Consider the following 55911-nt stretch of genomic DNA (forward strand, 5'->3'; position numbering starts at 1 on the left):
CTTCAGGCCTCGCAGGATCTTTACAGAATCCTCGACCGATGGCTCATTCACATCGATTTTCTGGAACCGTCTTGACAGCGCACGGTCTTTCTCGAAGTGCTGACGAAATTCCTTATATGTCGTCGACCCCATCGTTCTCAACTTGCCGCCCTGAAGTGCGGGCTTGAGCAGGTTGGACGCGTCCATTGCGCCGCCTGATGTGGCGCCCGCGCCAATGACCGTGTGGATTTCATCAATGAACAGCACGGCGTCCGGGTGATCTTCAAGCTCGGTCACAACGGCCTTGAGGCGCTCTTCGAAATCACCGCGATAGCGGGTCCCGGCCAGCAAAGCGCCCATATCCAGCGAGTAAATCGTGGTATTGGACAGAACCTCGGGCGTCTCTCCTGCAACAATCTTGCGGGCCAGGCCTTCTGCAATGGCCGTTTTGCCGACGCCGGGGTCTCCCACCAAAAGGGGATTGTTCTTGCGGCGGCGACACAGCACCTGAATGCAGCGTTCCACCTCATGATCACGTCCGATAAGAGGATCGATATCTCCAGCCTGCGACTTGGCATTGAGATCTACGCAATACTTTCCAAGAGCGCTTTCTTTTTGCTCGCCTTGGGGTTCTGGCGTAATGGTTTCCTCTTCCTCGGCGCCTTGCACCGGGCGGGCTTCACCATATGCAGGATCCTTCGCAACACCGTGTGCGATGTAGTTCACGGCATCATAGCGCGTCATGTCCTGTTCTTGCAGGAAGTAGGCTGCATTGCTTTCGCGTTCGGCAAAGATTGCGACCAGCACATTTGCGCCTGTGACTTCTGTGCGACCAGAGCTTTGCACATGGATTGCGGCGCGTTGAATGACACGCTGGAAAGCCGCCGTGGGAACCGCTTCGGACCCTTCGATATCAGTGACAAGGTTGCTGAGATCATCATCGACGAATTCAACCAATGTCTGGCGGAGCTCTTCGGTATCAACAGAGCATGCTTTCATCACACGGCTCGCATCGGGCTCATCGATCAGCGCAAGCAGCAGGTGTTCGAGCGTGGCAAACTCGTGGGAGCGGCTGTTGGCGAGCGCCAAAGCCGAGTGGATCGCCTGCTCAAGTGTATTCGAGAATGAAGGCACGTCGCGGTGCTCCTTCTAGTTTGGGTCTTCAGGCAGTGTCACCTGATCAACCGTGGCCTCTTAAAGTTAAAGTTTGGTCGACAGCGGGCCGGCTTCAAGTTTTTTCTGACAATTCCCGATCACAAATCGTGTCGTGGCGGTGAATTTGGTCACATTAAAACCTGTCTTTGCGGGCGCGGATCTCGGCGAAGACATCAACGGGATCCTGGCCGCTCATGCCGATTTGTGCCTGTACGTCCGGTATATGGGCGCGCAAAAACGGGTTGGTCGCCAGCTCGAGGCTGAGGGTTGAGGGAACAGTCGCTCGCCCGTGAGCGCGCGCGGCTGCGATGGCGTCTGTACGAGAGATAAGCTCCGCGTTGTCCGGTTCAATAGTGCGCGCGAAGGCGGCGTTGCTTGTGGCGTATTCGTGGCCGGAACAGACAAGCGTGTCAGGGGGCAGCTGCGCGAGTTTGCTCAGGCTTGCATGCATTTGCGCGGCGGTGCCTTCGAAGAGGCGACCACAGCCCAACGCCATAAGCGAGTCTGCGCTGAACAAGAGGCCGGATTGGGCGAAATAGAAGGCAACATGGCCGATGGTATGCCCCGAGACATCCATGACCATCATCTCTTCGCCACACAGGGCATGCGTATCGCCGTCCTGAACAGAATGGCTCAGCTCGGGCAGCCGATGTGCGTCAGCCGCGGCCCCCCAAACCTTGGCGGGCGCTTTTGCCAGAATGTCTGCAACGGCCCCGGTATGATCATCGTGGTGATGGGTCAGAAGGATGTGATCCAGCGTCCAGTTGCGCCTTTGCAGCTCAGCCAGAATTGGGGCCGCTTCGGGCGCGTCGATCAATGCGGTTTCGCCACTTTCAGCATCGTGGATCAGATACGCATAATTATCTGACAGACAGGGGATCGTGACGAGGTCCAAAGCCATGGTGTTCTGTGCGCTCCTTGATCTAAGATGTTCGAAGTCTGACCCAGGAAGGCGCAAGCTGCAATGCATCTTGATGTACAAGACCTGCACGCATTTTATTACCGGAGCACTCTTGGGCGTGCCGTTCAAAAGGTGCTGCGGGACAAGCTGCGGCAGGTCTGGCCCGATACGAAAGGACGAACGGTCGCGGGCTTTGGCTTCGCAGCCCCTCTGTTGCGACCGTTTTTGAGCGATGCCCGCCGGGTGATGGCGCTGATGCCCGCGCAACAAGGGGTGATCCATTGGCCGGCCGGTCAGCCGAATGTCTCTGTATTGACGGAAGAAGTGCGCTGGCCTGTCGAGACGGGCCATATTGACCGGCTCGTTGTGCTGCACGGGCTCGATTCATCGGAACACCCGACGCCTCTCTTCGATGAGATCTACCGCGTTTTGGGGCCGGGGGGACGTGTGGTGTTTATCGTGCCGAACCGGTCCGGGCTTTGGGCGCGGAGCGAGACGACACCTTTTGGGTTTGGCCGACCCTATTCGTCCAGCCAACTCGACAGCCAGCTCAAATGGCACGACTTCGTCCCCGGGGATCACGCCTCCTTGCTCTATCAACCACCGTCGACGCGAAAGATCTGGCGCAAGACATCGGGTTTTTGGGAGCAGACAGGACAAAAAATCCCCGGCGTTATGGCGGGTGGCGTGCTGATGGTCGAGGCGACGAAGAAGTACCCTCCGCGCCCACGGGGTGCAGGCGAGCGTGCGCGGCCCAGTTTCGGCATCCTGACGCCATCGCCTGAAGTCAAACCCGTTTAAGATGCATGGGCCTCTGGGTCTGCACCTCATGCGGCACTGCAGCAATCGCAGTTTCGGCGGTTTTGGCGATAAGAATCGTGAGAAATTCATGAATTAGGCGACGTTTTCTTATGCTCGTATTTGCGCAATAGGTCGCATCCCGATTAACCATCTGAAATTACGACTTATTCCATGATGGTTAAATCGCGCCATTCGTGTTGCGAGGTTGCAAAGCCTCTGCTACATCCCCCCTGATTTTGGCGCCTTGCACACACGCGAGGCCAAAACTACGCCTCCGTCGGTGAAGATTGACCGATGACAACGGGGCCAGACAGCGGAAGGGTGGACGTGTCAGAACCAGCTTCGATCTCCTCCGGCATCGCGGAACGCTATGCCACCGCGGTGTTCGAGATTGCGCTCGAGAACAAGGAGCTTCCAAAGCTGGAAGCCAATCTCGACGATCTTGCAGCCGCACTCGATGAAAGCGCCGACCTGCGTGACCTGATTTCGTCGCCCGTGTATGCGCGCGATGCACAGGAAACCGCGATCACATCGGTTGCCTCGAAAATGAAACTGCTGCCGGTGATGGGCAACGTGCTGGGCTTGATGGCGCAGAAACGTCGTCTGTTTGTTCTGCCGCAACTCGTTGCACAGCTGCGCGCGGCAATCGCCGATCACAAGGGCGAAGTCACGGCAGAGGTATCGGCCGCTCAAGCGCTGACGAAAGCTCAGTCCGATGCGCTCGCCAAGCAGCTCAAGGCGTCCGTTGGCAAAGATGTCAAAGTAAATGTCACCGTCGATGAAAGCCTCATCGGCGGTTTTGTCGTTAAAGTGGGCTCGAAGATGATCGATACGTCGATCCGCTCCAAGCTCAACTCCCTGCAAAATGCTATGAAAGAGGTCGGATAAATGGGTATCCAAGCAGCAGAGATTTCTGCGATCCTGAAAGAGCAGATCAAGAACTTCGGCTCTGAAGCTGAAGTTGCTGAGGTTGGCCGTGTGCTCTCCGTGGGCGACGGTATTGCCCGCGTTTACGGTCTCGATAACATTCAGGCCGGTGAGATGGTCGAGTTCCCTGGCGGCATCCGCGGCATGGCGCTCAACCTTGAGACCGACAACGTCGGTGTTGTGATCTTCGGCTCCGACCGCGACATTAAAGAAGGCGACACCGTTAAGCGCACAAACGCGATTGTGGACGTTCCCACGGGCGACGCGCTGCTCGGCCGTGTTGTGGACGGTCTGGGCAACCCGCTCGACGGCAAAGGTCCTATCGAGACATCCACGCGTTCTGTTGCGGACGTGAAAGCGCCGGGCATCATCCCGCGTAAATCCGTGCACGAGCCGATGGCCACAGGCCTCAAGTCCGTCGACGCGATGATCCCGATTGGCCGTGGCCAGCGTGAGCTTATCATTGGCGACCGTCAAACAGGTAAGACAGCTGTTGCTCTCGACGCGATCCTGAACCAGAAATCCTACAACGAAGCCGCAGGCGATGATGAGAGCAAAAAGCTCTACTGCATCTATGTCGCCGTGGGCCAAAAGCGCTCCACTGTGGCGCAGCTGGTGAAACGCCTCGAAGAATCCGGTGCGATTGAGTACTCGATCGTGGTCGCGGCCACTGCCTCCGACCCCGCGCCGATGCAGTTCTTGGCGCCTTATGCCGCGACTGCCATGGCCGAGCATTTCCGTGACAATGGCCGCCACGCGCTGATCATCTACGATGACCTTTCCAAGCAAGCGGTTGCCTATCGTCAGATGTCCCTGCTGCTCCGTCGCCCGCCGGGTCGTGAAGCCTATCCGGGCGACGTTTTCTACCTCCACTCGCGGCTCCTCGAGCGTTCCGCGAAGCTCAACGAAGACAATGGCGCGGGCTCGCTGACGGCTCTGCCGATCATTGAAACTCAGGGCGGTGACGTCTCGGCCTTTATTCCGACCAACGTGATCTCGATCACCGACGGCCAGATCTTCCTTGAGACCGAGCTTTTCTACCAGGGCATTCGTCCCGCGGTGAACACTGGTCTGTCGGTCTCGCGTGTGGGCTCCTCGGCCCAAACCGACGCGATGGCCTCTGTGGCGGGTCCGGTGAAGCTGTCCCTCGCGCAGTATCGCGAAATGGCAGCCTTCGCCCAGTTCGGCTCCGACCTCGACGCCGCAACCCAGCAGTTGCTGGCCCGTGGCGCGCGCCTGACCGAGCTGATGAAGCAGCCGCAATACTCGCCGCTGACGAACGCAGAGATCGTGTGCATCATTTTCGCAGGTACCAACGGCTACCTCGACAGTGTTGAAGTCGCCGATATTGGACGCTGGGAATCGAGCTTCCTCGCCTTCCTGCGTGGACAGAAAGCGGACTTCCTGCAGTGGATTGCCGACGAAGATCCCAAGTTCAAAAAGGGTGAGCCTGTCGACAAGATGAAAGCGGTTCTCGACGAATTTGCCGCGACGTTCTCGTAAGGAGGGGCTGACCCATGCCTTCCCTGAAGGACCTTAAAAACAGGATCGAGTCGGTCAAATCGACCCGCAAGATCACCAAGGCCATGCAGATGGTGGCCGCCGCGAAGTTGCGGCGGGCCCAAGAAGCTGCCGAACAGGCGCGGCCCTACACAGAGCGGTTCAATACCGTAATGGCAGGGCTTGCCGCATCGGTTGGTGGGTCTGATAGCGCACCCAAGCTGCTTTCGGGCACCGGGTCGGATCAGGTGCATCTGCTTGTCGTAATGACTGCCGAGCGTGGTCTTTGCGGTGGCTTCAACGCCAACATCGCCAAGCTGGCACGAAATCATGCTGCGGAGCTTCAAGCCAAGGGCAAGACCGTCAAGGTCCTGACCGTGGGCAAGAAAGGTCGTGACGCGATCAAGCGCGACCTTGGCGATCTTTTCGTCGGTCACGTGGACCTCACAGAAGTCAAGCGGATCGGTTACGGCGACGCACAAGGCATTGCCAAAGACGTGCTGGCCCGTTTCGATGGCGGTGAATTTGATGTGGCGACGATCTTTTACTCGAAGTTCCAAAACGTCGTGACGCAAATCCCCACGGCTCAGCAAATCATCCCGGCCGCTTTCGAGGCAGAGGGTGACGCTGACGGCGCCACAACGCTCTACGATTATGAGCCCAGCGAAGAGGCGATCCTTGCAGATCTCTTGCCGCGCGGTGTGGCGACGGCCATATTCTCGGCGTTGCTTGAGAATGGCGCATCGGAGCAGGGCGCGCGGATGTCCGCCATGGACAACGCGACACGCAACGCTGGCGAAATGATCGACCGGCTGACCATCGAGTTCAACCGCTCGCGTCAGGCCGTGATCACCAACGAACTGATCGAAATCATCTCGGGCGCGGAAGCGCTCTAAGAACTGGAGATAACATCAATGGCTAACGCAAAAGGCAAAGTGACCCAGGTCATCGGCGCCGTTGTCGACGTTCAGTTCGACGACCATCTGCCTGCAATTTTGAACGCGCTGAACACAGAGAACGACGGCAAGACCCTTGTCCTCGAAGTGGCCCAGCACCTCGGTGAAAACACCGTCCGCACCATTGCGATGGACGCGACGGAAGGTCTCGTACGTGGTCAGGAAGTGTCCGACACGGGCGCGCCGATTTCGATCCCCGTGGGGAACGCCACCCTGGGTCGAATCCTCAACGTTGTGGGCGAGCCCGTAGACGAAGGCGGTCCTGTTGAGGCCACCGAGCGCCGCGCTATTCACCAGGATGCGCCGGAGTTTGCCGAGCAATCCACAGAATCCGAGATCCTCGTGACAGGCATCAAGGTTGTTGACCTTCTGGCGCCATACGCGAAGGGCGGTAAGATTGGCCTCTTCGGCGGTGCCGGTGTGGGCAAGACCGTTCTCATCATGGAATTGATCAACAATATCGCGAAGGTGCACTCGGGCTATTCCGTGTTCGCCGGTGTGGGCGAGCGGACCCGTGAGGGCAATGACCTTTACCACGAGATGATCGAATCCAACGTGATCAAGCCTGACAACCTCGAAGACAGCCAAGTGGCCCTGGTCTACGGCCAGATGAACGAACCTCCCGGTGCGCGTGCTCGTGTGGCTCTGACAGGTCTGACACTTGCGGAGCAATTCCGTGACCAGTCCGGGACAGACGTTCTGTTCTTCGTGGACAACATCTTCCGCTTTACACAAGCCGGTTCCGAGGTCTCCGCTCTCTTGGGTCGTATCCCCTCCGCTGTGGGCTACCAGCCGACACTGGCCACCGACATGGGTGCGATGCAGGAACGCATTACCTCCACCAAGCAGGGCTCGATTACATCGATCCAAGCGGTCTATGTGCCTGCGGACGACCTTACCGACCCCGCGCCTGCGACAACCTTTGCGCACTTGGACGCCACGACCGTTCTGTCGCGTGCGATCTCCGAGCTTGGCATCTACCCGGCCGTGGACCCGCTCGACAGCTCCTCGCGTCTGATGGACCCGCAGGTCGTTGGGGAAGAGCACTATAAAGTGGCCTCCGACGTTCAGCAGATCCTGCAGAAATACAAGTCTCTGCAAGACATCATCGCCATTCTCGGCATGGACGAACTGTCGGAAGAAGACAAACTCACTGTGGCCCGCGCCCGGAAGATCCAACGCTTCCTGTCGCAGCCTTTCGACGTGGCGAAAGTCTTCACCGGCTCTGATGGTGTTCAGGTTCCGCTGGAAGACACAATCGCGTCCTTCAAGGCCGTTGTCGCCGGCGAGTATGACCACCTGCCCGAAGGTGCCTTCTACATGGTAGGCGGCATCGACGAGGTGATCGCCAAAGCCGAGAAGATGGCTGCGGAAGCTGCTTAAGTCTAAACTCCCGCGCCACACTTCGGGTGTGTCGCGGGCCTCAAGTTCGAGGAGAGAGACATGCAATTTGATCTGGTAAGCCCTGAGCGCAGCCTTGCGTCGCTCGAGGTGACCGCTGTGCAGATCCCGGGCGCCGATGGCGACATGACAGCCATGGCCGATCATGCTCCGACGATCACGACGCTGCGCCCCGGTATCCTGAAAGCCGAGAGCAGCAACGGGACAACGGAATACCTCGTGACTGGCGGTTTTGCCGAGATCGGTGCGGCGGGTGTCACGGTTTTGGCGGAGCGCGCTCTGCCCAAGGCGGACGTGACGCAGGACGATGTCGATGCAATGCTCGCCGATGCCAAGGCGGCGGTGGATGGCGCAGCGGCGGAAGCGGCAGATGATGCCGCGAAACTGCTGGCCGACATGACAGCGCTCGCCAGCGAGATCGGTCTCAAAGCCAGCGCTTGATCTCTCGGCAGAAAAGCTCATTTTGAAAGGACGCGTTTCGTTTTGGAGCGCGTCTTTTTCTTTGTCTGACAGGTCTTGGAGCTTTGCAGGATGAAGCGGTTGACGACAGGCGCCATTGGTGTGGATCAGGGCAACGAAGCGCTCTTCTCGCATCATGACGTTGATGGCGACATGTGGACCGGCGAAGGTCCTCGGGAAGTGCGAAAGCGGATTACCTTTTCCGCGCCGTTCAAACAAGCGCCCTCGGTTCATCTGTCTTTGGCGCTGTTCGATCTTGATCAACAGACCAATCCCCGCGCGGATCTCAAGGCAGAACGCATCGATCAGGACGGGTTTGACGCGGTGTTTTGCACATGGTCAGACACGCGGGTGGCGCGGGTACGGATTTCGTGGCTGGCCATAGGCGCGCTTGCCTCGGATGACGACTGGGATATTGAGTGAAACGGCAGTCTTGCCCGGTCATACCCGTGTTTGCGGCGGCTCTTAGATATTTTTGACGAGAGGCCGGGAAGTGCTGGTCAAGGCGCGCGCCGCGCCCTAGAACAACCTTTGATCCGCAAGGGAGGGACCCCATGGCCGACGATCTGTTCAACTCATTCATGACTGGCCCTGATGAAAGTGGTCGGTTCGGTAAGTTTGGAGGCCGCTTTGTCTCCGAGACTTTGATGCCGCTGATCCTCTCGCTGGAAGAGGAATATGAGAAGGCCAAGACGGATCAGAGCTTCTGGGACGAGATGAACCATCTGTGGACCCATTACGTGGGTCGCCCGTCCCCTTTGTATTTCGCAGAGCGACTGACTGAGCGCCTGGGCGGCGCGAAAGTCTACATGAAGCGCGATGAGCTCAATCACACTGGCGCGCACAAGATCAACAATGTGCTGGGCCAGATCATCCTCGCGCGGCGCATGGGCAAAAGCCGGATCATCGCGGAGACGGGCGCGGGCCAGCATGGCGTGGCCACGGCGACGGTCTGTGCGAAGTTTGGCCTGAAATGCGTGGTTTATATGGGCGCCCACGATGTAGAGCGCCAGGCGCCCAATGTCTTCCGCATGCGCTTGCTTGGTGCCGAAGTCATCCCGGTGACTTCGGGTCGCGGGACGCTGAAAGATGCGATGAACGATGCGCTGCGCGATTGGGTGACCAATGTGCGCGATACGTTTTATTGCATTGGCACTGTCGCGGGCCCGCATCCCTATCCGGCCATGGTGCGTGATTTTCAGGCCATCATCGGCAAGGAGGCCAAGGCGCAGATGATGGAGGCCGAAGGCCGTTTGCCCGACACGATCATCGCGGCGATTGGAGGAGGGTCCAATGCGATGGGTCTGTTCTTCCCGTTCCTCGATGACAAGGAGGTGGGCATCATAGGCGTCGAAGCGGGCGGCAAGGGCGTCAATCAGAAGATGGAGCATTGTGCATCCCTGACGGGCGGGCGCCCGGGCGTGTTGCACGGCAACCGGACCTATCTGTTGCAAGATGATGACGGCCAGATCCTTGAAGGCTTCTCGATCTCGGCGGGGCTCGATTACCCGGGCATCGGCCCGGAGCATGCCTGGCTGCATGAGATCGGCCGTGCGGAATATGTCGCCATTACGGACAAGGAAGCGCTGGAAGCCTTCCAGCTTTGTTGTGAAACCGAAGGCATCATCCCTGCGCTTGAGCCCTCACACGCCCTGGCGCATGTGGCCAAGATCGCGCCAGAGCTGCCCAAGGATCATATCATCTGCATGAACATGTGTGGCCGCGGCGACAAGGACATCTTTACTGTCGCGCGTCATCTGGGCTTTGACATGTCTGGTCCGGAAGGCCGCTCGGTCGAATAGTCGGGGTTTACCCGGCTGCGTTTTCGCGCGATTTAGGCGCGTCTCTCTTCGTCAGACGGAGGCCATTATGGCACGCCACCTCATCACTTCTGCGATCCCGTATATCAACGGGATCAAGCATCTCGGCAATCTTGTTGGCTCGCAATTGCCGGCGGATCTCTATGCGCGCTATCTCAGGGCGCGGGGGCATGAGGTGTTGTTTCTGTGCGCGACAGACGAGCATGGAACGCCGGCGGAGCTTGCAGCGGCCAAGGCGGGCAAGCCCGTGGCGGAGTATTGCGCGGAGATGCATGCGGTTCAGGCAGAAATCGCCAAAGGGTTCCGGCTGTCTTTCGATCACTTCGGGCGGTCGTCTTCTGAGCAAAACCGCGTTTTGACGCAGCATTTTGCAGGCGTGCTGGCCGACAATGACCTGATCCGGGAAGTGGTGGAGACGCAGATTTATTCCAAGGCTGACGGGCGCTTTCTGCCGGACAGATATATTGAGGGCACATGCCCCAATTGCGGCTTTGAGAGCGCGCGTGGCGATCAATGTGACAATTGCACAAAGCAGCTGGACCCGACCGATCTGATCGAGCCCTATTCGACGATTTCCGGCTCCAAAGACCTCGAGGAGCGGCAAACCAAGCATCTCTATCTGCGCCAATCGGAAATGAGGGAGCAGTTGGAGGCCTGGATCGACAGCAAGTCTGATTGGCCCATTCTGACGACGTCGATTGCCAAGAAATGGCTGACCGATGGCGACGGTTTGCAAGATCGCGGCATCACGCGGGATCTCGATTGGGGTGTGCCGGTCAAGCGCGGCCGCGAAGACTGGCCCGGCATGGAAGGCAAGGTGTTCTACGTCTGGTTTGACGCGCCCATTGAATACATCGCCAGTGCCCAGGAATGGGTTGATGCGGGCGAGGGGCGCGATTGGGAGCGTTGGTGGCGCACGGATAAAGGCGCGGAGGATGTCGTCTACACCCAGTTCATGGGCAAGGATAACGTCCCGTTCCATACGCTGAGCTTCCCGGCGACGATCCTTGGCTCCAAAGAGCCCTGGAAGCTCGTGGATTACATCAAATCCTTCAACTACCTGAACTATGAAGGTGGCCAGTTCTCGACCTCGCGGGGGCGCGGTGTCTTTCAGGATCAGGCGCTTGAGATCTTGCCCGCGGATTACTGGCGCTGGTGGTTGCTCTCCAATGTGCCGGAAACCTCTGATTCCGAGTTTACCTGGGAGAATTTTCAGGCGGGCGTGAACAAGGATCTCGCCGATGTCTTGGGCAATTTCGTCTCCCGTGTGACGAAGTTCTGCCGTTCCAAGTTTGGTGAAGAGGTGCCTGACGGGACTTATGGTCCCCAGGAAGCCGCGCTCATCGAAGATCTGACCACGCGCCTGCACGCCTATGAGGCGCATTTGGAGGCGATGGAAGTGCGCAAGTCTGCGCAAGAGTTGCGCGCCATCTGGGTGGCGGGCAATGAATACCTCCAAGAGGCTGCGCCCTGGTCGACCTTCAAGGAAGACCCGGCGCGCGCCGCGGGCCAGATCCGTCTCGCGTTGAACCTGATCCGGTTTTACGCTGTGATTTCACAGCCCTTTATTCCCGATGCCGCAGCCCAGCTCATGGCAGCGATGCACACGGATGATGACAGCTGGCCCGAGGACGTCGCGGCGGCTCTTGAAGCTTTGCCTTCGGGTCATGCTTTCACGGTGCCAGACGTGTCTTTCCGCAAGATTGGCGATGATGAGCGCGCAGAATGGCAAGAGCGTTTCGCGGGCACCCGTGCGTAAGCACGACCAAAGATTGCCGCTCTCAACCTGAGCCATTTGCGGCGGCGGCCCCATTTTTTGTGACTGCGCAACAGCCGCATAAAGTGCTCGCGTTCCGAGTTGATTCCGATCGGGGCGGGTGGTGTTGAATAATAGACATCCATGGGTTTTCATCCTTGTTAGGTTTCACCTAGACTGCCTATGAATTGGCTGGAAAAAACCTGATGAAATTGGCAATAAGGGTTTCATGAATGAAACCCATGCCTCTCTGGATGACCTTCTGCTCTTTGCATTGGTTGCGCAGATGGGGTCCCTCAGCGCGGCCAGTCGTCAGTGTGATATGCCGTTGCCCACAGTGTCGCGGCGCATGGCAGGGCTCGAGCGTGATCTGGGTCGCAAGCTCTTTGTTCGAGGCGCGCGCGGCTATGCTCTGACTGCGGATGGGCGTTCTCTGGCGGAAGAACTGGAGGGGTTGGCCCATATCCGCGCGCGCGTGCGGGCCTGGTCGGAGCGCGTGTCGGGGCCCGTGGCAGTCCGCATAACAGCCGGAACATGGAGCGCGCGGCACATAGCGTTGAATTTGCCGCCCATTTCACAGGACGCGTTGTGGGCCCCTGTGTTCGTGCCTTCAGACGCGAAGCTTGATCTGGCGCGTCGCGAGGCCGATGTCGGCATTCGTAATGCCGCGCCAGATCACAACTGGCTTGCGGGCCGTAAGTTGGCTCCCGTAGAATTTGCGATTTACGGTCGGCCTGAGGCGACCGGATTTATCGCCAGCACCAACAACACGCCCTCTCAAAACTGGCTGCAGGCGCATTTTCCTGAAGATATCCGCCTCCGCGCCGGCGATCCGCGGCTTGCTTTGGATCTGGCGCTGGCGGGGCATGGCCGTGTTCTCTTGCCCATGTTTGCGGGGCGCAGCACTGAGCTGAACCAAGTCTCGGAGCCAATCGATGCGTTGCGCCATGAGGCTTGGTTGGTCGTTCATGACCAAGCGCGGCACGAGCCACCTATTCGGGCCGCGCTTGATATGGTGGGGGCGCTGTTTGAGGCGGCGCCCGGCGCGTGAGCGTGCTTAGACGGAGTCGATCCCCATCATTTCGATGGCAAAGGTCAGATCTTTGCCCGCGAGAGGATGGTTGGCATCCAGAACGACTTCAGTGTCATTGGCGTCCACAACCATCACAGGGATGGCTTGCCCGTCGGGGCCTTGCATTTGCAATTGTGTGCCCGGCTCGGTCGGAATGTGGTCCGGGATTTCGCTGCGCGGAACAGCTTGGCGCGCGCCTGGGTTCAGGGGGCCGTAAGCATCTGCGCATTCGATCTGAACAGTCTTCTTGTCTCCGACAACCATGCCCGGGATGGCCGTGTCGAGCCCGGGGATGATCTGGCCGGAGCCTACCACGAATTCGAGCGGTTCGCGCCCGTCCGAGCTGTCGAACGTTGTCCCGTCATCAAGAGTGCCGGTATAGTGAATGCGCACAGTATCGCCCGCTTTGGCCTGCGTCATGGGAAACCTCTTGTCCTTTTTTGAGAGAAGGGAGGCCGGCCCGGATCAGGCTGGGTGCTCCATCGCAATAGGGTGGGTCTACCTTGTCCCAAGCGGAGACGCAAACGACCTCACCCGCTTGGCGTCATCAATCCCAAGGCGGCACCGGAGGGGTCTGTTACGATGGCAATGCGTCCAACCTCCGGGACATCAAACGGCGCGCGCAGGATCTGTCCGCCCTGGGCCTTGGTCGCCTCAACGGCGCTCTCTACGTCCGTGACGGCGAAAATCGTGAGCCAATGGGCCGGAACATTCTCCATGCCCGGGGTGTCCGACATGTCGTAGAGACCGCAGACCATTTGCTCGCCCATCATGGCGACATGATAGGTGCCATCAGGCATGGGCATTTCGCTCCAGGACCAACCGCAGACCTCCGTGTAGTAGGCCCTTGTCGCAGTGACATCGCGCGTGGCCAATTCCGTCCAGTGCACTTCGCCGTGTTGCCATTCCATTTTGTGTCCCTCCTGTTTTGAGGCGCGAGCATACACCAGAATCGCTCTTTCGTCTCATGCATGAGCATGACACTCTGAGGCCAAAGGGGAGGGCTGCATGATCACCACCTGTATTTTTGATGCCTATGGCACCCTGTTTGATGTCTCCGCAGCCGCACGTGAGGCAGCGGCGCAGGAAGGCCAGGAGTATTGGGCGCCCAAGTGGTCTGCATTGGCCGAGGCCTGGCGGCTCAAGCAGTTGCAATACACATGGTTGCGGGCGGTGACGGGGGATCATTGCTCGTTTTGGGACGTGACGAAGGATGGTCTGGATTGGGCCATGGCATCTCAGGGGCTGGATGATCCCGAGCTGCGTGAGCGGTTATTGGCGCTCTATTGGGAGCTTTCGGCGTACCGCGAGGTGCCCGCCATGCTTGCCCAGCTCAAGGCTCTGGGGAAGAACACCGGCATTTTATCCAACGGCTCGCCTGACATGCTCGAGGGCGCGGTTGATTCCGCGGTGATCGGCGAATGGCTCGATGCGGTCCTTTCCGTGGAAAGCGTGGGCGTTTTCAAGCCTGCGCGCGTGGTTTATGACCTTGTGGGGCAACGCTTCGATTGCGGCCCGGAAAACGTGTTGTTTGTTTCCTCCAATGGCTGGGACGCGGCAGCTGCGGCGGCCTATGGGTTCACGACCGCATGGGTCAACCGAGGCGGAGATCCCATGGACAACCTGCCGGGCAAACCGCAGCATGTGTTGTCCGATCTGTCCTCCATTCCCGAGTTGGTGCGCTGATGCCGAGATTTACCACAAGTGACGGTCTGTCTTTGTACTACACGGACGACGGTGACGGTGTGCCGCTTCTGTGTCTGTCGGGATTGACCCGCGATGGGCGCGATTTTGACTATGTGGCGCCTCATCTTGAGGGGTGCCGTATCATCCGGTTGGATTACCGCGGGCGTGGCAAGTCGGATCATGCGCCTTATCAGACCTACACGATCCCGCGCGAAGGGCAGGATGCTCTTGAGTTGCTGGCGCATCTGGGGCTCTCGCAGGTGGCACTCCTGGGCACGTCTCGCGGTGGGCTCATTGCCATGGGGTTGGCTGCGACGGTGCCGGATGTTTTGCTGGGCGTGGCACTCAATGACATCGGGCCCGAGCTTGATCCCGCGGGCCTCACCGCGATCATGGGGTTTCTCGGAAAGCCACCCATTTACAAGGATCTGGAAGAGGCGGCTGCAGCCCGTCCGGACGTTATGGCTGGTTTTGCCAATGTCCCGCCGGAACGGTGGCGCGCCGAGGTCGAAAAGTTCTTCGATGTCACGAGCGAGGGCCTGCAACTGACCTATGATCCCGCCTTGCGCAAGGCGGTTGAGGAGGCGGGCGCACAGCCCATGCCTGATCTGTGGCCCTTCTTCGATGCGCTGGCGGGCAAGCCTCTGGCGATAATCCGGGGGGCAAATTCGGACCTGCTGTCCCAAGCGACGCTCGATGAGATGTGCCGCAGGCGCCCCGATGCCATCAGCGCAATTGTCGCGGACCGGGGCCATGTTCCCTTTCTTGACGAACCGGAGGCGCTCAGCGCGCTGAGGCTTTGGCTGGAGGCCATGCGATGAACATAGATCGGATCCGGGCCGCCCATGGGCGGATCAAATCGACCATCCGCGAGACACCGCTATTGAGCGCGCCGTTTCTCGATGATCTCGTGGGCAAGCGCGTGCTGGTCAAAGCCGAATGCCTGCAAATCACGGGCAGTTTCAAATTTCGGGGCGCCACCTCCGCCATCTCGGCACTGAGTGAGGCAGACCGCCAGCACGGGATCGTTGCGTTTTCTTCCGGCAATCACGCGCAGGGCGTGGCTCTCGCGGCGCAAAAGTACGATGCGCCTGCGACGATCATCATGCCGGCAGATGCGCCGCGCGTGAAAATCGAAAATACGCAGGCCTATGGTGCGGAGGTCATCCTCTATGATCGTGCATCCGAGGATCGCGACGAAATCGGCGCGCGTTTGGTTGCGGAGAAAGGCCTCACGCTGATCAAGCCTTTTGACAACGAAGAGGTCATTGCAGGGCAGGGCACCTGCGGGTTGGAAATCGCGGCGCAAACGCAAGGCATCGAAGAGGCGGCCGTGCTTGTGTGTTGCGGTGGTGGCGGGTTTCTCTCCGGTATCGCGACCGCGCTGGCGGATGAAAAGCCGGGTTTCACCTGTCATCCTGTCGAGCCCGAGGGATTTGATGATGTCGCGCGTTCGCTCATCTCCGGGCGGATCGAGCGCAATGCGCAGACATCTGGCAATATCTGTGATGCCATCATCTCGCCAAGCCCCGGACAGATCACCTTCCCGATCATGCAGCGCTTGTGCGGACCGGGGTTGACCGTGTCGGAAGAGGAGGCCCTGCGCGCCATGGCCATGGCGTTTGAGCATCTGCGCGTCGTGGCCGAACCGGGCGGCGCTGTCGCACTTGCGGCGGCTCTGTTTCGAACATCCCATCTGCCCCAAGACACGATCATCGCGACAATCTCAGGCGGGAATGTGGATGCCGCGATGTTCCAGCGCGCATTGGAGATGCTATGACGGACTTCACGATCGCTTCCTTCAACGTCAAGAACCTGATCGGAGCTGATCAGGAGTACTACCGGTTTCAAAGCTACACGCCTGAGGAATACGCCTGGAAGAAGGATTGGCTGTCCGACCAGCTTCTGACGATGGATGCAGATATCGTGGGCTTTCAGGAGGTTTTTGAAGAAGGCGCCTTGAGCGATGTCGTTGACGAGACCACTCAGCGGGCGCGCGAGCTCAACAACGTCGTGATCCCCGATAAGACCAAGCGCTACCGAAAACGCGCGATTTTTCGCAGATTGGCCTCGGATGGATATGCCGGGGCCGAGATTGCCTTTGCGCCCAATGCAGCTGATGGCGGCACGCCTGGAAAAAGGCGCCCAGGCGTAGCCATCCTGTCGCGTCATCCCATTCTGGAGACGGAGATCATCCAGGATTTGCCCGAGCCGCTGGTGATTGATTTTCCTGCCTTGCGTGGCATGGGCGGCGATGGTGGACGCTATACGCTGGAGCGCGTCTCGCGCCCCATTCTGAAAGCGCGGATCCAGGTGGGCTCCGAGGTGATCACGGTCTTTAATTGCCACCTGAAATCCAAGCTCGGGGAGTTTATTACGCCAGAAAGTGATGACTTCCCGCCGGAAGCAGACCTGACACACTATGACCCGGTGGCGCGCGCGCTTGGGGGCTTGCGTGCGGCGCTGCGGCGGATGGCGGAGGCCTATGTGCTGCGCCGTGCCATTGTGGCCGAGATCAAGGCGGGCCGGTGTGTCATTGCCATGGGTGATTTCAATGACGGCGAGAACGCGGTCTCCTCGGAGATTGTCTCCGGCGAACACCCTTTCAAGAATTATGCCTGGATGCTTCGCCATGATGCCACGCATGGGGGCGATCGCTACAGCCGCGAGGAGGACAAACAGATCCGCGGTGATGTCGAGGCGGTCAAGCTATACTCCGCCGAGAAGCTCTTCGTGCGCAAATCCCTGCGGGACATGGTGTTTACCGCGGCCTTTGGCGGCAATTTCGAGAGCATCGACCAGATCTATCTCTCTAGGCACTTTCACCCCGAAAACCCGAACCGGATCGGAGAGATGACCTATTTCTCCGTTCTCAATGACCACCTGACTGACGGGTCACATCCCGAGGCGCCCTACAACAAGCTTGCCTCTGACCACGGCCAGATCGTAGCCCATATGAGCCTTGCCCATGATGATCGCTGAACTCAACAACACACGTCTGCACTACAAGCTGGAGGGCCCCGAAGATGGCGCGCCGGTGGTCTTTGCCAATTCGCTCGGCACTGATCTGCGCCTGTGGGATGCGATGCTGCCCCATCTGCCCGCTGGCCTGCGCATCCTGCGGTATGACAAGCGGGGCCATGGCCTCTCCGATGCGCCCGATGCGCCCTATACGATGGGCCAGCTTGTGGGGGATGCAGAGGCGCTGATCGACCATGTGGGCATGAAAGATGTGCTCTTTGTCGGCCTCTCCATCGGGGGCCTGATTGCGCAGGGTCTTGCGGTCAAGCGGCTCGATCTGGTGCGCGCGATGGTGTTGTCCAATACCGGTGCCAAGATCGGGACGCGCCAAATGTGGGCCGATCGCATTGCCGCCGTTGCCTCAAGCGGGACATCGGCGCTTGCTGCAGGCACTATGGAACGGTGGTTTTCCAAAGAGTTTCGTACGACGCCTGAGCTGACGGCATGGCAAAACATGTTCGAACGCTGTCCGCCTCAGGGTTGGACGGGGTGCGCCGCAGCCATCGCCGGTACGGATTTCATCACGCCAACATCAGGACTGCGCCTGCCGTGCCTCGGGATTGCGGGGAGCGAGGATGGTTCAACGCCGCCAGATCTCGTACGTGAAACGGTTGATTTGATCCCAGGATCGCGCACCGAGCTGATGCGCGGGGCCGGGCATTTGCCCTGCGTTGAGCAGCCCGAGGAATATGCCGCTCTGCTTACCACCTTCCTGCGCGAGACGGGCCATATCTAGCCTCCTGTGACACGGTAACTGTGGCCGTGCGTTATCCACCATGATGACGCGACGCCACATGCCGATTTCTGACTGTTCTTTTGTGGCCAAACCCGCGTAGCGTGATGCAAACGAACAAGGAGAGGCCCATGCGAGAGGTCCGTGCTGCGGTGTGTCGGGAGTTCGGCGCGCCTTTGTCTATCGAAACGCTGCATTTGCGCGCGCCCGAAGCAGGTGAGATCGAGGTCACATTGGAGGCCTGCGCAATCTGCCACTCGGATATCTCCTATATTGATGGCGGTTGGGGTGGCCAGCTTCCGGCCGTCTATGGCCATGAGGCAGCGGGGCGTGTGACGGGCATTGGCCCCGGCGTGACAGGGCTGGCTTTGGGCGACTTTGTCGTGGTCACGCTCATTCGCGCCTGTGGCAGTTGTGCGTCCTGCGGCTCTGGTGCGCCTGTACGTTGTGAAACACCCGGTACTGCCGCAACCTTGCAAGACGCAAGCGGCGCGGCGGTTCTGCCCGCCATGAACTGTGGCGCGTTTGCAGAGGCCGTGGTGGTCGATCAGTCGCAAGTCGTGAAAGTCTCGAACATCTCGGCGCAGGCTGCGGCACTTCTTGCTTGTGGTGTAATCACTGGTGTGGGTTCTGTGGTGAACGCAGCAGAGCTGCGCGCTGGGCAAGATGTCGTGGTCATCGGTGCAGGCGGCGTTGGCTTGAATGCCATCCAGGGCGCGCGCATCGCAGGGGCTCGCCGCATCATCGCTGTCGACACGACAGAAGACAAACTCGCCATCGCCAAGAGCTTCGGTGCAACAGACGGTGTGCTGGCGACGGGCAAAAAACCCTGGGTGGCCGCGATGCGATCCATGGGGCGTGGCGCAGACGCAGTGATTGTGACGGTCGGCGCTATTCCGGCCTTTGAGAGCGCACCACGTTATCTCGCGCCCGGAGGTCGGGTGATCATGGTGGGGATGCCCCATTCCGGCCAGACGACTGAATATGAGCCCGTCATCCTCGCGGCCTTGGGTCAAGGGATGCAAGGCTCGAAAATGGGGGATGTCGTCATCAAGCGCGATATCCCCTGGATGGCCGACCTCTATGCGCAAGGGCGGCTGCAACTCGATGAATTGATCTCGAAAAGCTGGTCGCTGAGCGAGATCAACGAGGCCATCGCCGATACCAAAACAGGTGCAGCCAAGCGCAATGTCATTACCTTCGGATCACCCTCATGAAGCTTGCGGATCTTGACGTCATCGTGACAGCGCCACCTGCGCCGGGCTGGGGCGGGCGCTACTGGATCCTGGTCAAAGTCACCACAGCCTGCGGCATCACGGGCTGGGGCGAATGTTATGCCGCCTCCGTCGGACCAGAGGCGATGCGCGCCGTTATCGCCGATCTCTTTAACCGCCATTTCGAAGGCGAAAGTCCCGAGAATATCGAACGGCTTTTCCGCAAATCCTATTCGTCCGGGTTTACGCAACGCCCGGATCTCACGGTGATGGGCGCTTTTTCAGGTCTGGAGATCGCCTGTTGGGATATTTTGGGCAAAGCCCGTGAGCGTCCTGTCTGGGCTCTGCTGGGCGGGCTGATGAACGAGCGGTTGCGCGCCTACACCTATCTGTATCCTTTGCCGCATCATGAGATGGACGCGTTCTGGATTGATCCCGATCTCGCGGCAGAAGCTGCAGTGGATTGCGTCGCACGGGGCTATACAGCAGTGAAATTTGATCCTGCCGGACCCTACACGATGCGGGGCGGCCATATGCCAGGTATGCGCGACATCGACCTCTCCGTGCAGTTTTGCAAAGCGATCCGTGCCGCCGTCGGGCCGCGGGCAGATCTCCTTTTTGGCACCCATGGCCAGTTCACCAGCGCCGGTGCGATCCGACTTGGCCGCGCGATTGAGGCCAGCCAACCGCTCTGGTTCGAAGAGCCCGTCCCGCCCGACAATGTCGAGGAAATGGCCAAGGTCGCGCGCGCTGTGGGTATTCCTATTGCCACGGGCGAGCGTTTGACCACACGCGCTGAGTTTGCGCCCATCCTGAGATCAGGTGCGGCCAGTATTTTGCAGCCTGCGCTCGGCCGGGCCGGTGGCATCTGGGAAAGCCGCAAGATCGCCGCCATGGCAGAGGCCTACAACGCGCAGATGGCGCCTCATCTTTACGCCGGGCCGATCGAATGGGCGGCCAATATCCAATTGGCTGCCTGCATCCCCAACCTTCTGATGATCGAGACAATCGAGACGCCGTTTCATCATGATCTGATCCGCGGGACCCTTTCGGTTGAGGGCGGGTTTGTGACCCCGCCGCAAAGCCCCGGGCTTGGTATTGACGTCGATGAAGCCTTGGCGCGCGCGCATCCCTATACGGGCACGGGTTTGCATCTGGAGATGCAAGTCGCGCCGTGCGATTATGAAAACGGCAATTGGTTTGCCGGGGGTGCGCCGCCCGAAGTGACGGATTAGTCGTCGGGCCCCGAGGGCGTGTCCTGGCTTTTGGGTTTGTCGCGTTCGCGTGACAGGAGCCGTCCAATCGTGAAGGATGTCCGCGGCGCATAGATATAGGCCGTTCGCTCGGTGGCCGTTGGGCGCGCCAGCATCCTGACAAGCCCAAAGAACACAAGGACGGCATGGCCCAATGCCACCATGGCAAAAAGTGCGCCGGGGCCAAAAACCTCGATAAGCATGGAAGCTGTTGCCGGTGCAGCAATGGCCCCAAGGGCAAAGAAGAACATCAAGGCGGCCGAAAGCTCCACGCGTTCATCAGGCGAGGCGAAATCATGCGCATGTGCTGACGCCACCGAGAAAATGGGAAAAGTCGTCAATCCAAAGATGAAGGCAGCCAGCATGACGGCCTGCGTGCCGCCCCCTTGCAAGAGCATGGTCAACCCACAGCTCAGGATCGCCGCGCCGGAGAGCCAAATCAGGACCCAGCGGCGGTCGTACCGATCCGCCAGCCAACCAGCGGGCCATTGCGCCAATGCGCCGCCTAAGACAAATGCCGCCAGAAAGTTGGCAATCTGGTCCGCAGCCAAGCCCACTTCAGAGCCATAGATCGGGCCGACCATGCGGAATGAGGCGGAGGACAGCGCGGCAACAACGACCCCAGCTGCAGCCAGAGGTGAGCGTCGTACCGCGAGCATGGGCCTCAGACGTGGCGCCGTGGCAACCGTCGGCGGGCTCTGTTTGGTCAGAGCCAAGGGCAGAATGGCCGCGCAACAGATGATCGCGAGCAAATTGTAGGATACATATGCCGCGGGTGTCAAAACGCCGATCATGAGCTGCGCTGCCAGTGAGGCGCCCATATCCGCAAATCGATAAAGCCCCATGGCCCGCCCACGGTTCGCGTTTGTGAGCTTGGCCTGTAGCCAGGCTTCGACCACCGTGTAACACCCCGCCACACACAGGCCTGTCGCCACACGCATGATGGCCCAGGCCGTGGAATCGATGATCAGCATGTGGGCCAATAGCCCAATCGCGCCCATGGATGTGAAAACCGCAAAGGCCCTGCTGTGGCCGACCGACCCCATCAATCGCGGCGCCCACCAGCAGCCAATGAAAAACCCAATGAAATGCGCGGACCCAAGCCAGCCGATCTCTTCCGTCGAAAAGCCCAAAGCCAACCCCGAAAGCGCATCCAGTGGCGCAACCGCCCCGGAGGACAATTGCAACAAGATCACCGAAAGAATGAGAGCGGCAAAGGAGATCATCATGCGCATGCGCCAAACCTGACGGCCCGCGCCCTTGGATACTGCGCCGAAACGACAGATCAGGTGTCGTTTTCTTCTTTTGTCCTCAAATACCTCTGGGGGTCACAAACATCGTTTGTGACGGGGCAGCGCCCCATGCTGCCCGTGCCTCAGGCGCGGGCAGATCCTGCACAGGGGGCCTTGGCCCCCTGTTCCGCATAAGACGGGAGAGGTGCGCGCAAGGGAGGGCCGCAGACGGGGCCTTTGGGGCCCAGGCCCACCGCGAAGCGCGCTTCTGGGGCCGTGCGCGCCCGCAGACGGGTAAGACGCCATCCCGCACAGCGCGCGTCATGGGCTGGCGCCAGATGCCAGCGGCTTTCCACGCCCGGCGCCCCGCCTGTCGCGCCCGGTGTCAGGATCAGCGCCAAAGGCGAAAGGCCAAAGAGGCCGCTGCCCTGCTCGGCGGCCAAATGCAGCCGGCGCACCTGTGTGAGGCTCGGCAATTCAGCGACATCCGCAATCACCAGCGGAACACAGCCCGCCCGCAGGCTTTCCTCCATGCTCCAGAGCATGTCTTCCATCTTCTCGACACTGACAAAGAGGATCTTGTGCGGAGCACAGCTCTCTGCCAGCCCATCGGCATTGGCCGCCTCTCCCTGCCAGCCCAGATGCAACCAGAGCACAGGACCGGGGCGTGTTTGATCCACCGCGCCTGCTACCCAGGCGGCAAACCGCCAGCGCGCGGGCCCGCAGACCTCATGCAATCGGCCGTCCTCCAGCCCGATCTGTCCACCCAGAAGGGGCAGGCTGGGGCGCTTTTGATGGGGCGCACGGTTGAGCAGGGCGGCAGCGGTTTGCATGGTAATGCATATATATGTTCTATATTTGTTCTCAAGCCTTATGCTGTCGTTCTGCCCCCTTGTCATTCCGCATGCCCCAAGACACTCTCGCGAACAAACACAGGGAGGTCGCCATGGCGGAGCATGGATATGAAACAGGCAGGCTTGATCTGCCATTCGTGGGGATCGCGACATTTGGCAAGCGGCCCTATCACGCAGATTGGACAACGCTACAGGCCGATGTAGCCATTCTCGGCGCGCCCTTTGATTTCGGCACGCAATGGCGCTCCGGCGCGCGTTTCGGTCCGCGCGCAGTCCGTGAGGCCTCAACGCTGTTTTCCTTCGGCCATGCCGGGGCCTATGACCATGAAGACGACGCCACATATCTGCCCGGTGACGTGCAGATCGTTGACATGGGCGATGCAGACATCGTGCATACCGATACGGAAACGAGCCACGCCAATATCGAGACGGGCGTGCGCGCCGCGCTCGCGGTTGGCGCGCTCCCGGTGACGATTGGGGGCGATCATTCCATCAATATTCCCTGTATCCGCGCCTTCGAGGGGCAGGGGGATATTCATATCCTTCAAATCGACGCACATCTCGATTTCGTCGATGAGCGCCATGGCGTCCGTCATGGCCATGGCAATCCCATGCGGCGGGCCGCCGAACAGGACTACGTGACCGGTCTCACACAGGTGGGCATCCGCAACGTCTCCTCGACCGCCAAAGAGGGTTACGCAGATGCGCGTGCCATGGGGTCTGACATCCTGTCGGTCCGGCAGGCGAGAACTTTGGGCCCCGAGGCTGTGATCGGGCGCATCCCTGACGGCGCGCGGGTCTATGTCACCATTGATATCGATGCTTTCTGCCCGTCTATCGCGCCGGGAACTGGCACGCCCTCGCATGGTGGGTTTCTCTACTATGACGTGCTGGAGATGCTCCAGGCGCTGGCTCGTCGGCATGAGGTTGTGGGGATTGATCTGGTCGAGGTCGCGCCTGACTACGATTCCACAGGGTCCACCGCCATCCTCGCCGCCCAGATCTTGCTGAATTTTCTCGGCTTTATCTTTCACGCCCGCAAAGGACAGAGTTAATGAGAATGAACCCCCTTGGCCGCACTGGCATGATGGTCTCCGAGCTGTGCCTCGGCACGATGACCTACGGCACCCAAACCGGTGAAGCAGATGCCCATGCCCAGATCGATATGGCGCTCGATGCGGGCATCAACTTTCTGGATACAGCCGAGATGTATCCGGTGAACCCGGTACGCGCCGAGACCGTGGGCAATTCCGAGCGCATCATCGGGACATGGGTCGCCAAATCCGGGCGTCGCAATGACATGTTGATTGCCACAAAACACTCCGGCGAAGGGCTGGCCGCCGTGCGTGACGGTGCGCCGATTTCGTCCAAGACAATCCGCAGCACAATCGAAGGCTCTCTTGAGCGGCTGCAAACAGACGTGATTGATCTCTATCAGTTTCACTGGCCCAACCGTGGATCCTACATGTTCCGCCAGAATTGGCGTTTTGATCCCTCGCAATCGGGGTGGAACCGGGCGCAAGTCGTCCAGGATATGGAAGATTGCCTCGGTGCACTGCAAGAGGAGGTCAACCGGGGCACAATTCGCGCCTTTGGCCTGTCCAATGAGAGTGCTTGGGGCACAGCGCTTTGGCTGGAGATCGCTGAGCGCACAGGCGGCCCGCGTGTGGCCTCGATCCAGAATGAATATTCGTTGCTCTGTCGTTTGGCGGATACCGATCTGGCCGAAGTGATGATCTATGAGAACGTTGGGCTGTTGCCATTCTCGCCGCTTGCCTGTGGCTTGCTCACCGGGAAGTATCAGGGTGGGGCGGTGCCCGAAGGGTCGCGCAAGTCCATTGGTCCGGAGCTTGGCAGCCGCGTGAGCGCGCGGGTCTTTCCGGCGGTGGATGCCTATCTGGAGGTCGCGCGGGACTTTGGTCTGGATCCGGTCCATATGGCGCTGGCGTGGTCTGCGCGTCGCCCATTTGTCGCCAGTTCGATTTTCGGCGCGACGCATCTGGGCCAACTGGAGCACCTGCTTGGCGCAGTTGAGTTGACGCTCAGCGAGGAGCTGCTCACGCGCCTTGACGAGACGCATAAAGCGCATCCTATGCCCTATTGATCCCGATTTGCAGGGATGGAGCCCCCGGCGACGGGTATATTCCATCACGGACATTTTTTTATTGATTGACCAGTCAATTAAAAAAAAGCATCTTGCGCCGAGAGGAGACGCGAGATGCCAAAACTTGGGATGGAGCCGCTGCGGCGGGCTGCATTGGTCGAAGCCACGATTGCCGAAATTGGCCATGAGGGCTCGCTCGATGTGACCGTCGGGAAGATCGCCAAACGCGCGGGCGTTTCATCGGGGCTCGCGCATCATTACTTTGGCGGCAAGGATGATTTGTTCCTCGCGGCCATGGCTCATATCCTCGCAGGTTTCCGAGATGAAGTGCGCGCTGAGCTGCGTGGGGCGCACTCGCCGCGCGCGCGGTTGGAGGCGCTGATCCGGGCCTCTTTCGCGCCGTCATGTTTTGAGCCCCAAACCATCGCGGCATGGCTCAACTTCTATGTCATGGCGCAAACCTCTCCACGCGCAGAACACTTGTTGCAGATCTATCAGGCACGGTTGCGCTCGAATTTGCGCCATGCGCTGCGCGGTCTGACACATCGCCCCGAGGCTAGTGCCGAAACGCTTGCGGCGCTCATTGATGGCCATTACCTGAGGCAGGCTTTGCGCGCCGGTGCGCTGGGGGCTGGCGAAGCCACGCGCCTCACACTCCAAGCCCTTGATGACATGTTGGAGTCCGACAGATGACCAAGCCCAATATTCTGATTTTCATGGTCGACCAGCTCAACGGGACGTTCTTTCCAGATGGCCCCGCAGATTGGCTGCACGCGCCCAATCTCAAAAAGCTTGCGGCGCGTTCCGTGCGGTTTCAAAATACGTATACCGCATCACCTCTCTGCGCACCGGGCCGCGCCAGTTTCATGTCCGGTCTTTTGCCGTCGCGCACGAAAGTCTACGACAACGCCGCCGAATTCGCCTCAGACATTCCAACCTACGCGCATCATCTACGCCGCGCAGGCTACCACACTTGTCTGTCTGGCAAGATGCATTTCGTGGGCCCAGATCAGATGCACGGCTTTGAAGAACGCCTGACGACGGATATCTACCCGGCCGATTTCGGCTGGACCCCCGATTACCGCAAGCCGGGTGAGCGCATTGACTGGTGGTATCACAATATGGGCTCTGTCACCGGAGCTGGTGTCGCCGAGATTTCCAACCAGATGGAATATGACGATGAGGTGGCGTATCACGCGGGCGCCAAACTCTACGATCTGGCGCGCGGAAAAGAGACGCGGCCCTGGTGCATGACGGTCAGTTTCACCCATCCCCATGATCCTTACGTGGCGCGTAAGAAATACTGGGATCTCTACGAGGATTGCGCGCATCTCTCCCCAAGTGTGCCTGCGTTGGATTACGAGGCGCACGACCCCCACGCGCAGCGCATTTTCGATGCCAATGACTGGCGCAGCTTTGACATCACTGACGAGGATATCAGCCGCGCCCGCCGTGCCTATTTTGCGAACATCTCCTATCTCGATGAAAAAATCGGCGACTTGTTGGAGATCTTGGAGACCACCCGTCAGGAAGCCATCATCGTCTTTGTCTCTGATCACGGCGACATGCTCGGTGAGCGTGGCCTGTGGTTCAAAATGAGCTTTTACGAAGGCTCCGCGCGGGTACCTTTGATGATCAGCGCGCCGGGGCTCGCGCCGCGCCTCGAAACCACGCCCGTGAGCACCATCGACGTCTGCCCGACCCTTTGTGATCTCGCTGGCGTCTCCATGGAGGAGGTGGCGCCATGGACCACAGGCGAAAGCCTTGTGCCGTTGGCCCAAGGCGCGGAACGTACCAGCCCGGTTGCCATGGAATATGCGGCAGAAGCCTCCTACGCCCCGCTCGTGTCACTGCGCTATGGGAAGTGGAAATACACCCGCTGCGCCCTCGATCCGGATCAGCTCTTTGATCTCGACGCCGATCCACATGAGTTGACCAACCTCGCAGCGGATCCGGCGCACCAGGGCACCTTGCAAACCCTGCGCGCGAAATCGGAGGCCCGCTGGGATCTTGAGGCCTTTGACGCGCAGGTCCGCGAAAGCCAGGCCCGCCGCTGGATCGTCTATGAGGCGTTGCGCAACGGCGCGTATTTCCCATGGGATTACCAGCCGCTGCAAAAGGCCTCGGATCGCTACATGCGCAATCACATGGACCTCAACGACGTGGAAGAAAACGCCCGGTTTCCACGCGGCGAATAACCTCTTCTTCTGGCCCAAAATACGCATTTCCCAAGGGAGCCCACACAGCCATGCCCTATGATCTCCAACCCGTTGCGAGCCACTTCGTCAATGGGCGCTATGTTGAAGATATCTCCGGTGCGTCAATGCCCGTGATCTACCCTGCAACGGGTGAGATCATCGCACAGGTCCATGAAGCCACGCCTGCGATCATCGAGGATGCCCTCACCAGTGCCCGTGCTGCGCAAAAAGCCTGGGCGGCTATGAGCGGGACGGAGCGGGGGCGTATCCTGCGTCGCGCCGCAGACATGATCCGGGAGCGCAATCGCGATCTGTCGATCCTGGAGAGCCACGACACGGGCAAACCGCTCTCAGAGACGCTGTATGTGGATGCCACCTCCGGTGCCGATGCGCTGGAGTATTTCGGCGGTCTGGCCGGTGCGCTCACCGGGGAGCACATCCCACTCGGCGAGGATTGGGTCTACACGAGGCGGGAGCCTTTGGGTCTGTGCGTGGGCATCGGTGCGTGGAACTATCCGACGCAGATCGCGTGCTGGAAAGGCGCGCCAGCATTGGCCTGCGGCAATGCGATGGTGTTCAAACCTTCCGAGACAACGCCGCTCTGTGCGCTCAAGGTTGCGGAGATCCTGCATGAAGCGGGGCTGCCTGCGGGCCTCTACAACGTGATCCAGGGAGGCGGCGCTGTTGGCGGCGCCTTGGTGGGCGATGCACGGGTCGACAAGGTCTCGCTCACAGGATCTGTGCCCACGGGGCGCAAAGTCTATGCCGCTGCGGCCGAGGGGATCAAACATGTCACCATGGAGCTTGGCGGCAAATCGCCCCTCGTGATCTTCGAGGATGCCGATTTGGACAACGCCGTCGGCGGCGCCATTCTGGGCAATTTCTACTCCTCCGGTCAGGTCTGTTCCAACGGAACCCGTGTTTTTGTGCACCGCACTATCAAGGAGGCTTTTCTGGAACGTCTCAGCGCCCGGCTGGCCCAGGCTGTCATCGGAGACCCGCTGGATGAGGCGACGAATTTTGGCCCCATGGTCTCGGAACGGCAAATGCAGATCGTGCAAGGCTACATCGAGACAGGGCAAGCAGAGGGCGCGCGGCTCGTGACGGGGGGGGCGCGTCTGGATCGGCCGGGCTTCTATCTCGAACCCACCGTTTTTGCCGATGTGTCCGATGGCATGGCGATTGCGCGCGAAGAGATCTTTGGCCCGGTCATGGCGGTGCTTGATTTCGAGGATGAGGACGAGGTTATCGCGCGGGCCAATGCGACAGAGTTCGGCCTCTCGGCAGGGGTCTTCACGCGCGATCTGGCCCGCGCGCACCGCGTAATAGGCCAACTGGAAGCAGGCTCGTGCTTTATCAACTCCTACAATGATGCGCCCGTCGAGGCCCCTTTTGGCGGAGCCAAAATGTCAGGCGTGGGGCGCGAGAATTCCAAGGCTGCCATTGAGCATTATTCGCAGCTGAAATCCGTCTATGTCCGCATGGGCAACGTGGAGGCGCCGTTCTGATGTCTGAGATCACCACACCCCCCGCCAAGATACAAACCGTCGATGTTGTGAAATGGGTGGCCACGGTCATTCAACTCATCGGCTATGGGCTCACGGGGCTCAATATTGTGCCGTGGAATGTGTTTGCCTTTTTCGTGGGGATTTTCTTGTGGTTCGCCGTTGGCGTCATGTGGAAAGACCGCGCCATAATGGTGGTGCATGTGGGTGCCTTTGTCTCGCTCTTCCTTGGCTATCTGAATTCGTGAGGTTCTGATGCAGGCGGATTATGTGATTGTGGGCGCGGGCTCTGCCGGTTGTGCCATGGCATATCGATTGTCCGAGGCGGGGGCCTCCGTGCTGGTCGTGGAACATGGGGGCTCCGATTGGGGGCCTTTGATCCAGATGCCTGCGGCATTGAGTTATCCTATGAACATGTCGCGCTACGATTGGGGGTATATGTCGGAGCCTGAGCCGCATCTGGACAACAGGCGTTTGGTCTGCCCGCGCGGCAAGGTCATCGGCGGATCGTCTTCGATCAATGGCATGGTCTATGTGCGTGGCCATGCAGGCGATTTCGATCATTGGGAGGAGAGCGGCGCGCGCGGTTGGGCCTATGCAGATGTGCTGCCCTATTTCCGGCGGATGGAGACCAGCCATGGTGGTGAACGTGGCTGGCGGGGCGTGGATGGGCCCCTTCACGTGACCCGGGGGCCGCGCGACAATCCTTTGCACAACGCCTTTGTAACCGCGGCGCAAGAGGCCGGATATGCAGAGACGCAAGACTACAACGGCGCACGGCAAGAGGGCTTTGGGCCTTTCGAGATGACGGTTTACGGTGGTCGACGCTGGTCTGCTGCCAATGCTTATCTCAGGCCCGCTTTGAAGCGCGCGAATTGTGATTTGGTGCGCGGATTGGTGGAACGTGTTGTCATCGAGGACAATCGCGCCACTGGCGTGGCTTTGGCGGGAGGAACGATCATCCATGCGCGGCGCGAGGTTGTTCTGGCGGCATCTTCGATCAATTCACCGAAGCTCTTGTTGCACTCAGGCATTGGTCCTGCGTCTCATCTGGCAGAACATGGGATTGATGTCGTCGCGGACCGGCCCGGGGTGGGCGCGAATTTGCAGGATCATCTCGAGGTCTATGTCCAGTATGCCGCGCGACAGCCTGTGACGCTCTATCGCCATTGGAACCTCCTCTCGAAGGCCATGATCGGCGCGCAATGGTTGTTTTTCAAGCGCGGTTTGGGCGCGTCGAATCAGTTCGAAAGCTGCGGTTTCATTCGCTCCCGTGCCGGTCTTTCTTATCCGGATATCCAGTTTCACTTCCTCCCGCTGGCCGTGCGCTATGATGGTCAGGCTGCTGCGGAAGGGCATGGCTTTCAGGCCCACACAGGTCCGATGCGCTCCCCATCGCGGGGACGCGTGAGTTTGCGGTCGGCTGATCCGGCAGACGCTCCGGTCATTCGGTTCAATTACATGTCGACAGAGCAGGACTGGATCGATTTCCGGCAATGCTTGCGCCTGTGTCAGGAAGTCTTTGACCAGCCTGCGATGCAGCCCTTCGTGAAGCACCGTATCCAACCGGACGATGGGGTTGCAGACGATGCGGGGCTCGATGCGTTCGTGCGGGAGCATGCCGAGAGTGCGTATCACCCCTGTGGCACATGCAAGATGGGCGCGGAAGATGATCGTGAGGCGGTTGTTGATCCGGAATGTCGTGTGATCGGTGTGGAGAGGCTCCGCGTGGCGGATAGTTCGATTTTTCCGCGTATTCCCAACGGCAATCTGAACGGGCCCTCGATCATGGTCGGTGAGAAGGCCGCGGACCACATCTTGGGGCGCGATATGCTGGCGCGGGCCAATGTTGTGCCGTGGCAGCATCCTTACTGGCAGACATCCCAGCGTTAGTTCTGCGTCCCGTTAACCTTGGTTAAGGTGTCACGTTGCGTATTTGGGTGTCGGAGACGACATTCAAGGCGTGGTGAGATTGGTGGTGATGTTCGTGGCAGCGTGTTTCGCGCTGCCCACTTTTGCTGGTGAGAAGTTGCATGGCAAGGCGACAGCTGTGGACGGAGATGGTCTGCGGCTGCACGGCATTTCTGTGCGCATTGCTGGAATTGATGCGCCGGAGCGGGATCAACTGTGTCTGGGCCACGAAGGGTATTTCAGATGTGGCGAGGCGATGCGCCTGGCCTTGGCGCGGGATCTTGCCCGACGGGATGTTGTCTGTCTGGACAGGGGCGCGCGGTCCTACGATCGTGTTGTCGCGCAGTGTTTCATCGGTGGCGAGGATCTCGGGGCTTACCTTATTTCGCAAGGCCGCGCGCGGGCGCATCCCAAATATGCAACGGCTGCGTATCTCGCGCTGGAGCGACGCGCCTCTTCTGCCGGGCACGGCCTTTGGGCCTTTCAAATGACTGCGCCCTGGGAGCATCGCGCGGCTCAGCGGGCACAGGCTGCCGCGGCCGTTGCTGAGACATGCATGATCAAGGGCAATATCTCAAAGTCTGGTGAACAGATTTACCATGCGCCTGGACAGCGGGATTATGCCAGGGTCAAGATATCGGAGCGCAAGGGCGAACGGTGTTTTGCCAGCGAACGTGAAGCGCGCGCCGCCGGGTGGCGACGCGCACTTCGTTAGGTTTGGTTGGGGGCTTTGCCCCCGTCTCCTGCGGAGACTCCCCCAAGGTATTTGAGGGCAAAAGTAGGGTTTAGACGCCTTTGGTTTCCCGGATGAGTCGCAATATGTCTTGCGCTGCTTCGGGGATGTTCGTTCCGGGGCCGAAAATCGCTTTGACCCCTGCGTGGTGCAGGAACTCATAATCCTGTTGCGGGATCACGCCGCCGCAGATCACGATGATATCTTCCGCGTCGGCATCCTTGAGCGCCTTGATCAATTGCGGGGCCAGGGTCTTGTGACCGGCCGCTTGACTGGAGATACCAATGACATGCACATCGTTGTCGATGGCGTCTTGTGCGGCCTCGGCGGGCGTCTGGAAGAGCGGACCCACGTCAACGTCAAAGCCGATATCGGCGAATGCCGTGGCGATGACCTTGGCGCCGCGATCATGCCCGTCCTGCCCCATCTTGACCACCAGCATGCGCGGGCGGCGGCCCTCCGCCTCGGCGAAGTCTTCTACTGATTTCTGGATCGCGGCGAAGCCTTCGTCGCCCTCATAGGCCTTGCCATACACACCAGCCAGCGTCTTGACCTCGGCGCGGTGGCGGCCGAACACTTTTTCCATGGCCATCGAAATCTCTCCTACTGAGGCACGGTGACGGGCGGCTTCGACCGCCGCTTCGAGAAGGTTGCCGCCCTCGGAGGCACGGCGGGTCAGTTCCGCCAATGCGGCGTCGCAGGCGGCTTGATCACGGCTCGCGCGGATCTGTTCGAGGCGGGCGACCTGCGCTTCGCGCACGGCGACGTTGTCGACATCGAGGATGTCGATCGGGTCTTCGCTCTCCTTGCGGTATTTGTTGACGCCGACGATGACCTCGTCGCCGCGGTCGATCATCGCCTGGCGCGTTGCAGCACTTTCTTCGATGCGCAGTTTGGGCATGCCGGAGGCCACGGCCTTGGTCATGCCGCCCATCTCCTCAACCTCTTGCATCATGGCCCATGCCTTCTCGGCGAGCTCATTGGTCAGGCTTTCGATGTAATAGGACCCCGCCAGCGGATCGACGACATTTGTCACGCCGGTTTCTTCTTGCAGCACCAGCTGGGTGTTGCGCGCGATGCGGGCGGAGAACTCCGTGGGCAGGGCGATGGCCTCATCCAGGGCATTGGTATGCAGGCTTTGCGTGCCGCCGAGCACCGCGCTCATGGCTTCATAGGCGGTGCGGATGACGTTGTTATAGGGGTCTTGTTCTTGCAGGGAGACGCCCGAGGTCTGGCAATGGGTGCGCAGCATCTTGGAGCGTTCGTTCTGCGCGCCGAATTCGGTCATCACGCGGTGCCACAGAAGCCGCGCCGCGCGCAGTTTGGCGATTTCCATGAAGAAGTTCATGCCGATGGCGAAGAAGAAGCTCAGACGGCCTGCGAATTTATCGACATCCATGCCCGCATCGACCGCCGCCTTCACGTATTCGCGGCCATCGGCCAGCGTATAGGCGAGCTCCTGAACGAGGTTCGCACCCGCCTCCTGCATGTGGTAGCCGGAGATCGAGATCGAGTTGAATTTCGGCATGTTATCAGACGTATAGCCGATGATATCCGAGATGATCCGCATGCTCGGTTCGGGCGGGTAGATGTAGGTGTTTCTGACCATGAACTCCTTGAGAATGTCGTTCTGGATGGTGCCTGCAAGGACGCTTTTGTCGTGGCCCTGCTCTTCGCCCGCGACGATGAAGGAGGCGAGGATCGGGATCACCGCGCCGTTCATCGTCATGGAGACCGAGACCTTATCGAGCGGGATGCCGTCAAAGAGGATTTTCATGTCCTCCACGCTGTCAATCGCCACGCCCGCCTTGCCCACATCGCCCACAACGCGCTCGTGATCGCTGTCATAGCCTCGGTGTGTGGCCAGATCGAAGGCGACAGAGACGCCCTGCTGTCCTGCGGCGAGGTTTTTGCGATAAAAAGCGTTGCTTTCCTCCGCAGTGGAGAAGCCCGCATATTGACGGATCGTCCACGGGCGGCCCGCATACATCGTGGCTTTCACGCCGCGCGTAAAGGGGCCGAAGCCGGGGATGGATCCCATATGCGGCAGGTCTTTCGTGTCATCTTCGGTGTAGAGCGGCTGGACAGAAATGCCCTCCAACGTGTGCCACGTCAGATCATCAAGCGGACGCCCGCGCAGTTCTTTCTCGGCGAGCTGTTTCCAGTCTTCTTTGGTGGGGCTCTTGGCGCTCATGGGGATCGGTCCTTTTTATCTGCAAACGCAGGAAATCACGTCAACTTGCCTTCGCAAGTGAGGGGAGGCGGCCTATATCTGGGATCGGAGGTATTGCGATGCGTTGGATATTGGCGATGGCTATGTGTTTCGGGATGGGTGCCTCGGCGGAGGAGGCCCAGGATGTGGATTTAGCAGAGCTGATCCAGCCGTCTGGCGAGCACCAGCTGGATGAATATCTCTGGGTCAAGCGGCCCATCGTCGTCTTCTCGGACAGTCCGGCAGATCCACGATATGTGCGCCAGATGCAATTCCTGACTGAACGGCTGGATGAATTGGCCGAGCGAGACGTGGTTGTGTTGACCGATACGGATCCGACCGTTCTGTCGCCGCTGCGCGAAAAGCTCCGCCCGCGCGGTTTCATGATGGTGCTCATCGGCAAGGACGGCGGGATCAAACTGCGCAAGCCCCTGCCTTTTGATGTGCGCGAAATTTCCCGCACGATCGACAAGATGCCGATGCGCCAGCAGGAAGTCCGCGACAGGCGCGCAGAGCGCGAGGGGAGCTGAGCCGCTCCTCTCAAAAGGCAGGCGCACTCACGCATGGCGTCACTCGAACTCCATGATGACATCATCCACCGCGAGGCTATCGCCAGCAGCGGCGTTGATTTTCGTCACGGTGCCTTTCTTTTCGGCGCGCAGGATGTTCTCCATTTTCATCGCCTCGACCGTGCAAAGCGCCTGGCCCTCCTGCACTTCATCGCCAACTTCGACGTCGACCTTAACGATCAGGCCGGGCATCGGGCAGAGTAGCATTTTTGAGGTGTCAGGCGGCAGCTTTTCGGGCATGAGCGCGGCAAGCTCGGCCTGACGTGGGGAGCGCACGGTCACGGCCAGCTCTGCGCCACGTGTACGCAGGTTGAAGCCGTGGGTGATTTTGCCGACCTTCAGGATTAGCGGCGCGCCACCGACCGTCATATCGGCCAAAGCGTCACCGGGCGTCCAATCGCCTTCAACGCGCAGTGTCTCGTCGTCAGAGAACGTAACGTCCGCGCCGGATTTGTCGGCATTGATTGTCACAGCAAACTGTGTGCCTTGCAGGGAGACGACCCAATCAGAGCCGACCTTTCGTTCGTGATTGTCCATCCGGCCAGAGACGCGGGCGCGGCGGATTTCGGCCACGCGGTGCATCGCGGCGGCGGCGGCGGCCACGCGGCGCAAGGCAGAGTCGTCCAATGTCACACCCTCGAAACCGTCGGGATATTGCTCTTCGATGAAGGCCGTCGTCATGTCGCCCTTGATGAAGATGTCATGGTCCATCACGGCGGCGACGAAGGGCAGGTTATGGCCGATGCCTTCGACTTCGAAACTGTCGAGTGCCACACGCATCGCTTCAATCGCCTGGGCGCGATCGGGGCCCCAAGTACAGAGCTTGGCGATCATCGGGTCGTAATACATCGAGATTTCGCCGCCTTCATAGACGCCGGTATCATTGCGCACTGCGGTCGTGCCAGTTGGGGCATCGCCGTGCCACGTGCCGTTGTCCAGCATGGGCCCTGATGCGACCTCCTGCGGCGGACGGTAACGTGTGAGCCTCCCGATGGAGGGCAGGAAGTTGCGATAGGGGTCTTCGGCGTAGAGCCGGTTTTCTATGGCCCAGCCTGTCAGTTTGATGTCGTCCTGCGTCAGGCTCAGCTTTTCGCCTGCGGCCACGCGGATCATCTGCTCGACAAGATCAACGCCGGTGATCAGCTCGGTTACGGGGTGTTCGACCTGAAGGCGGGTGTTCATCTCGAGGAAGTAGAAGTTCTTGTCGCCATCGACGATGAATTCCACGGTTCCGGCGCTGGCATACCCTACGGCTTTGGCCAGCGCGCAGCTTTGCTCGCCCATGGCCTTGCGGGTGGCCTCATCGAGGAAAGGCGAGGGGGCCTCTTCGACGACTTTCTGGTTGCGGCGCTGGATCGAACACTCGCGTTCGCCAAGGTAGATGCAATTGCCGTGTTGGTCGGCCAAGACCTGAATCTCGATGTGGCGCGGTTGCGTCACGAATTTCTCGATAAAGATGCGGTCATCGCCAAAGGAGTTGGCCGCTTCGTTTTTGGACGACTGGAAGCCTTCACGCGCCTCGTCATCGTTCCAGGCGATGCGCATACCCTTGCCGCCGCCGCCCGCGGAGGCCTTGATCATCACCGGGTAGCCGATCTCGTTGGAGATCTTCACTGCCTCTTCCGCATCTTCGATCAGGCCCATGTAGCCCGGCACGGTGGAGACATTGGCGTCCTGAGCGATCTTCTTGGACGTGATCTTGTCGCCCATGCTCTCAATCGCGCCCTTGGGTGGGCCGACAAAGGCCACGCCTTCAGCCTCGAGCGCTTCGGCGAATTTGGCATTCTCCGACAGAAACCCATAGCCGGGATGCACGGCATCTGCGCCCGTGTCCTTGATCGCCTGCATGACCTTGTCGATCACGATGTAGGACTGGTTTGCAGGCGGTGGACCGATGTGGACGGCCTCATCGGCCATCTGCACGTGCAGTGCGGATTTGTCGGCGTCGGAATAAAGGGCAACTGTCGGGATACCCATTTTGCGTGCGGTCTTGATGACCCTGCAGGCAATCTCGCCCCGGTTGGCGATCAGCAGTTTTTTGAACATCCTGTGGTCCTTCCAGTCTTGGTCTTAGGCACGCGCAAAAGGCCCCGGGCGCGGACGCGCGGAGCCAGTGCTGTGGTCTGTCTTGTTAAGTGGTCGGGTCAGTCCGCCAAAGGAGCACTGACCATTGAATAAGCCGACCGCGAAGAATGGTCGGGTTTGGCGCAGGCGCTCAAAAGAACGCAGCACGCCAGGATAAGAAACGTAGAAATTCTGCCTGTACTCATCAGCCTTGGCTCCAATAGCTCGAAGCCCCCCAATGTGCGAAGCATACCGGGCGCGGTTGGTAAGGCCACGGGAATAAAGCGTATTTCTGGGTACTGATGCGAAAGTGCGACAGGTGGATGACTTTACGTCAATTACACTGCGAGGGCCGCGACTGGCATAGGATGAGATTGCCAGCTGCGCCGATGATGGCGCCTTTGACTGGATCGCCCTCCAGAACCAGCGCACTTGCGGCGCCAACTGTCCCGCCGGCCAGTGTTTGCTCGCCCACAGTATAACCGCACGCGGCGAGAGTGAACAAACTGAGGTTGAGTAAGATGAATTTGCGCATCGTGAAGTCTCCGACTGTTGTGTGTCAGTAGGGAAATCTTCACGGCACATTGAGCGCGAACGCCAGTCACCAGATGGTGAGGTCCGATTTTCGGCTGGTCTTTGCTCTTTGCAAGTCTCTGAGAAAAAAGAAAAACCGGGCGGCAGCGAAGGGGATGCGCATAACCGCCCGGGTAGGGAAGGGTAACGGTGCTGCGCAAGCCAAGACTGGAGGGCCCGCACAACGTTAATAAACACATCTTGCGCCGACGCAGGCGTCGAATCCAAGAACTGATGTTGTATGGCGTCAATTTCGGCGGCTGTCCGCGAGTCTTGATGCAACGTGCGCGGGAATCTGCTCATATCAGGCTCCCATCAAAAGCATCCGGAAAGCTGCGACGCGCGACATCCTCGTCGATCACAAGCAAAGCGTCGTAGGACTCGGGATCAAAGGGATCATCATAGGGCAGGACCTCACGGCCAAAGAGCCAGCTGAGCCTACCGGCATCCAAATTGCCGCGCGCGAAAGGCTCTGGCCCGAAATGCGCCCAAAGCGCAGCCATGAACCAAGCATCCGCGCGCTTGTCGGGCGGGCGTCTGTCGCGAAAGCGCTCTCGCGGCACAATTGCGGTCACCCCTTTGGGATTGGCGCGTCTGATGGTGAATTGGAAATCTGTGCCCGGCAATCTGGACGGGAAGCCGCGATGCTTGATCATAACGCACCTCGCAGCGGCGGAGGTGTCAGGCAGGCGGTTTGAGGGAGGACGGGCCCGAAAGCCCGTCCCCTGTATTTGGTCTTACTTGTATTTTCCGGTGTAGACGGGCTCTGTTGAGATCGGCTCCGGATCAACGACGATAAACTCTTCCTGCTGCGATTCACGTGCGCAAGCGGAAACGGCCACAACGAGGCCAGCCATCGCCAGGAGCTTGAGGCTCTTCGACATGTTTTACTCCTGTCAGTCAAAACAGGCGCGCTTGTGGACAAACCGGCCAAGCGCACCTGCAACTTTTGATAGGTCACTAGGGTGTAACCAAGATCAAGAGTAGCGGATAAGCTCCCGAAAATATACGTTTTCTCGAGTTGCCCACAGGGCTGTGGCGCGCAGGCATCAAATTCCGCTCGCGCTTTGCGTCCCGCCGCTACATCTTGTGGATGCATCAGTATAGCTCCCAGATGCAGCGGCCGTTTTCGATGCGATAAACCTCGAAATACTGCGCGACCTCGGCATTGATTTCGCCAAATGACAGCGGAGCGGCTGATAAAGAGACAACAATGCGGTCTGGAATTTCGCTCAAGCCATCGCGTTTCGGCAGGGCATCTGTTTCGCACAGAAACGTCATGTCCTCGAGAATCGCATCAATGTCCTGCGGCGCGTTCACATGTGGAGCGACGTAGCGGGCGCGCAGAACGCTGCCTTCTGTGTCTGCGTCCTCAAGGTACTCCAGCACCGTGACATCATGGCCTGACGGCACAGTGAGCGGTGTTGCCCAGATCGGTGCGGCGATACTGGCGAGCGTCAGGAATAATCCGCAGCCCCAGCCCCTTTGCAGGGCTCCTCCCGCCGGGGCTGCGCAGCATGCACAGGACAGGCCGTGTGCCGCTGTATGTCCGGGCGCGCTGATCATGGCGCGTCCTCTTCGTGCGTTTCAAACTCTGCGGGGCTTGTGATCTCGATCAGTTCCATATCGTCGGAATGCCGGACCTCACGATGCTTGATCCCCGGCGGTTGCAGAACGCAGGAGCCTTCACGAAGCAGATGTTCTCTGCTGTCTTCATATTCAAAGACCACCCACCCTTTTGTGACATAGACCATCTGGAAATCCAGCGTATGGCTGTGCCAGGCTGCAGGACTTTCCATACCGGGAACTGCGCGGATCACATGCGCACCATAGGCCCCGCCCGTTGCTTCAGTGATGCCAAGTTGACGGTATTCAAAGAACGGCCGCAGCCCTGCGCCCTCGAACTTCCCGTCATCGGCATGGGCAATGGTGAACGCTTGGTTTTTCCATAGCTTGGGCATGGCTTAAGTCTCGGTTGGATCGTGTTGCTCGCGGATCTCGGGCAGTCAGGCGTCAGAGCGGGATGTTGTCGTGCTTCTTCCAAGGCATGGACTGCTTTTTCTTGCGAAGGGCTGCAAAGGCGCGTGCGACGCGTTTGCGTGTCGAACGGGGCTGGATAACCTCATCGATGAACCCGCGCTCGGCGGCCACGAAGGGATTGGCAAATCGGTCTTCGTATTCAGCAGTATGGGCCGCGAGCTTCTCGGGATCGCCCAGATCAGCGCGATGGATGATCTCTGTTGCGCCTTTGGCGCCCATGACGGCGATTTCGGAGGTCGGCCATGCGTAATTCACATCCGCGCGGAGGTGTTTCGAGGCCATAACCACGTAGGCGCCGCCGTAGCTCTTGCGGGTGATGAGCGTCACCTTGGGAACGGTCGCCTCGCCATAGGCAAACAGCAGTTTCGCACCGTGTTTGATGACGCCGCCGTATTCCTGGCTTGTGCCCGGCAGGAAGCCCGGAACGTCAACAAGGGTCAGGATCGGGATCTCGAAGGCGTCGCAGAAGCGCACGAAGCGTGCGGCTTTCCGGGCGCTGTCGATGTCGAGGACACCGGCCAGAACCATGGGCTGGTTTGCAACGACGCCCACAGTCTGGCCTTCGAGGCGGATGAAGCCTGTGATGATGTTCTTGGCGTAGTCTTCCTGAATTTCGAAGAAATCAGCCTCGTCGCCGATCTTCAGGATCAATTCCTTCATGTCGTAGGGCGTGTTCGGGTTTTCCGGAACCAGCGTATCGAGGCTGGGCTCTATGCGCAGTGGATCGTCGAAGAAAGGGCGCACCGGGGGTTTTTCGCGGTTGCTGAGCGGCAGAAAGTCAATCAGCCGGCGCGTCTCGGCAATGGCTTGTACGTCATTTTCAAAGGCTGCATCTGCGACGGAGCTCTTTTTGGTGTGGGTTGAGGCGCCGCCGAGTTCTTCTGCTGTGACCTGCTCGTTCGTTACGGTTTTGACGACGTCGGGGCCGGTCACGAACATGTAGGAGCTGTCTTTCACCATGAAGATGAAGTCGGTCATCGCCGGCGAATAGACCGCACCGCCCGCACAGGGCCCCATGATGAGCGAGATTTGCGGCACAACCCCGGAGGCCATGATATTGCGCTGGAAGACTTCGCCATACCCTGCGAGGCTATCGACGCCTTCCTGAATGCGCGCGCCGCCGGAATCGTTGATCCCAATGACCGGCGCGCCGTTTTGCATGGCCATATCCATGATCTTGCAAATCTTCGACGCATGCGTGGCCGAAACCGAACCACCCAGCACAGTAAAATCCTGGCTGAAGACATAAACCATGCGACCGTTGACCGTGCCCCATCCGGTGACAACGCCGTCGCCTGCCGGGCGGTTTTTCTCCATGCCGAAATCAGTGCAGCGATGGGAAACAAACATATCGTATTCTTCGAAAGATCCTTCATCGAGAAGTAGCTCGATGCGTTCGCGGGCCGTGAGCTTGCCTTTGGCGTGCTGACTGTCGACGCGCTTTTGTCCGCCGCCTTGCCGTGCGCTGTCGCGACGGTTCTCAAGCTCTGTCAGGATATCTTTCATGTGGGGCGTCCCTTTTGATCTCAGCTTGGGCCGCACCATACTGGCGACGAGGGGCGCTACAAGAAAATTTGGGCAAATTTGCAAATCAGTCTTCTAGACCGCATGCAAATTTGCAAATCTGTTAAGTTGATCGCCGGGGTGACGCTTTGGTGGACAACGGTCCGGCCGGGACGTAGCACAATTGAATGAAACAACCGCCAATCGTACGTTTTCTTGACCCTACGACAGCGCCGCACATCGCGACGCTCATCCTGTTGTCGGGCATGTCCGCCCTTGTGATGAACATTTTTCTGCCGTCGCTGCCGCGCATGACGGCGTATTTTGAGACTGATTACCGCCTGATGCAGCTTTCTGTCGCAGTCTATCTCGGCGTGAATGCCGTGCTTCAGCTGATCGTGGGGCCCCTGTCGGACAAGGTGGGGCGGCGGCCTGTGGTCTTGTATGGTGTTGCCTTGTTTGTGCTGGCGACCATCGGGTGTTTGCTGGCGACCAATGTCTGGATGTTTCTTGCGTTTCGCATGGCGCAGGCGGTCGTCGTTGTGGCGATGGTGCTGTCGCGGGCGGTGGTGCGAGACATGGTCGATCAGGATCAGGCCGCGTCGATGATCGGGTATGTCACCATGGGCATGGCGGTCGTTCCAATGATTGGCCCGGCCATCGGCGGTGTCCTGGATGAGGCCTTCGGGTGGCAATCCAGTTTCGTGTTGCTGGCGCTTCTGGGCTGTTTTGTTCTCTGGCTGTCATGGCGCGATCTGGGGGAGACCCACACGCCGTCCGGGCAATCCATGTGGCGGCAATTCGCGGAATATCCCGAGTTGCTGCGCAGCCCGCGCTTTTGGGGCTATGCGCTGGCCGCGGCCTGTTCGTCAGGCGCCTTCTTCTCCTATCTCGGCGGCGCGCCATTTGTCGGGTCAGAGGTTTTTGGTCTGAGCCCTGCAGTGCTGGGCTTTTTCTTCGGCGCGCCTGCGATGGGCTATTTCCTTGGCAATTGGATGTCTGGCCGGTTTTCCGCCCGGGTCGGGGTCAATCGCATGGTCCTGTGGGGCACCTATATCAATGCGGCTGGCATCATCTTGTCGATCACTTGTTTCTCTCTGGGGTTCGGGACGCCGCTCGTGTTTTTCGGCTGCATGACGTTTGTCGGTCTCGGCAATGGGATGTCCATCGCCAATGCGACCGCCGGTTTGTTGTCAGTTCGGCCTCACCTGGCGGGAACGGCGAGCGGTCTTGGTGGCTCGATCATGCTGGGCGGCGGGGCGTGCCTCTCGGCGCTGGCTGGTGCGCTTCTTGCGCCCGAAACGGGGGCTTGGCCGCTGCTTTGGCTGCAATTGGCGACGGCATTGGCGGCGATTGTTTCTATTTGGTCGGTGATCCTTCGCGAGAGACAGCTGGGCATTGGCCGCTGAATTTGCAAACATGCGCGGGCGTGATTGCAAAGGATGCTAATGTGGCAGTACAGAAACTCTACGCCGGGGCAAAGCTGCGTGAAGTGAGGACGCGTCTGGGACTGACGCAGAAAGACTTCGCGGCCAAGCTTGGCGTCTCCTTGCCCTACATCAACCAGATGGAGAACAACAACCGGCCGCTGAGCACGTCTGTCGTTCTCGCCCTGGTTCAGGAATTTGGCTTTGATGTTGCAGAGCTGAATGCGGGAGAAACAGAGCGGATCGTATCGGATATGCGCGAGGTCTTCGCGGATCCGCTGTTCGGGGAGCAGGGGCCAGCGCTGGCCGATCTGAGGCTGACCGCGTCCAATGCCCCAACAGTCGCTCGTGCGATCCTCGAGCTGCACGCGGCCTATCGTCAAACCCACGAACGTCTTGCCTCCCTCGACGCCGCATTGGGGCGGGAAGGGGGCGCGACCCTACAGCTGAGCGCGTGGGAAGAGGTTCGGGATTTCTTTCATTATTGCGACAATTACATCGACGCCGTGGATCGTGCGGCGGAACGTTTCGCCGAAACCGCGCCGCGCGGTGATGTGGCGGAAGCGGCCGAGACATGGTTGGCGCGTCAGGGGGTTAGAGTTGAGTACCGCGATACCCAACAGCTGCGCCATTTTGATCGGCATGCCGGACTTCTGACGCTATCGATGCGCACCGCCCCTGAGACGCGGGTGTTTCAGCTTTTGTTGCAAACAGCCCTGTTGTCGCAGCATCAGTTGTTGCAGGCCACGCTCGATCTGGCACGGTTTCAATCCGACACGGCACGAGACATCGCCCTGATTGGTTTGGCCAACTACTTTGCTGGTGCCGCGCTCATGCCCTACGGTGCGTTCCTGCAGGCCGCGCGGGAGACGCGCCACGATCTGGAACGGCTCGCGACGCGGTTTGGCACCTCGATCGAACAAGTGGCCCACAGGCTTTCGACGCTGCAGCGCCCCGGGGCCAAAGGCATTCCCTTTTTCTTCGTGCGTGTGGATCAGGCGGGGGCCATCACGAAGCGCCATTCTGCAACGCGCTTGCAATTCGCGCGCTACGGTGGCGGCTGCCCCCTTTGGAACGTGCACCGTGCGTTCGAGACACCGGGCCGGTTTCTGAGGCAGCTGGCAGAAACGCCGGACGGGGTGCGTTACATCTCCATTGCGCGGGACATCTCCAAATCCGGTGGCAGCTACGGTGCGCCGGTGCGTCGGTATGCGATGGCGTTGGGTTGTGAGATCACACATGCGCAAGCGCTGTGTTATGCGGATGATCTCGATCTGGGGGCAGAGGCGACGTTTGAACCAATCGGTATCTCGTGCCGCATTTGTGAGCGGGTGGGATGTCATCAAAGAGCGATCCCCCCGCTCGAACAGCAGGTGCATATCAACCCCGATCAACGGGATATTCTGCCCTACCGATTGACGTGATGTGGTTTACTTGGACAGAGCCTGCCAGATGGCGTCTTTCAGCGCGGCGCGCCGTTTGCGAAGATCGGTCTCGGCTAGTTGCTCCATGGGTTCCACATTTGTTTCCGCGCGATGAACGGCTCGGTTGAGGTCGTGGTATTCATCGGCCAAACGGGCGAAATGCGCGTCGGATTGCTTCAGTTGCGAAATCAATTCCGCCTTGTCGGGAAATTCGGCCACCAGATCGTGTGGTGTATGTGACATTTCGCTCCTCCATTCTGTTGTTGCTGGCTTATCATTGGCGCGAGTCGGCTCCGGCGCCATGATGCGGATCAAACCACGCAGGTTTTGGGAAAATCCCTCTGGACACCGGATAGGCCTGCGTCTAGAACGCGGCTCACCCGAAGGCGTCGCCTTCTCCCGTGCCCGGGTAGCTCAGGGGTAGAGCAGTGGATTGAAAATCCTCGTGTCGGTGGTTCGATTCCGCCCCCGGGCACCATTTAACAAGCTGATATAATTGTTTTTTCTGCTCATGACTGATCCTCGTTTCGGTCAGGTTTGACGCTTTTCTGCAAAGGTTTGACGCTTGCGGCCCGCCTTCGGTTCTCTTCTTCCAATGTCGCCATGGTCTCGCGGTTCTTGTCGGCAAGGTTCGCAGAGCGCGAATAGTGCCGGGCCATGGACGGTGTTTTCTGCCCTAGAAGGTCCGCGATGCGGCGTTCGTCTAGGCCTGCTTCGCGTAAAGTCGTGGCAACCGTGTGCCGCAAGCCCTTGAGGGTCAGGCCTTTTTCGATAAGGCCTTCATTCTCAAGGGCGGATTTGAAGCGGTGCCAGACAGTTGAAAAGCCGTTGTAGGTCCATGCTTCGCCACGCGAATTGGAAAGAACGGTTTCGGCATCGTGATCCGGCATACGGCCAAGAGCAGCCTGCAACGTCGGACTAACCGGAATCGCGACCTCTTCGCCCGTCTTGCCGCGCACGCCCCAGATCGTGCCGTCATCAACCTGATCCTTTCGCAATCGAAGAGCGTCGGATGGATCGAGGCCGGTGTTCATCATCAAGGCAAGGGCCACGCGCACATGAGGCTTGGCCTTGCCGAGGACCGTATCGCGCTCTTCGATGGTCCAGGGCCGGTTAGCATAGGCGCGGTCGCGTGGTCGGCGCTTCGGGATCACGTCTTTCGCAAAGTTCGCCGAGATCAGACCCTTCGGAATGTTGTAGCGAAAGACCTCGCTCAGAAGCGTGCGCACCATGTTTGCCCGCCGCCAACCGATCTTCTTCGCGGCCTTGTCGTGAATGCCAGCAATCAACGGCGTATCGATCACATGGATTGGCGTGTCACGGATCGCTTCAAGGAAGTCCGCGCACTTTCGGTAATCACGTCGCGTGGCTTCGGCCAAGTTTTGATAGTGCTCGGTTTCAAAGTAGGACTGGATCAACCCACCAAGCGTTCCGGCTTTCGGTGCCTTCGCCCGCTGTGCCTCGGCGATGGCACGGATCGTCTCGCATTCAGCGAAGAATTCAGCGGAACCAATGGGCGCGTGGGTAAGGTCAACCTTGTGGCCGGTCTCGCGGTGATAGCATCGTTGTTTGCCGTGCCGGTCCTTGAAAATCTTGAATCCTTTGACCCGCACCTGTGTCATCAAAGGCGGTCCAGAATGGTTTCGCGGGTGTCTGTCAAGGAACCTGACTTCACATCATCAATCCAGAGATCGAGATCACGGCGATCCCAACGAAGTGCACCTTGCATCAACTCAACGGGGCGCACCGGACAAGCGGCCTTGAAATGCTTAACCGGCAACCCGGCATAGCTCGCAGCCTCGGACTGCTTCAGCATGCGCTTGTCGATCACGCTGATATTGAGATTGGTCGTCGCCATGGCCTGACACCCCCGTCAACTCGCCGCCGAACCCTCGGCCCCTTTGACCCTTGTCGCGTTCTTCTGAAACCGTTCCCAGCCGCTCATCGTCAGCATCTTGGTCTTCGATGAAATCTCCACGAACTCCAGTTTCCCGGTGTTCATGAGTGCGCGAATTTGCGCAGGACTGAGCCCGACGATCTCGCTGAGTTGTTTGGGAGAGAGAAGACGTTCCTGGGTCAATTTCAGCCTCCACTGCTGGATATGAATGGAATCGCTTGTTCCGCACCTTTTGACATGCTCAGATGGCAATAGGATAGGAATAACGTCATTTTGTGCAGTTTCGCTCGTTATGACGGTTGCGTCAATGGGAACCTCGTATGCCGCAGGACAATAGGTCAGTTTTCGCTTCTATGGGCGCGCGCCTAGCTATCGCGCGCAATGAAGTCGGCCTGACGCAAACAGCCATGGCGGAGGCGATTGGCGTCTCTCATCGGGCCTATCACAGCTACGAAAAAGGCCAGCGCGGGTTGCCTGTCGAGGCCCTCGTGGCGATGGCGGATCGGTTCGAAGTCGACGCCGCGTGGATATTGCTTGGAACCAGGGCTGTCCGCGCGGCGCATGACTTCGAGGCGCTGAAGCGGATCGAGACTTCGCTCGATCAGCACCTGAATGAAGAAGACATCAAAATAAAGAGTGAAAAGCGCGGCGCAATTGTCGCGCGTTGGTACCAGTCGCATGTCGAGGGGCGGGAAGTAACGGATGATGACGTTCACACTTGGATCGAACTCGTAAGGGAGTAAGCAAATGCAAAAACCAAGCGACCAATGGAAGAAACTGCGCCGGGCCTCTTTGGAGCGCGTGCGCCGCAATATCGTTGCACCACTGGAGCCGCTCCATCTAGTCTTGCTAGCGGCTAGTGCGCTCTATCTAATCGGTTTTCTAAGGCTGACCTTCGCGGGTCAACCCTATGACTTTACGTGGATATCCGGTGCAGGCATCCTCGCCATGGCTCTCTCCGGCCTTCTAGTGCCAATCCTAACCGGCTCCGTCCTAACGCTGCATTTTACCAGCCGAAGGCTTGACCGCCTGATATCCAACTGACGACCCAATTTCATACCGAGTAGAAAGAATTTCGAATGGCAGAACGCATTGAAAAGACCCTCTTCGCCGCCGCTGATAAGATGCGCGGGGCGATGGACGCGGGCGAATACAAACACGTTGCCCTGGGCCTTCTCTTCCTCCGCTATGTGTCTGCCGCGTTCGAAGCCAAGTGGGCCGAATTCGCCATGGATGAATACATCGACCTCGAAGACCCCGAAGAATACGAGGCCGAAAACATCTTCTGGGTGCCTGAAGAGGCCCGCTGGGACCGGCTCGCCGCCAATGCAAAGGCAAACGACATCGGCGTGCAGGTGGACGACGCCATGCGCGAGATCGAGAAATCGAACCCCTCGCTGCAGGACGCTCTGCCCAAGGTCTTTGGCCGCGCCAACCTCGACCGGGCCATCGTCACCGGCCTGATCGAGATGTTTACCAACCTTGAACTGCACGGCACCAAATCCGACTTCGACCTGATCGGGCGCATCTATGAATACTTCATCGGGGAATTCGCCTCGTCCGAGGGCAAGCGCGGCGGCGAATTCTACACCCCCAAATCTATCGTCTCGATCATGGTCGAGATGATGGAGCCGACCCATGGCCGCGTCTATGATCCGTGCTGCGGCACCGGCGGCTTCTTCGTCCAGTCCGAGAAATTCATCGCCGCCCATCAGGGCCGGGTCGATGACATCGCGGTCTATGGGCAGGAACGTAACCACACCACCTTTCGCCTTGCCCGTATGAACCTTGCCATCCGGGGTATCTTTGGCGATCTGCGCTGGAACCAGGAGGGCACGCTGACCCGCAACGCCTTCCCGGATGAGCGGTTCGACTTCATCCTCGCGAACCCGCCCTTCAACATTTCCGACTGGAACGGCGAGGCGCTGCGCGAGGATCAGCGCTGGCGCTTTGGCGCGCCGCCGACCGGCAATGCGAACTTTGCCTGGATGTCCCATATCCACCACCACCTTTCCGCCAATGGCATTGGCGGGGTGGTCATGGCCAACGGGTCGATGTCATCCATGCAATCGGGCGAGGGCGACATTCGCAAAGCTATGGTCGAACAAGACGCGGTGGATTGCATGGTGGCGCTGCCGGGGCAGTTGTTCTTTGGCACGCAGATCCCCGCCTGCCTGTGGTTCTTGGCCAAGGACAAATCCAACGGCACGGCGGCAGGCGGCACGCTGCGCGACCGGCGGGGCGAGGTGTTGTTCATCGATGCGCGCAAGATGGGCGCGTTGATCGAAGGATCGCGCAAGCAAAAGGAACTGTTAGAGGACGAGATCGCCAAGATCGCCGCCACCTACCACGCCTGGCGCGGGGAGGAGACAGATGAGCCCTACGCCGACGAGCCGGGGTTCTGCGCTTCCGTCAAGGTCGCGGAAATCGCCAAGCACAATTACGTGCTGACCCCGGGCCGCTATGTGGGCGCAGGCGCGGTGGAGGAGGACGACGAGCCGTTTGAGGAGAAATTCGCGCGGCTGCGGGCCGAGTTGCAGGGGCATTTCGAGGAAGGTCGACGGCTGGAGGCCGAGATCGAGGCGCGTTTGGGGGGCTTGGTGTGAGCGAGTGGCAAAAGGCTACCATCGGTGACTTGATCGCATCTGGCGCTATTCAGGTTCACAAGGATGGAAATCATGGTGCCAATTACCCAAGAAGTAGTGAGTTTGTGCAAGACGGCCTACCATTTCTAACCGCCAAATCACTCGATGATTGGCGCGTCGATGTAAGCGGTGCGCCTAGGCTATCTGTCGAAAAAGCAAGTTCTTTTCGGTTTGGCTTTGTGCAAGAAAACGACGTTTTGCTTTCGCACAATGCTACCGTTGGTAGGGTCGCGATAATGCCCGCGTTCGACGGAGAGGCCGTCATCGGCACTTCTTTGACGCATTTTCGAGTGAACGATAAAATTCTACTACCGGAGTTTTTAGCGTACTATTTTTCGTCGTCCGAATTTCAAACAAACATAAGTTCTGTGATGTCGCACACGACGCGCAATCAGGTGCCTATTACAGAACAGAGACGGCTTTGGATTCGACATCCTCCAGTCCATGTACAGCGCGACATAGTAGGCGCGATCAGGCCACTGTTTGATAAGATCGAGGCGAACCGGAAGGCGGCGGCCTGTCTGGAAGAGATGGCGCGGGCGCTCTATCGCTCGTGGTTCGTCACGTTCGACCCCGTCCACGCCAAATCCCAAAACCGTCCCCCCGCCCACATGCCCCCCACCACCGCCGCCCTCTTCCCCGACGGCTTCGGCGAAAACGGCTTGCCGGAGGGGTGGGCCCTGGAGCCGATTGGAAAGCACGTCCTTGCCACCAAAGGCCTCAGCTACAAAGGCGCGGGTCTTTGTGGCCCAGAAGGCGGTGTTCCCTTGCACAATCTGAATTCGGTTCTCGAAGGCGGCGGCTACAAATACGAGGGGATCAAACACTATTCAGGCGACTTCAAAGACCGCCATTTGGTCCGCCCCGGGGACCTGATCGTTGCCAACACAGAACAAGGTTTCGACCATCTCTTGATCGGGCACAGCGCGCTGGTGCCAGAGTCCTCTGGATCATCCGGTTTGTTCAGCCACCATCTCTATAAGGTCGAGCCGCGAGACGGCTCTCCTTTGTCGCGAGAATGGTTGTATCTGGCACTTTCGGTCGCACCTCTTGGGACTGTGATCCGTTCGTATTCCAACGGGACAACGGTCAATATGCTGCCCGCTGATGCTTTCGAACTCCCGCTCGCCATCGTGCCGCCGGAGGAAGTCGTAAGCGCAATGAGCGAACTGGTGAGACCTTGGTTCGGCAAGCGAGATGCAATTATCGCCGAAAACCAAACCCTCGCCACCCTCCGCGACACCCTGCTGCCCCGCCTCATGTCCGGCAGCCTGCGGGTCAAAGCTGCTCAAGTCGAAGTGGAGGCGGTTTTATGAGCGCACCGAAACCTTATGACGTCTACGCTCCGTTCCTGATGGCCGAGGCGGACCCGGAGGTGGACTATTTCCATCCCATCCAACGCTTCGCCGCAGAGCGCATTGAGGCGCTAGCCAAACGCGTCATCATCCGCCTGCAACGGCTCGACGCATCAGGGATATTCGAGGGCGAGGCCCAAGGCATCAAAACCGTCTGGGACGAATGGTGCTGGTATCAAGAGAAGTACGACAGCGACACCGGCATGCTGTCTTGGGCTGCGGAAGAAATCCTCGACGGAATGATCGCTGGCACAGTCTCCGTACTCCCCCATTCCGAAGCCGTCCTGATCAGCTGCGGCGTCTGCGAAGACCAAGCCCACATGCCCGCCCGCAGCGACGACGACATCTGCGCAGTCGTGCGGGAGGTTGTGACAGAGGCGGCGAGCAAGCGATCCATGGATCGGTTCGAGGTTTGGTGATGGCTGCATCGATCACTCTCCGTGACTATCTCCGTGGGCGAGCTGCTTGGGTTTGGAACGAGCAAGGTCATGCTTTCAAACAGGGTTTGGCCCTTCAGGAAGAAACGCTGACCGAAATGCTCTTGCTGCGCATGGCGCGCGATCACGCCAAGCACGGACTAACCGTGACCATGTTCAACAAGACTGAGGAAGGCATCAACGGGGCGGATTGGGAATGGATCGTCCGTACGCCTTGGTGCGATCTGGGTTTGCGCGTTCAGGCCAAGCGGCTCTACCATTCCAGCAAAGGTTCGGACTATGGCGGTCTTGATCCGGCGTCAGGACAATCCGCCAAATTGATTGCCAATGCTGGGACTTGCATCCCGCTCTATGTCTTCTTCAACCACGACCACGGTTCCAACTCCAAGCTGTTGCATGGCGGCGGCGAGTATCCCTATCGCGGGCGAAGCTATTGGGGGTGCTCTGTCGCCTGCGCCAAGAAGGTTGCGGCAGAAAAGTCCAATGTTCTGAGCAAGCTAAAGAAGCATATGAAGCCGTGGCATCGCCTGGTCACAAGTTCTGGCAAGTGTGATGCCAAATCGGCCTTGGGTATCGACCTTGGCGAAGCGGAGCGTTCAATGCCGCAGGACAGACGCGAGGTTTTCGAGCGTATCCGCGAGCGTGATTTCATGTCGCAGTATATTCTTCAGCGCGACCTAGCTGGTGTCGCGATCTTAGATTTTTCCGATTTCAGAGGTGATTGATGTTCCGCGTTGATTTGACCCAAAACCGATTGTCCCGCCTTGTCCAGAAACGCTTTGCCGATCTGAACCTGCGGGAGCGGGACCACTTGCAGGAATGGCTGGCCAACCAGCCCGACGCGCTCGGCGAAGAGCTGTTGATCATCCAGAAGGAGTTCGACGGCTTTGACGAGACGCGCGAACGGCTGGACCTGTTGGCGCTCGACAAGGACGGCAATCTGGTTGTGATCGAGAACAAGCTCGATGACAGCGGGAGGGACGTGACGTGGCAGGCGCTGAAATACACGGCCTATGTCTCGGGGCTGACCAAGACGCAGATCGTGGATATCTACCAGCAATACCTCGACCGCTACGAAGGCGGCGGCAACGCGGCGGTTCGGATTTGCGAGTTCATGGAAGTTGAGGAATTGGAGGAAACCGTCCTCAACCCCGGCAATGATCAGCGGATGATCTTTATCGCCGCCAACTTTCGGCGCGAAGTGACGGCAACGGTGCTTTGGCTGCTGAGCCGGGGCATCCGTGCGCAGTGCTTCAAGGTGACGCCGTTTTCTTTTGGTGAAGAGTTGATGGTGGACATCCAGCAGATCATCCCGACGCCGGAAGCGGCGGATTTCATGATCGGGATGTCGAGCAAGGAGAACGAGGAAAAGGCGGTTCAGGACACGCAAAGAAAACGAGACAAGGTACGCTTGGATTTCTGGGAAGCGACCCTAGAGCAGATGTCCCGTGATGGTGTTAGCTTGTTTGCCAACATCAGCCCTGGTCGTGGGCACTGGCTCAGCGCAGGGTTTGGTGTGCGTTCATGTTCATTCCAGTTGATTTTCTTGCGCAAAGAAGCGCGCGTTCAGTTGAGTTTAGATCGCCCCAACAAAGCAGAAAACAAGTGGTTGTTTGACCGGTTATTTGCTCAGAAAGAACAAATCGAAGCTGAATTTGGCTCGGAGTTGATTTGGAGGCGCATGGACGGAAACAAGCAGAGCTTGATTGTTTTTGAAGCTGAGTTTGATGGTGACAACAGGGATATGTGGCCCGAGATATCGAGGTGGTTGTCGGAACACATCAGCAAGCTGGAAGCAGCACTCAGTCAACGGACCTCCCAATTACAAATCCCGAACGATCTTCCAGATTTGGAGGTTGTCTGATGGCCTTTGCTTCCGAAGACGATCTCGAACAATGGGCGCTGGAAGAGTTGCAGAGCTTGGGTTTTGCCTATCAGCATGGTCCTGAACTGTCCCCTGAGAACGACACGCCCGCGCGGGAGAGTTTCCGCGAAGTGCTGCTCCTTGGACGGCTTGATGAAAGCCTGCGACGGCTGAACCCGGACCTGCCGGATGACGCGATCCGGGCCGCACTCAACAAGGTGCGCGACACCGAATTTGCCGGTGACCTGATGTCGGAAAACCGGCGTATCCATGAGGTTCTTGTGGCCGGTGTCCCCGTATCGTGGTTCGAAGGCGGGACTGAGCGTTCAGATATTGCGCACCTGGTCGATTGGGAAAACCGCGAGAACGATTGGTTGGCGGTCAATCAATTTGAGGTGGTCGGTCAGACAGCGCGGCGTCCCGACGTCATTCTGTTCCTCAACGGCCTTCCTCTCGTCGTGGTCGAATTGAAAGGAACAGAGAGCGGAAGCCTCAAAGGGGCCTACAACCAGATCGAAACCTACAAGACGCAGGTTCCAGACCTGTTCCGGACGAACGCATTCAACGTCATCTCGGAAGGGGTCACTGCGCGGTTCGGCTCGCTCTCTGCAAATTATGATCGCTTTATGCGTTGGCGCACGGTCGATGGTGACACGCTGGTCGAGGATGGCTCAGCCCTGGCTTTGCAGACACTCATACGAGGTCTTCTCGATCCGGTCGTCATTCTGGACATGCTGCGGTTCTGCACCGTCTTTGAGGATGAGGGCAAAGGCCCCGTCAAGAAGATCGCGGGTTATCATCAGTTTCATGCTGTGCGGAAAGGCGTTGCCGCAGTCGCCCGCGCCCGTGGGAACGATGGACGTGGCGGCGTGATGTGGCACACGCAGGGTTCCGGCAAGTCCTTGCTGATGGCCTTTCTCGGTGGCCGCTTGATGCGAGACCCCAGGCTGGAAAACCCGACTTTGGTTATCATCACGGACCGCAACGATCTGGACAATCAGCTGTTTGCAACGTTTTCGCGATGCTCCGCCTTGTTCGGTGAAATGCCCGTTCAGGCAGAGGACGTTCCAGATCTTCGGAAAAAGCTAGGAGATCGCAAGGTAGGGGGCGTGATCTTTGCCACGATACAAAAGTTTCGACCGGAGAAAGGGCACACAGATTTCGGACTACTGACCGACCGCTCGAATGTCATTGTCTTTGCGGATGAGGCGCACCGTTCGCAGTATGGTTTTGATGCAAAACTGAACCGGGAGACTGGTGAGACCAAGTATGGCTTTGCGCATCATTTGCGGACCGCCTTGCCCAATGCTGTTCATGTCGGCTTCACTGGCACACCTATTTCGCTTGTTGGTGCGGACACGCAGGCGGTCTTTGGTGACTACATCGATGTCTATGATATCGCCCAAGCTGTCGCCGATGGGGCAACCGTGCCCATCTACTACGAAGGCAGAGTTGCGAAGATCGAGATGAGCGAGGAAGCCGACGATCTGCTCGACGCAGAATTCGACGAGATCATCGAAGACGCCGAAGCGGATGGAGCCGTTTTCGATGAGGACGCCAAAGGCTCCATGACGACCAAGTGGACGCAAATCGAAAAGCTGGTTGGCTCCGAGAAGCGTCTCGACGCAGTTGTTTCAGATATCTTGGATCATTTTGATGCACGCCTGGAGGCTATGGACGGCGGCAAAGCAATGATTGTCTGCATGTCACGCCGTATCTGCGTTGAAGTGTACAAGCGGATCGCTGCGGCGAGACCTGATTGGCATTCAGACGAGGATGGCGCAGGCGCAGTAAAGGTTGTCATGACCGGAGCCGCGCAAGACCCCGCTGACTTCCAGCCGCACATAAGGTCTAAGGCTCGTTTGGAAACCCTGAGAACCCGATACCGCGATGCGTCCGACGGCCTGAAGCTGGTGATTGTGCGAGACATGTGGCTAACGGGATTCGATGCGCCTTGTATGCACACCTTGTACGTCGACAAGCCGATGAAGGGGCACGGCCTTATGCAGGCTATCACGCGCATCAATCGCGTGTTTGGGGCCAAACCTTCTGGGCTTGTTGTGGACTACATTGGTCTTGCGGGAGACCTCAAGAAGGCTCTGAAGCACTATTCGAATGCGGACCAGAAGCAGACAGGCGTAGACCAAGGCGAGGCCGCCCACGCGTTGCTGACCCAGTTGGACGTCATGAGATCGATGTTCCATGGCATTCCCTACATGGAGGCAGTCAAGGGAAGCGCCGCGGACAGAATTCGAGCGCTTCCCATGGCTATTGAGCATGCGTTGACACTCAAAATTGATGGTCAAGAGCCCAAGGATCGCCAAGCTTCAAAGAAGCGTTTCATGACCGCCGTTGCGGGCTTGGTTAAAGCATTCAGGATTGCTTCTGGAACGTCGGAAGCACGGGAGGTCAAAGACGAAGTTGGTTTTTTCATCGCAGTTCAAGCAGCAATACGAAAAATGGATGCTTCGTCGAGCAAGGCCAGGACGACCGAGGAGGCAGAACTGGCAATCGCTCAGTTGCTCAATCGGGCCGTCGCTTCGACCGAAGTGATCGACATACTCGAAGCTGCGGGCGTGGACACTCCGGACCTCAGCGTGCTGAGTGAGGACTTCCTGATGGGACTACAAAATAGCCCCCATAAGAATCTTGCGGTTGAGGCTCTGAAGAAGTTGCTGAACGGTGAGATCAGTTCGCGGACTCGAACCAACAAGGCCCAGAACGAAGCGTTTTCCAAACGTCTTCAGGATGCGATGGCACGATACCACAACCGAAGTATCGATGCGATTCAAGTGATCCAAGAAATGATTGAGATGGCCAAGGAACTTCAGTCGCAGCCTGAAGATGGGCTGTCCGCCGAAGAGGTCGCCTTCTATGATGCTCTCGCACAGAATGACAGTGCGGTGCAGCTGATGGGTAACGAAGAGCTGCGCGTGATAGCGCAGGAGCTTGTGAACGCGGTGCAGAGTACCTCGTCGGTCGACTGGTGGCGTAAGCAAAATGTGCGCACCAAGATGCGTGTTGTTATCAAGCGCATTCTGCGTAAGCACGGTTTCCCCCCAGACTTGCAGTCAGAGGCGGTGAAAAAGGTCGTGAAGCAAGCTGAAGTCCTGGCTCGAGAGATGCCGCGAGCGGCATAGAGCAGGGAAGACTCGAAGTGACTTTAAGTTGTCAATTGACAACTTAAAGAAAGAGACCTATTTAATGTCCAGAAAGTCGCACAAGTCCAAGGAGATTGAGGCGGTCTTGCGCGAACTGGAAGCCTTGGGTTGGACTGTCACTCTACGTCCGGGGCGCGGTCATGCCTGGGGCCTGATCCGGTGCCCGAACAATGATCCTGACTGCCGGTGCGGTGAGTTTTGTCAGATGGGTGTCTGGTCGACGCCTCAAAATCCGGGTCGCTTTGCGCGGCAATTGAGAAGTCGGGCGCTAGGTTGCACGAGGCTCAACGACACGAACGAAGGCCAGCAAGAGGATGAATAGTATGGCAGAAATCGAGTTCGAACTGATTTTCGCCCTTCCAGAGGGTGAGCATGAAGCGTTCGATCTGATGGACGCGGTCTTCGAGGCTGGCTTCGAGGATGCCATCGTCGGCACTGGTGTGCCTGGCATGCTTGGCGTTGCGCTGGAAGCGGTGAGTGATCGCGAGGAGGATGCGATCCTCAACGCGGCGCGGGCAATCCAAAAACAATTGCCCGAGGGCTCGGTTCTGCGGGAAGTGCGGCCTGACCTCGTCAGCTTGGCCGACGTTGCCAAGCGGTTGGAGGTGACGCGCCAGTCTCTGCAAAAGCGCAAGATGCCCCCGGCCAGCCAGGGCGGGCTGTTCCGGATGGAAGAGGTCGCTGTGGTCATCATGGACGCGGCTGAAGGCAAGGGCACTGGAGCGCGCAAAGGGCGTTTTGCGGTCGACAAAGCGGGAAAGTGGCTGAGTGCGGGGAAACCGGCGCGCCGGGTGAACGCAGGCCTCACCGTTGGTGCGATTGACGGGGCGACTCTCGAAGTGCGTGAGGATGCCAAGCAATTAATCTTTGGGGATGCGGTAAACGCTGCAGCGCGAGCCGATACGATTTGACCGATTACTCAGTACCAAGGATACGGCAACCGGGCCTTTTTGAGCCGAACTTCCACTAACAGCGACATAAGGTGCTTTTCCATTTCGGAAATAACAGCGTGATCCTTTTTTCGGTCTGACTGCTGAAAGGTGCCTCCGGTAATTACGTTTGAAAGCCGATTCAGCCTTATGTCGAGGTCACGCGTTGTCTGAAGATCATTATCAAACAGTTCCAAATACAATTCTGGGACGGTATCGCATAATGCTACAAGGCGAGCTCCTGCGGCCTTCTGCTCCTCACATTCGTCGACGGACCAATAGCCAACTGCTAATTCACGAATTTCGTCAAGTGTCTCTACGATTAGGTTCTCAAGAGTATCCCTCGAAGATGCCTTGTGATCAACGCGCTTGCTCAGAAATGAGAAAACGTGTTTGGCTACCGCACCCGCAAGCCCGCCCAGGAAGGCGATAACGAAAATACCAAGGCCTTGACCTATCGTCTCAAGCAACAGCTTTGTCTTTAGCTTCTTGAATATACTGCCAAATCTGATCGATGTAGCGTTTCTTTCGAGGCTCAGTCGTCGTAATGGCGAGTCGCTGCTTCAATACTTCGTAAGAGAAGCCGTCTCTTACAAGACCACCAAAAGCTTCTTCTAGAAACGACGAAGGGTAGCCGACC

General features: G+C 58.9%; 57 protein-coding genes and 1 tRNA gene (2 of these 58 cut by a window edge). 38 read left to right on the forward strand and 20 right to left on the reverse strand.

Annotated features, from left to right (window positions below; all coding sequences use genetic code 11):
- Positions 1–1113, reverse strand: the 5' portion of a protein-coding gene (clpA, locus tag ACP15S_RS16935) for an ATP-dependent Clp protease ATP-binding subunit ClpA (RefSeq protein ID WP_425040806.1). 1209 nt of this gene lie to the left of the window's left edge; only the first 1113 of its 2322 coding nucleotides appear in the window; the start codon lies at positions 1111–1113; its stop codon lies beyond the left edge, outside the window.
- A gap of 154 nt (positions 1114–1267) precedes the next feature.
- On the reverse strand, positions 1268–2035 hold the full coding sequence (gloB, locus tag ACP15S_RS16940; protein ID WP_425040807.1) for a hydroxyacylglutathione hydrolase: 768 nt from the start codon (positions 2033–2035) through the stop codon (positions 1268–1270).
- A gap of 63 nt (positions 2036–2098) precedes the next feature.
- Here gloB and ACP15S_RS16945 point away from each other — a divergent pair, with 63 nt between their 5' ends.
- The 10 genes from ACP15S_RS16945 to ACP15S_RS16990 all read left to right on the forward strand — a co-directional run bounded on the left by ACP15S_RS16945 (position 2099) and on the right by ACP15S_RS16990 (position 12706).
- The gene (locus ACP15S_RS16945; RefSeq protein ID WP_425040808.1) at positions 2099–2836 is read left to right on the forward strand and encodes a class I SAM-dependent methyltransferase; all 738 of its coding nucleotides are present in this window, start codon (positions 2099–2101) and stop codon (positions 2834–2836) included.
- A gap of 321 nt (positions 2837–3157) precedes the next feature.
- Positions 3158–3724 (forward strand): F0F1 ATP synthase subunit delta, encoded by a 567-nt coding sequence (locus tag ACP15S_RS16950; protein ID WP_425040931.1) that lies wholly within the window; start codon positions 3158–3160, stop codon positions 3722–3724.
- Positions 3725–5266, forward strand: coding sequence for a F0F1 ATP synthase subunit alpha (gene atpA, locus ACP15S_RS16955; RefSeq protein WP_425040809.1), 1542 nt, complete (start codon positions 3725–3727; stop codon positions 5264–5266).
- 14 nt (positions 5267–5280) lie between these two features.
- Complete coding sequence (locus tag ACP15S_RS16960; protein WP_425040810.1) at positions 5281–6159, forward strand: F0F1 ATP synthase subunit gamma; 879 nt, start codon at positions 5281–5283, stop codon at positions 6157–6159.
- A gap of 18 nt (positions 6160–6177) precedes the next feature.
- Positions 6178–7602 (forward strand): F0F1 ATP synthase subunit beta, encoded by a 1425-nt coding sequence (atpD, locus tag ACP15S_RS16965; RefSeq protein ID WP_425040811.1) that lies wholly within the window; start codon positions 6178–6180, stop codon positions 7600–7602.
- A 60-nt stretch (positions 7603–7662) separates the two neighbouring features.
- Positions 7663–8061, forward strand: a complete 399-nt coding sequence (locus tag ACP15S_RS16970) for a F0F1 ATP synthase subunit epsilon (protein WP_425040812.1) — start codon at positions 7663–7665, stop codon at positions 8059–8061.
- Positions 8062–8151: 90 nt separating this feature from the next.
- Positions 8152–8502: an H-type lectin domain-containing protein gene (locus ACP15S_RS16975; protein ID WP_425040813.1), complete on the forward strand. Its 351-nt coding sequence runs from the start codon at positions 8152–8154 to the stop codon at positions 8500–8502.
- A 131-nt stretch (positions 8503–8633) separates the two neighbouring features.
- Entirely contained in the window at positions 8634–9881 is a 1248-nt protein-coding gene (gene trpB / locus ACP15S_RS16980) for a tryptophan synthase subunit beta (RefSeq protein WP_425040814.1), read from the forward strand.
- 67 nt (positions 9882–9948) lie between these two features.
- Positions 9949–11658, forward strand: a complete 1710-nt coding sequence (gene metG, locus ACP15S_RS16985; RefSeq protein ID WP_425040815.1) for a methionine--tRNA ligase — start codon at positions 9949–9951, stop codon at positions 11656–11658.
- Between the two features lie 226 nt (positions 11659–11884).
- The gene (locus ACP15S_RS16990; protein ID WP_425040816.1) at positions 11885–12706 is read left to right on the forward strand and encodes a LysR family transcriptional regulator; all 822 of its coding nucleotides are present in this window, start codon (positions 11885–11887) and stop codon (positions 12704–12706) included.
- A gap of 6 nt (positions 12707–12712) precedes the next feature.
- Here ACP15S_RS16990 and ACP15S_RS16995 read toward each other — a convergent pair whose 3' ends face one another.
- Positions 12713–13147 carry an FKBP-type peptidyl-prolyl cis-trans isomerase gene (locus tag ACP15S_RS16995; RefSeq protein WP_425040817.1) on the reverse strand — a complete coding sequence of 145 codons (435 nt, stop codon included), beginning with the start codon at positions 13145–13147 and terminating at the stop codon, positions 12713–12715.
- 110 nt (positions 13148–13257) lie between these two features.
- The gene (locus ACP15S_RS17000; protein WP_425040818.1) at positions 13258–13638 is read right to left on the reverse strand and encodes a VOC family protein; all 381 of its coding nucleotides are present in this window, start codon (positions 13636–13638) and stop codon (positions 13258–13260) included.
- A gap of 97 nt (positions 13639–13735) precedes the next feature.
- On the opposite strand from ACP15S_RS17000, the gene ACP15S_RS17005 reads away from it, so the two are divergent.
- From ACP15S_RS17005 to ACP15S_RS17035, 7 genes are all read left to right on the forward strand, one after another.
- Positions 13736–14413, forward strand: coding sequence for a haloacid dehalogenase type II (locus ACP15S_RS17005; protein ID WP_425040819.1), 678 nt, complete (start codon positions 13736–13738; stop codon positions 14411–14413).
- The gene (locus tag ACP15S_RS17010; RefSeq protein ID WP_425040820.1) at positions 14413–15234 is read left to right on the forward strand and encodes an alpha/beta fold hydrolase; all 822 of its coding nucleotides are present in this window, start codon (positions 14413–14415) and stop codon (positions 15232–15234) included. Before ACP15S_RS17005 ends, ACP15S_RS17010 begins: the two co-directional genes overlap by 1 nt.
- Positions 15231–16193, forward strand: a complete 963-nt coding sequence (locus tag ACP15S_RS17015; RefSeq protein ID WP_425040821.1) for a threonine ammonia-lyase — start codon at positions 15231–15233, stop codon at positions 16191–16193. The genes ACP15S_RS17010 and ACP15S_RS17015 overlap by 4 nt, the downstream gene beginning before the upstream one ends.
- Positions 16190–17395, forward strand: a complete 1206-nt coding sequence (locus tag ACP15S_RS17020) for an endonuclease/exonuclease/phosphatase family protein (RefSeq protein WP_425040822.1) — start codon at positions 16190–16192, stop codon at positions 17393–17395. The genes ACP15S_RS17015 and ACP15S_RS17020 overlap by 4 nt, the downstream gene beginning before the upstream one ends.
- A complete protein-coding gene (gene pcaD, locus ACP15S_RS17025; RefSeq protein ID WP_425040823.1) occupies positions 17382–18170 on the forward strand; it encodes a 3-oxoadipate enol-lactonase in 789 nt (262 codons plus the stop codon). The genes ACP15S_RS17020 and pcaD overlap by 14 nt, the downstream gene beginning before the upstream one ends.
- 128 nt (positions 18171–18298) lie before the next feature.
- Positions 18299–19384 (forward strand): zinc-binding dehydrogenase, encoded by a 1086-nt coding sequence (locus ACP15S_RS17030; protein ID WP_425040824.1) that lies wholly within the window; start codon positions 18299–18301, stop codon positions 19382–19384.
- On the forward strand, positions 19381–20616 hold the full coding sequence (locus tag ACP15S_RS17035) for a mandelate racemase/muconate lactonizing enzyme family protein (protein WP_425040825.1): 1236 nt from the start codon (positions 19381–19383) through the stop codon (positions 20614–20616). Before ACP15S_RS17030 ends, ACP15S_RS17035 begins: the two co-directional genes overlap by 4 nt.
- Here ACP15S_RS17035 and ACP15S_RS17040 read toward each other — a convergent pair.
- Both ACP15S_RS17040 and ACP15S_RS17045 read right to left on the reverse strand, forming a co-directional pair.
- The gene (locus ACP15S_RS17040; RefSeq protein ID WP_425040826.1) at positions 20613–21869 is read right to left on the reverse strand and encodes an MFS transporter; all 1257 of its coding nucleotides are present in this window, start codon (positions 21867–21869) and stop codon (positions 20613–20615) included. The genes ACP15S_RS17035 and ACP15S_RS17040 overlap by 4 nt on opposite strands.
- 140 nt (positions 21870–22009) lie before the next feature.
- A complete protein-coding gene (locus ACP15S_RS17045) occupies positions 22010–22699 on the reverse strand; it encodes an ImuA family protein (RefSeq protein WP_425040827.1) in 690 nt (229 codons plus the stop codon).
- A 113-nt stretch (positions 22700–22812) separates the two neighbouring features.
- Between ACP15S_RS17045 and speB the strand changes: the two genes are divergently transcribed.
- The 8 genes from speB to ACP15S_RS17085 all read left to right on the forward strand — a co-directional run bounded on the left by speB (position 22813) and on the right by ACP15S_RS17085 (position 31153).
- On the forward strand, positions 22813–23775 hold the full coding sequence (speB, locus tag ACP15S_RS17050; RefSeq protein ID WP_425040828.1) for an agmatinase: 963 nt from the start codon (positions 22813–22815) through the stop codon (positions 23773–23775).
- Positions 23775–24824, forward strand: coding sequence for an aldo/keto reductase (locus ACP15S_RS17055; RefSeq protein WP_425040829.1), 1050 nt, complete (start codon positions 23775–23777; stop codon positions 24822–24824). The genes speB and ACP15S_RS17055 overlap by 1 nt, the downstream gene beginning before the upstream one ends.
- A gap of 114 nt (positions 24825–24938) precedes the next feature.
- On the forward strand, positions 24939–25517 hold the full coding sequence (betI, locus tag ACP15S_RS17060; protein WP_425040830.1) for a choline-binding transcriptional repressor BetI: 579 nt from the start codon (positions 24939–24941) through the stop codon (positions 25515–25517).
- The gene (betC, locus tag ACP15S_RS17065; protein ID WP_425040831.1) at positions 25514–27022 is read left to right on the forward strand and encodes a choline-sulfatase; all 1509 of its coding nucleotides are present in this window, start codon (positions 25514–25516) and stop codon (positions 27020–27022) included. Before betI ends, betC begins: the two co-directional genes overlap by 4 nt.
- Before the next feature lie 50 nt (positions 27023–27072).
- Positions 27073–28530: a betaine-aldehyde dehydrogenase gene (betB, locus tag ACP15S_RS17070; RefSeq protein ID WP_425040832.1), complete on the forward strand. Its 1458-nt coding sequence runs from the start codon at positions 27073–27075 to the stop codon at positions 28528–28530.
- A complete protein-coding gene (locus ACP15S_RS17075; RefSeq protein ID WP_425040833.1) occupies positions 28530–28775 on the forward strand; it encodes a DUF6552 family protein in 246 nt (81 codons plus the stop codon). Before betB ends, ACP15S_RS17075 begins: the two co-directional genes overlap by 1 nt.
- Positions 28776–28782: 7 nt before the next feature.
- Positions 28783–30420 (forward strand): choline dehydrogenase, encoded by a 1638-nt coding sequence (betA, locus tag ACP15S_RS17080; RefSeq protein ID WP_425040834.1) that lies wholly within the window; start codon positions 28783–28785, stop codon positions 30418–30420.
- Between the two features lie 70 nt (positions 30421–30490).
- On the forward strand, positions 30491–31153 hold the full coding sequence (locus tag ACP15S_RS17085) for a thermonuclease family protein (protein WP_425040835.1): 663 nt from the start codon (positions 30491–30493) through the stop codon (positions 31151–31153).
- Positions 31154–31223: 70 nt separating this feature from the next.
- On the opposite strand, the gene scpA is transcribed toward ACP15S_RS17085, so the two are convergent.
- A complete protein-coding gene (gene scpA / locus ACP15S_RS17090; RefSeq protein ID WP_425040836.1) occupies positions 31224–33365 on the reverse strand; it encodes a methylmalonyl-CoA mutase in 2142 nt (713 codons plus the stop codon).
- A 98-nt stretch (positions 33366–33463) separates the two neighbouring features.
- Between scpA and ACP15S_RS17095 the strand changes: the two genes are divergently transcribed.
- Entirely contained in the window at positions 33464–33913 is a 450-nt protein-coding gene (locus tag ACP15S_RS17095) for a DUF4174 domain-containing protein (protein WP_425040837.1), read from the forward strand.
- Between the two features lie 39 nt (positions 33914–33952).
- Here ACP15S_RS17095 and ACP15S_RS17100 read toward each other — a convergent pair whose 3' ends face one another.
- From ACP15S_RS17100 to ACP15S_RS17130, 7 genes are all read right to left on the reverse strand, one after another.
- Positions 33953–35998, reverse strand: coding sequence for an acetyl-CoA carboxylase biotin carboxylase subunit (locus ACP15S_RS17100; RefSeq protein WP_425040838.1), 2046 nt, complete (start codon positions 35996–35998; stop codon positions 33953–33955).
- Between the two features lie 352 nt (positions 35999–36350).
- Positions 36351–36551, reverse strand: a complete 201-nt coding sequence (locus tag ACP15S_RS17105; RefSeq protein ID WP_425040839.1) for a hypothetical protein — start codon at positions 36549–36551, stop codon at positions 36351–36353.
- A gap of 337 nt (positions 36552–36888) precedes the next feature.
- A complete protein-coding gene (locus tag ACP15S_RS17110; protein WP_425040840.1) occupies positions 36889–37245 on the reverse strand; it encodes a hypothetical protein in 357 nt (118 codons plus the stop codon).
- A gap of 81 nt (positions 37246–37326) precedes the next feature.
- On the reverse strand, positions 37327–37473 hold the full coding sequence (locus ACP15S_RS17115; RefSeq protein ID WP_425040841.1) for a hypothetical protein: 147 nt from the start codon (positions 37471–37473) through the stop codon (positions 37327–37329).
- Between the two features lie 214 nt (positions 37474–37687).
- Complete coding sequence (locus ACP15S_RS17120; RefSeq protein WP_425040842.1) at positions 37688–38155, reverse strand: DUF6497 family protein; 468 nt, start codon at positions 38153–38155, stop codon at positions 37688–37690.
- A complete protein-coding gene (locus tag ACP15S_RS17125) occupies positions 38152–38550 on the reverse strand; it encodes a cupin domain-containing protein (RefSeq protein ID WP_425040843.1) in 399 nt (132 codons plus the stop codon). Before ACP15S_RS17125 ends, ACP15S_RS17120 begins: the two co-directional genes overlap by 4 nt.
- A gap of 52 nt (positions 38551–38602) precedes the next feature.
- Entirely contained in the window at positions 38603–40135 is a 1533-nt protein-coding gene (locus tag ACP15S_RS17130; protein ID WP_425040844.1) for an acyl-CoA carboxylase subunit beta, read from the reverse strand.
- 185 nt (positions 40136–40320) lie between these two features.
- Here ACP15S_RS17130 and ACP15S_RS17135 point away from each other — a divergent pair, with 185 nt between their 5' ends.
- A complete protein-coding gene (locus ACP15S_RS17135) occupies positions 40321–41541 on the forward strand; it encodes a multidrug effflux MFS transporter (RefSeq protein ID WP_425040845.1) in 1221 nt (406 codons plus the stop codon).
- A gap of 41 nt (positions 41542–41582) precedes the next feature.
- Positions 41583–42983 carry a helix-turn-helix domain-containing protein gene (locus tag ACP15S_RS17140; protein ID WP_425040846.1) on the forward strand — a complete coding sequence of 467 codons (1401 nt, stop codon included), beginning with the start codon at positions 41583–41585 and terminating at the stop codon, positions 42981–42983.
- Between the two features lie 6 nt (positions 42984–42989).
- On the opposite strand, the gene ACP15S_RS17145 is transcribed toward ACP15S_RS17140, so the two are convergent.
- A complete protein-coding gene (locus ACP15S_RS17145; protein ID WP_425040847.1) occupies positions 42990–43226 on the reverse strand; it encodes a YdcH family protein in 237 nt (78 codons plus the stop codon).
- Between the two features lie 160 nt (positions 43227–43386).
- Between ACP15S_RS17145 and ACP15S_RS17150 the strand changes: the two genes are divergently transcribed.
- Positions 43387–43461: transfer RNA gene (locus tag ACP15S_RS17150), tRNA-Phe, on the forward strand.
- A 31-nt stretch (positions 43462–43492) separates the two neighbouring features.
- Here the strand turns inward: ACP15S_RS17150 and ACP15S_RS17155 are convergent.
- From ACP15S_RS17155 to ACP15S_RS17165, 3 genes are read right to left on the reverse strand one after another with little or no spacing between them, the layout of a single operon-like run.
- Positions 43493–44605, reverse strand: coding sequence for a tyrosine-type recombinase/integrase (locus ACP15S_RS17155; RefSeq protein ID WP_425040848.1), 1113 nt, complete (start codon positions 44603–44605; stop codon positions 43493–43495).
- Entirely contained in the window at positions 44605–44841 is a 237-nt protein-coding gene (locus ACP15S_RS17160; protein WP_425040849.1) for a hypothetical protein, read from the reverse strand. Before ACP15S_RS17160 ends, ACP15S_RS17155 begins: the two co-directional genes overlap by 1 nt.
- 15 nt (positions 44842–44856) lie before the next feature.
- A complete protein-coding gene (locus ACP15S_RS17165; protein ID WP_425040850.1) occupies positions 44857–45063 on the reverse strand; it encodes a hypothetical protein in 207 nt (68 codons plus the stop codon).
- A 137-nt stretch (positions 45064–45200) separates the two neighbouring features.
- Here ACP15S_RS17165 and ACP15S_RS17170 point away from each other — a divergent pair, with 137 nt between their 5' ends.
- The 9 genes from ACP15S_RS17170 to ACP15S_RS17210 all read left to right on the forward strand — a co-directional run bounded on the left by ACP15S_RS17170 (position 45201) and on the right by ACP15S_RS17210 (position 55253).
- Positions 45201–45623 (forward strand): helix-turn-helix domain-containing protein, encoded by a 423-nt coding sequence (locus ACP15S_RS17170; protein WP_425040851.1) that lies wholly within the window; start codon positions 45201–45203, stop codon positions 45621–45623.
- Positions 45624–45627: 4 nt separating this feature from the next.
- Positions 45628–45924 (forward strand): hypothetical protein, encoded by a 297-nt coding sequence (locus tag ACP15S_RS17175; protein ID WP_425040852.1) that lies wholly within the window; start codon positions 45628–45630, stop codon positions 45922–45924.
- A gap of 35 nt (positions 45925–45959) precedes the next feature.
- A complete protein-coding gene (locus ACP15S_RS17180) occupies positions 45960–47486 on the forward strand; it encodes an N-6 DNA methylase (protein WP_425040853.1) in 1527 nt (508 codons plus the stop codon).
- Positions 47483–48841, forward strand: a complete 1359-nt coding sequence (locus ACP15S_RS17185; RefSeq protein WP_425040854.1) for a restriction endonuclease subunit S — start codon at positions 47483–47485, stop codon at positions 48839–48841. Before ACP15S_RS17180 ends, ACP15S_RS17185 begins: the two co-directional genes overlap by 4 nt.
- Positions 48838–49299: a hypothetical protein gene (locus tag ACP15S_RS17190; RefSeq protein WP_425040855.1), complete on the forward strand. Its 462-nt coding sequence runs from the start codon at positions 48838–48840 to the stop codon at positions 49297–49299. The genes ACP15S_RS17185 and ACP15S_RS17190 overlap by 4 nt, the downstream gene beginning before the upstream one ends.
- An 86-nt stretch (positions 49300–49385) precedes the next feature.
- On the forward strand, positions 49386–50042 hold the full coding sequence (locus ACP15S_RS17195) for a DUF6615 family protein (protein ID WP_425040856.1): 657 nt from the start codon (positions 49386–49388) through the stop codon (positions 50040–50042).
- Positions 50042–51181, forward strand: coding sequence for a DUF4268 domain-containing protein (locus tag ACP15S_RS17200; RefSeq protein ID WP_425040857.1), 1140 nt, complete (start codon positions 50042–50044; stop codon positions 51179–51181). Before ACP15S_RS17195 ends, ACP15S_RS17200 begins: the two co-directional genes overlap by 1 nt.
- Positions 51181–54321 (forward strand): type I restriction endonuclease subunit R, encoded by a 3141-nt coding sequence (locus tag ACP15S_RS17205; RefSeq protein WP_425040858.1) that lies wholly within the window; start codon positions 51181–51183, stop codon positions 54319–54321. The genes ACP15S_RS17200 and ACP15S_RS17205 overlap by 1 nt, the downstream gene beginning before the upstream one ends.
- Before the next feature lie 344 nt (positions 54322–54665).
- Positions 54666–55253: a hypothetical protein gene (locus tag ACP15S_RS17210; RefSeq protein WP_425040859.1), complete on the forward strand. Its 588-nt coding sequence runs from the start codon at positions 54666–54668 to the stop codon at positions 55251–55253.
- An 8-nt stretch (positions 55254–55261) separates the two neighbouring features.
- On the opposite strand, the gene ACP15S_RS17215 is transcribed toward ACP15S_RS17210, so the two are convergent.
- Complete coding sequence (locus tag ACP15S_RS17215; RefSeq protein WP_425040860.1) at positions 55262–55741, reverse strand: hypothetical protein; 480 nt, start codon at positions 55739–55741, stop codon at positions 55262–55264.
- On the reverse strand, positions 55734–55911 hold the 3' portion of the coding sequence (locus ACP15S_RS17220) for an STAS-like domain-containing protein (protein WP_425040861.1). Its footprint extends 158 nt past the window's final position; 178 of the gene's 336 nt are visible here — the last part of the coding sequence; the start codon falls outside the window, past its right edge; its stop codon occupies positions 55734–55736. Before ACP15S_RS17220 ends, ACP15S_RS17215 begins: the two co-directional genes overlap by 8 nt.

It is taken from the genome of Primorskyibacter sp. S187A, assembly GCF_049800955.1.
Taxonomy (GTDB): Bacteria; Pseudomonadota; Alphaproteobacteria; order Rhodobacterales; family Rhodobacteraceae; genus JAKVBH01.

Excerpts from the sequence above, each read along its gene's own strand:
- gloB (WP_425040807.1), bottom strand. The coding sequence starts at position 2,035 with ATGGCTTTGGACCTCGTCACGATCCCCTGTCTGTCAGATAATTATGCG.
- ACP15S_RS16945 (WP_425040808.1), top strand. The coding sequence starts at position 2,099 with ATGCATCTTGATGTACAAGACCTGCACGCATTTTATTACCGGAGCACT.
- atpA (WP_425040809.1), top strand. The coding sequence starts at position 3,725 with ATGGGTATCCAAGCAGCAGAGATTTCTGCGATCCTGAAAGAGCAGATC.
- ACP15S_RS16960 (WP_425040810.1), top strand. The coding sequence starts at position 5,281 with ATGCCTTCCCTGAAGGACCTTAAAAACAGGATCGAGTCGGTCAAATCG.
- atpD (WP_425040811.1), top strand. The coding sequence starts at position 6,178 with ATGGCTAACGCAAAAGGCAAAGTGACCCAGGTCATCGGCGCCGTTGTC.
- ACP15S_RS16970 (WP_425040812.1), top strand. The coding sequence starts at position 7,663 with ATGCAATTTGATCTGGTAAGCCCTGAGCGCAGCCTTGCGTCGCTCGAG.
- ACP15S_RS16975 (WP_425040813.1), top strand. The coding sequence starts at position 8,152 with ATGAAGCGGTTGACGACAGGCGCCATTGGTGTGGATCAGGGCAACGAA.
- trpB (WP_425040814.1), top strand. The coding sequence starts at position 8,634 with ATGGCCGACGATCTGTTCAACTCATTCATGACTGGCCCTGATGAAAGT.
- metG (WP_425040815.1), top strand. The coding sequence starts at position 9,949 with ATGGCACGCCACCTCATCACTTCTGCGATCCCGTATATCAACGGGATC.
- ACP15S_RS16990 (WP_425040816.1), top strand. The coding sequence starts at position 11,885 with ATGAATGAAACCCATGCCTCTCTGGATGACCTTCTGCTCTTTGCATTG.
- ACP15S_RS16995 (WP_425040817.1), bottom strand. The coding sequence starts at position 13,147 with ATGACGCAGGCCAAAGCGGGCGATACTGTGCGCATTCACTATACCGGC.
- ACP15S_RS17000 (WP_425040818.1), bottom strand. The coding sequence starts at position 13,638 with ATGGAATGGCAACACGGCGAAGTGCACTGGACGGAATTGGCCACGCGC.
- ACP15S_RS17005 (WP_425040819.1), top strand. The coding sequence starts at position 13,736 with ATGATCACCACCTGTATTTTTGATGCCTATGGCACCCTGTTTGATGTC.
- ACP15S_RS17010 (WP_425040820.1), top strand. The coding sequence starts at position 14,413 with ATGCCGAGATTTACCACAAGTGACGGTCTGTCTTTGTACTACACGGAC.
- ACP15S_RS17015 (WP_425040821.1), top strand. The coding sequence starts at position 15,231 with ATGAACATAGATCGGATCCGGGCCGCCCATGGGCGGATCAAATCGACC.
- ACP15S_RS17020 (WP_425040822.1), top strand. The coding sequence starts at position 16,190 with ATGACGGACTTCACGATCGCTTCCTTCAACGTCAAGAACCTGATCGGA.
- pcaD (WP_425040823.1), top strand. The coding sequence starts at position 17,382 with ATGATGATCGCTGAACTCAACAACACACGTCTGCACTACAAGCTGGAG.
- ACP15S_RS17030 (WP_425040824.1), top strand. The coding sequence starts at position 18,299 with ATGCGAGAGGTCCGTGCTGCGGTGTGTCGGGAGTTCGGCGCGCCTTTG.
- ACP15S_RS17035 (WP_425040825.1), top strand. The coding sequence starts at position 19,381 with ATGAAGCTTGCGGATCTTGACGTCATCGTGACAGCGCCACCTGCGCCG.
- ACP15S_RS17040 (WP_425040826.1), bottom strand. The coding sequence starts at position 21,869 with ATGCGCATGATGATCTCCTTTGCCGCTCTCATTCTTTCGGTGATCTTG.
- ACP15S_RS17045 (WP_425040827.1), bottom strand. The coding sequence starts at position 22,699 with ATGCAAACCGCTGCCGCCCTGCTCAACCGTGCGCCCCATCAAAAGCGC.
- speB (WP_425040828.1), top strand. The coding sequence starts at position 22,813 with ATGGCGGAGCATGGATATGAAACAGGCAGGCTTGATCTGCCATTCGTG.
- ACP15S_RS17055 (WP_425040829.1), top strand. The coding sequence starts at position 23,775 with ATGAGAATGAACCCCCTTGGCCGCACTGGCATGATGGTCTCCGAGCTG.
- betI (WP_425040830.1), top strand. The coding sequence starts at position 24,939 with ATGCCAAAACTTGGGATGGAGCCGCTGCGGCGGGCTGCATTGGTCGAA.
- betC (WP_425040831.1), top strand. The coding sequence starts at position 25,514 with ATGACCAAGCCCAATATTCTGATTTTCATGGTCGACCAGCTCAACGGG.
- betB (WP_425040832.1), top strand. The coding sequence starts at position 27,073 with ATGCCCTATGATCTCCAACCCGTTGCGAGCCACTTCGTCAATGGGCGC.
- ACP15S_RS17075 (WP_425040833.1), top strand. The coding sequence starts at position 28,530 with ATGTCTGAGATCACCACACCCCCCGCCAAGATACAAACCGTCGATGTT.
- betA (WP_425040834.1), top strand. The coding sequence starts at position 28,783 with ATGCAGGCGGATTATGTGATTGTGGGCGCGGGCTCTGCCGGTTGTGCC.
- scpA (WP_425040836.1), bottom strand. The coding sequence starts at position 33,365 with ATGAGCGCCAAGAGCCCCACCAAAGAAGACTGGAAACAGCTCGCCGAG.
- ACP15S_RS17095 (WP_425040837.1), top strand. The coding sequence starts at position 33,464 with ATGCGTTGGATATTGGCGATGGCTATGTGTTTCGGGATGGGTGCCTCG.
- ACP15S_RS17100 (WP_425040838.1), bottom strand. The coding sequence starts at position 35,998 with ATGTTCAAAAAACTGCTGATCGCCAACCGGGGCGAGATTGCCTGCAGG.
- ACP15S_RS17105 (WP_425040839.1), bottom strand. The coding sequence starts at position 36,551 with ATGCGCAAATTCATCTTACTCAACCTCAGTTTGTTCACTCTCGCCGCG.
- ACP15S_RS17110 (WP_425040840.1), bottom strand. The coding sequence starts at position 37,245 with ATGATCAAGCATCGCGGCTTCCCGTCCAGATTGCCGGGCACAGATTTC.
- ACP15S_RS17115 (WP_425040841.1), bottom strand. The coding sequence starts at position 37,473 with ATGTCGAAGAGCCTCAAGCTCCTGGCGATGGCTGGCCTCGTTGTGGCC.
- ACP15S_RS17120 (WP_425040842.1), bottom strand. The coding sequence starts at position 38,155 with ATGATCAGCGCGCCCGGACATACAGCGGCACACGGCCTGTCCTGTGCA.
- ACP15S_RS17125 (WP_425040843.1), bottom strand. The coding sequence starts at position 38,550 with ATGCCCAAGCTATGGAAAAACCAAGCGTTCACCATTGCCCATGCCGAT.
- ACP15S_RS17130 (WP_425040844.1), bottom strand. The coding sequence starts at position 40,135 with ATGAAAGATATCCTGACAGAGCTTGAGAACCGTCGCGACAGCGCACGG.
- ACP15S_RS17135 (WP_425040845.1), top strand. The coding sequence starts at position 40,321 with ATGAAACAACCGCCAATCGTACGTTTTCTTGACCCTACGACAGCGCCG.
- ACP15S_RS17145 (WP_425040847.1), bottom strand. The coding sequence starts at position 43,226 with ATGTCACATACACCACACGATCTGGTGGCCGAATTTCCCGACAAGGCG.
- ACP15S_RS17155 (WP_425040848.1), bottom strand. The coding sequence starts at position 44,605 with ATGACACAGGTGCGGGTCAAAGGATTCAAGATTTTCAAGGACCGGCAC.
- ACP15S_RS17160 (WP_425040849.1), bottom strand. The coding sequence starts at position 44,841 with ATGGCGACGACCAATCTCAATATCAGCGTGATCGACAAGCGCATGCTG.
- ACP15S_RS17170 (WP_425040851.1), top strand. The coding sequence starts at position 45,201 with ATGCCGCAGGACAATAGGTCAGTTTTCGCTTCTATGGGCGCGCGCCTA.
- ACP15S_RS17175 (WP_425040852.1), top strand. The coding sequence starts at position 45,628 with ATGCAAAAACCAAGCGACCAATGGAAGAAACTGCGCCGGGCCTCTTTG.
- ACP15S_RS17180 (WP_425040853.1), top strand. The coding sequence starts at position 45,960 with ATGGCAGAACGCATTGAAAAGACCCTCTTCGCCGCCGCTGATAAGATG.
- ACP15S_RS17190 (WP_425040855.1), top strand. The coding sequence starts at position 48,838 with ATGAGCGCACCGAAACCTTATGACGTCTACGCTCCGTTCCTGATGGCC.
- ACP15S_RS17200 (WP_425040857.1), top strand. The coding sequence starts at position 50,042 with ATGTTCCGCGTTGATTTGACCCAAAACCGATTGTCCCGCCTTGTCCAG.
- ACP15S_RS17205 (WP_425040858.1), top strand. The coding sequence starts at position 51,181 with ATGGCCTTTGCTTCCGAAGACGATCTCGAACAATGGGCGCTGGAAGAG.
- ACP15S_RS17210 (WP_425040859.1), top strand. The coding sequence starts at position 54,666 with ATGGCAGAAATCGAGTTCGAACTGATTTTCGCCCTTCCAGAGGGTGAG.